At 43.4% G+C, this 57,671-nt stretch carries 44 protein-coding genes, 2 pseudogenes and 1 riboswitch (2 of these 47 cut by a window edge); of the genes and pseudogenes, 33 read left to right on the plus strand and 13 right to left on the minus strand.

The features are described 5' to 3' along the window. From nusA to pnp, 9 genes are all read left to right on the plus strand, one after another. On the plus strand, positions 1-1,375 hold the 3' portion of the coding sequence (gene nusA / locus JMX94_RS06500; protein ID WP_149490341.1) for a transcription termination factor NusA. The gene continues 110 nt to the left of window position 1, outside the view; 1,375 of the gene's 1,485 nt are visible here — the last part of the coding sequence; its start codon lies beyond the left edge, outside the window; it ends in the stop codon at positions 1,373-1,375. Positions 1,376-1,537: 162 nt separating this feature from the next. Next, entirely contained in the window at positions 1,538-4,264 is a 2,727-nt protein-coding gene (gene infB / locus JMX94_RS06505; protein WP_201564286.1) for a translation initiation factor IF-2, read from the plus strand. Between the two features lie 250 nt (positions 4,265-4,514). After that, positions 4,515-4,919 (plus strand): ribosome-binding factor A, encoded by a 405-nt coding sequence (locus JMX94_RS06510; RefSeq protein ID WP_201564288.1) that lies wholly within the window; start codon positions 4,515-4,517, stop codon positions 4,917-4,919. Positions 4,920-4,927: 8 nt separating this feature from the next. Beyond that, on the plus strand, positions 4,928-5,995 hold the full coding sequence (truB, locus tag JMX94_RS06515) for a tRNA pseudouridine(55) synthase TruB (protein ID WP_201564290.1): 1,068 nt from the start codon (positions 4,928-4,930) through the stop codon (positions 5,993-5,995). A 372-nt stretch (positions 5,996-6,367) separates the two neighbouring features. Beyond that, positions 6,368-6,892 carry a type 1 glutamine amidotransferase domain-containing protein gene (locus JMX94_RS06520; RefSeq protein ID WP_201564292.1) on the plus strand — a complete coding sequence of 175 codons (525 nt, stop codon included), beginning with the start codon at positions 6,368-6,370 and terminating at the stop codon, positions 6,890-6,892. Between the two features lie 114 nt (positions 6,893-7,006). Beyond that, a complete protein-coding gene (locus JMX94_RS06525) occupies positions 7,007-7,168 on the plus strand; it encodes a hypothetical protein (RefSeq protein ID WP_201564294.1) in 162 nt (53 codons plus the stop codon). Positions 7,169-7,292: 124 nt separating this feature from the next. Continuing rightward, entirely contained in the window at positions 7,293-7,466 is a 174-nt protein-coding gene (locus JMX94_RS06530) for a hypothetical protein (RefSeq protein WP_201564296.1), read from the plus strand. 365 nt (positions 7,467-7,831) lie between these two features. Beyond that, a complete protein-coding gene (gene rpsO / locus JMX94_RS06535) occupies positions 7,832-8,098 on the plus strand; it encodes a 30S ribosomal protein S15 (protein ID WP_045443035.1) in 267 nt (88 codons plus the stop codon). Positions 8,099-8,870: 772 nt separating this feature from the next. Next, a complete protein-coding gene (gene pnp, locus JMX94_RS06540) occupies positions 8,871-10,973 on the plus strand; it encodes a polyribonucleotide nucleotidyltransferase (RefSeq protein ID WP_201564298.1) in 2,103 nt (700 codons plus the stop codon). A 120-nt stretch (positions 10,974-11,093) separates the two neighbouring features. Here pnp and JMX94_RS06545 read toward each other — a convergent pair whose 3' ends face one another. The 4 genes from JMX94_RS06545 to JMX94_RS06560 all read right to left on the minus strand — a co-directional run bounded on the left by JMX94_RS06545 (position 11,094) and on the right by JMX94_RS06560 (position 14,810). Then, positions 11,094-11,672 carry a hypothetical protein gene (locus tag JMX94_RS06545; RefSeq protein ID WP_201564300.1) on the minus strand — a complete coding sequence of 193 codons (579 nt, stop codon included), beginning with the start codon at positions 11,670-11,672 and terminating at the stop codon, positions 11,094-11,096. 26 nt (positions 11,673-11,698) lie between these two features. Then, positions 11,699-12,223: a hypothetical protein gene (locus JMX94_RS06550; RefSeq protein ID WP_201564302.1), complete on the minus strand. Its 525-nt coding sequence runs from the start codon at positions 12,221-12,223 to the stop codon at positions 11,699-11,701. 133 nt (positions 12,224-12,356) lie between these two features. Next, positions 12,357-12,614, minus strand: coding sequence for a YheV family putative metal-binding protein (locus JMX94_RS06555; RefSeq protein WP_201564304.1), 258 nt, complete (start codon positions 12,612-12,614; stop codon positions 12,357-12,359). Continuing rightward, positions 12,615-14,810: a M3 family metallopeptidase gene (locus tag JMX94_RS06560; RefSeq protein WP_201564306.1), complete on the minus strand. Its 2,196-nt coding sequence runs from the start codon at positions 14,808-14,810 to the stop codon at positions 12,615-12,617. 546 nt (positions 14,811-15,356) lie between these two features. Here JMX94_RS06560 and JMX94_RS06565 point away from each other — a divergent pair. From JMX94_RS06565 to JMX94_RS06575, 3 genes are all read left to right on the plus strand, one after another. Further along, a complete protein-coding gene (locus JMX94_RS06565) occupies positions 15,357-16,469 on the plus strand; it encodes a hypothetical protein (RefSeq protein WP_201564308.1) in 1,113 nt (370 codons plus the stop codon). A 262-nt stretch (positions 16,470-16,731) separates the two neighbouring features. Then, positions 16,732-17,505 carry an endonuclease/exonuclease/phosphatase family protein gene (locus tag JMX94_RS06570; RefSeq protein ID WP_372829544.1) on the plus strand — a complete coding sequence of 258 codons (774 nt, stop codon included), beginning with the start codon at positions 16,732-16,734 and terminating at the stop codon, positions 17,503-17,505. Between the two features lie 138 nt (positions 17,506-17,643). Next, positions 17,644-18,639: an NADP-dependent oxidoreductase gene (locus JMX94_RS06575; RefSeq protein WP_201564310.1), complete on the plus strand. Its 996-nt coding sequence runs from the start codon at positions 17,644-17,646 to the stop codon at positions 18,637-18,639. 11 nt (positions 18,640-18,650) lie between these two features. Here JMX94_RS06575 and JMX94_RS06580 read toward each other — a convergent pair whose 3' ends face one another. The 3 genes from JMX94_RS06580 to JMX94_RS06590 all read right to left on the minus strand — a co-directional run bounded on the left by JMX94_RS06580 (position 18,651) and on the right by JMX94_RS06590 (position 22,192). Then, positions 18,651-19,268 carry an alpha-ketoglutarate-dependent dioxygenase AlkB gene (locus tag JMX94_RS06580; RefSeq protein WP_201564312.1) on the minus strand — a complete coding sequence of 206 codons (618 nt, stop codon included), beginning with the start codon at positions 19,266-19,268 and terminating at the stop codon, positions 18,651-18,653. 17 nt (positions 19,269-19,285) lie between these two features. Next, positions 19,286-20,176: an alpha/beta fold hydrolase gene (locus tag JMX94_RS06585; protein ID WP_201564314.1), complete on the minus strand. Its 891-nt coding sequence runs from the start codon at positions 20,174-20,176 to the stop codon at positions 19,286-19,288. A gap of 78 nt (positions 20,177-20,254) precedes the next feature. Continuing rightward, positions 20,255-22,192, minus strand: coding sequence for an ABC transporter ATP-binding protein (locus JMX94_RS06590; RefSeq protein ID WP_201564315.1), 1,938 nt, complete (start codon positions 22,190-22,192; stop codon positions 20,255-20,257). A gap of 487 nt (positions 22,193-22,679) precedes the next feature. Between JMX94_RS06590 and JMX94_RS06595 the strand changes: the two are divergent. Together JMX94_RS06595 and JMX94_RS06600 are read left to right on the plus strand one after the other, a co-directional pair. Further along, positions 22,680-23,527, plus strand: a pseudogene (locus JMX94_RS06595) (EamA/RhaT family transporter). Positions 23,528-23,687: 160 nt separating this feature from the next. After that, entirely contained in the window at positions 23,688-24,578 is an 891-nt protein-coding gene (locus JMX94_RS06600; protein WP_201564317.1) for a fructose bisphosphate aldolase, read from the plus strand. A 93-nt stretch (positions 24,579-24,671) separates the two neighbouring features. On the opposite strand, the pseudogene thiC reads toward JMX94_RS06600, so the two are convergent. The 3 genes and pseudogenes from thiC to argH form a co-directional block, all read right to left on the minus strand. After that, a pseudogene (gene thiC / locus JMX94_RS06605) lies at positions 24,672-26,639 on the minus strand (phosphomethylpyrimidine synthase ThiC); the annotation flags it as partial. A gap of 377 nt (positions 26,640-27,016) precedes the next feature. Beyond that, a riboswitch (TPP riboswitch) is annotated at positions 27,017-27,141 on the minus strand. A 171-nt stretch (positions 27,142-27,312) separates the two neighbouring features. Then, positions 27,313-27,603 (minus strand): oxidative damage protection protein, encoded by a 291-nt coding sequence (locus JMX94_RS06610; protein WP_201564319.1) that lies wholly within the window; start codon positions 27,601-27,603, stop codon positions 27,313-27,315. Positions 27,604-27,859: 256 nt separating this feature from the next. After that, on the minus strand, positions 27,860-29,233 hold the full coding sequence (gene argH / locus JMX94_RS06615) for an argininosuccinate lyase (protein ID WP_201564387.1): 1,374 nt from the start codon (positions 29,231-29,233) through the stop codon (positions 27,860-27,862). A 218-nt stretch (positions 29,234-29,451) separates the two neighbouring features. On the opposite strand from argH, the gene JMX94_RS06620 reads away from it, so the two are divergent. The 6 genes from JMX94_RS06620 (at position 29,452) to JMX94_RS06645 (ending at position 35,582) form a co-directional block, all read left to right on the plus strand. Continuing rightward, on the plus strand, positions 29,452-30,498 hold the full coding sequence (locus tag JMX94_RS06620) for a sensor histidine kinase (RefSeq protein ID WP_227673545.1): 1,047 nt from the start codon (positions 29,452-29,454) through the stop codon (positions 30,496-30,498). 417 nt (positions 30,499-30,915) lie between these two features. Continuing rightward, a complete protein-coding gene (locus JMX94_RS06625) occupies positions 30,916-31,653 on the plus strand; it encodes a LytTR family DNA-binding domain-containing protein (RefSeq protein ID WP_201564323.1) in 738 nt (245 codons plus the stop codon). A gap of 183 nt (positions 31,654-31,836) precedes the next feature. After that, positions 31,837-32,886, plus strand: a complete 1,050-nt coding sequence (gene hemC / locus JMX94_RS06630) for a hydroxymethylbilane synthase (protein WP_201564325.1) — start codon at positions 31,837-31,839, stop codon at positions 32,884-32,886. Positions 32,887-33,003: 117 nt separating this feature from the next. Next, the gene (locus JMX94_RS06635) at positions 33,004-33,987 is read left to right on the plus strand and encodes a uroporphyrinogen-III synthase (RefSeq protein WP_201564327.1); all 984 of its coding nucleotides are present in this window, start codon (positions 33,004-33,006) and stop codon (positions 33,985-33,987) included. Between the two features lie 93 nt (positions 33,988-34,080). After that, positions 34,081-35,043: a hypothetical protein gene (locus JMX94_RS06640; RefSeq protein WP_201564329.1), complete on the plus strand. Its 963-nt coding sequence runs from the start codon at positions 34,081-34,083 to the stop codon at positions 35,041-35,043. A 47-nt stretch (positions 35,044-35,090) separates the two neighbouring features. Then, the gene (locus JMX94_RS06645; protein WP_201564331.1) at positions 35,091-35,582 is read left to right on the plus strand and encodes a thioesterase family protein; all 492 of its coding nucleotides are present in this window, start codon (positions 35,091-35,093) and stop codon (positions 35,580-35,582) included. Between the two features lie 156 nt (positions 35,583-35,738). On the opposite strand, the gene ribBA is transcribed toward JMX94_RS06645, so the two are convergent. Together ribBA and JMX94_RS06655 are read right to left on the minus strand one after the other, a co-directional pair. Further along, on the minus strand, positions 35,739-36,851 hold the full coding sequence (ribBA, locus tag JMX94_RS06650; protein ID WP_201564333.1) for a bifunctional 3,4-dihydroxy-2-butanone-4-phosphate synthase/GTP cyclohydrolase II: 1,113 nt from the start codon (positions 36,849-36,851) through the stop codon (positions 35,739-35,741). 299 nt (positions 36,852-37,150) lie between these two features. Further along, on the minus strand, positions 37,151-38,440 hold the full coding sequence (locus JMX94_RS06655) for a replication-associated recombination protein A (RefSeq protein ID WP_201564335.1): 1,290 nt from the start codon (positions 38,438-38,440) through the stop codon (positions 37,151-37,153). A gap of 273 nt (positions 38,441-38,713) precedes the next feature. On the opposite strand from JMX94_RS06655, the gene JMX94_RS06660 reads away from it, so the two are divergent. Then, complete coding sequence (locus JMX94_RS06660) at positions 38,714-39,247, plus strand: type IV secretion protein Rhs (RefSeq protein WP_201564337.1); 534 nt, start codon at positions 38,714-38,716, stop codon at positions 39,245-39,247. Positions 39,248-39,499: 252 nt separating this feature from the next. Beyond that, a complete protein-coding gene (locus tag JMX94_RS06665; protein ID WP_227673546.1) occupies positions 39,500-40,504 on the plus strand; it encodes an MSCRAMM family adhesin SdrC in 1,005 nt (334 codons plus the stop codon). Between the two features lie 130 nt (positions 40,505-40,634). Here the strand turns inward: JMX94_RS06665 and gltA are convergent, their stop codons facing one another. After that, positions 40,635-41,915 (minus strand): citrate synthase, encoded by a 1,281-nt coding sequence (gene gltA, locus JMX94_RS06670; protein WP_201564339.1) that lies wholly within the window; start codon positions 41,913-41,915, stop codon positions 40,635-40,637. 1,120 nt (positions 41,916-43,035) lie between these two features. Between gltA and sdhC the strand changes: the two genes are divergently transcribed. The 11 genes from sdhC to JMX94_RS06725 form a co-directional block, all read left to right on the plus strand. Continuing rightward, positions 43,036-43,422 (plus strand): succinate dehydrogenase, cytochrome b556 subunit, encoded by a 387-nt coding sequence (gene sdhC / locus JMX94_RS06675; RefSeq protein WP_191691306.1) that lies wholly within the window; start codon positions 43,036-43,038, stop codon positions 43,420-43,422. Positions 43,423-43,439: 17 nt separating this feature from the next. Next, the gene (gene sdhD, locus JMX94_RS06680; RefSeq protein WP_227670405.1) at positions 43,440-43,826 is read left to right on the plus strand and encodes a succinate dehydrogenase, hydrophobic membrane anchor protein; all 387 of its coding nucleotides are present in this window, start codon (positions 43,440-43,442) and stop codon (positions 43,824-43,826) included. 445 nt (positions 43,827-44,271) lie between these two features. Continuing rightward, positions 44,272-46,122, plus strand: coding sequence for a succinate dehydrogenase flavoprotein subunit (gene sdhA, locus JMX94_RS06685; protein ID WP_201564341.1), 1,851 nt, complete (start codon positions 44,272-44,274; stop codon positions 46,120-46,122). A 193-nt stretch (positions 46,123-46,315) separates the two neighbouring features. Beyond that, positions 46,316-47,026: a succinate dehydrogenase iron-sulfur subunit gene (locus tag JMX94_RS06690; RefSeq protein WP_183619461.1), complete on the plus strand. Its 711-nt coding sequence runs from the start codon at positions 46,316-46,318 to the stop codon at positions 47,024-47,026. A gap of 784 nt (positions 47,027-47,810) precedes the next feature. Beyond that, a complete protein-coding gene (locus JMX94_RS06695; RefSeq protein ID WP_201564343.1) occupies positions 47,811-50,696 on the plus strand; it encodes a 2-oxoglutarate dehydrogenase E1 component in 2,886 nt (961 codons plus the stop codon). 156 nt (positions 50,697-50,852) lie between these two features. Then, complete coding sequence (gene odhB / locus JMX94_RS06700; protein ID WP_201564345.1) at positions 50,853-52,115, plus strand: 2-oxoglutarate dehydrogenase complex dihydrolipoyllysine-residue succinyltransferase; 1,263 nt, start codon at positions 50,853-50,855, stop codon at positions 52,113-52,115. 199 nt (positions 52,116-52,314) lie between these two features. Then, positions 52,315-53,766 (plus strand): dihydrolipoyl dehydrogenase, encoded by a 1,452-nt coding sequence (lpdA, locus tag JMX94_RS06705; RefSeq protein ID WP_201564347.1) that lies wholly within the window; start codon positions 52,315-52,317, stop codon positions 53,764-53,766. Positions 53,767-53,959: 193 nt separating this feature from the next. Further along, on the plus strand, positions 53,960-55,126 hold the full coding sequence (gene sucC / locus JMX94_RS06710; protein ID WP_201564349.1) for an ADP-forming succinate--CoA ligase subunit beta: 1,167 nt from the start codon (positions 53,960-53,962) through the stop codon (positions 55,124-55,126). Between the two features lie 181 nt (positions 55,127-55,307). Continuing rightward, positions 55,308-56,183: a succinate--CoA ligase subunit alpha gene (sucD, locus tag JMX94_RS06715; protein ID WP_201542416.1), complete on the plus strand. Its 876-nt coding sequence runs from the start codon at positions 55,308-55,310 to the stop codon at positions 56,181-56,183. A gap of 121 nt (positions 56,184-56,304) precedes the next feature. Further along, positions 56,305-57,351 carry a UDP-glucose 4-epimerase GalE gene (galE, locus tag JMX94_RS06720; RefSeq protein WP_201564351.1) on the plus strand — a complete coding sequence of 349 codons (1,047 nt, stop codon included), beginning with the start codon at positions 56,305-56,307 and terminating at the stop codon, positions 57,349-57,351. 64 nt (positions 57,352-57,415) lie between these two features. Further along, on the plus strand, positions 57,416-57,671 hold the beginning of the coding sequence (locus tag JMX94_RS06725) for a UTP--glucose-1-phosphate uridylyltransferase (protein ID WP_201564353.1). 629 nt of this gene lie beyond the right edge of the window; the window shows 256 of its 885 coding nt (coding positions 1-256); the start codon lies at positions 57,416-57,418; its stop codon lies off the right edge, out of view.

Raw genomic sequence — 57,671 nt, forward strand, 5'->3', positions numbered from 1 at the left:
AAAAGTATATACCGATCAGCCGGAAGTAGAAGTGCGGGTGTCAATCGACCGCGCAACCGGCGATTACGATACTTATCGTTACTGGACAGTGGTTGCGGATGAAGACCATGAGATGCCTGCTTGTCAGCTGGCGATTACGGATCTTGACCAAGATGAATGGTCAATTGGTGATATCAAAGAAGAGCAGATCGAATCAATCGAATTTGGTCGTATTGCTGCCACTCAAGCCAAACAAGTTATCATCCAAAAAATCCGTGAAGCGGAGCGCAATTTAGTAGCAGACGCGTTTGAGCCACGTGTTGGCGAGATGATGTATGGCGAAGTCAAAAAACAGACTCGCGATGGTTATATCATTGATTTAGGTGATAACGCTGAAGGCTATTTATCACGTGATCAGATGCTGCCACGTGAGCAATTACGTGCAAAATCGCGCATCAATGCCATTTTATATCATGTTAACCGTGAAAATCGCGGCGCCCAGTTATTGTTATCACGTACCCATCCTGAAATGCTCTCAGCATTAATGCAAAAAGAAGTGCCTGAGATTGCAGAACAAATTATTGAAATTCGCAACGTTGCTCGCTTGCCGGGTACGCGTGCTAAAATAGCCGTGAAGACCAACGATCATCGTATCGATCCCGTCGGTGCTTGTATCGGTATGCGTGGTACACGTATCCAAGCCGTACAGCAAGAGCTTGATGGCGAGCGTATTGATGTGGTGGTATGGTCGGATGATCCCGCCCAATTTATCATCAGCGCTTTAGAGCCAGCTGACGTTAGCAGTATCATCTTAGATGAAGACACTAAAACTGCAGATATTATCTTTAGCACCAATGATCAGTTGGCACGCGCGATTGGCTCACAGGGTCAAAACGTTCGTCTGGCTTCTGAATTAACCGGCTATAAGCTTAATATGATGCTAGAAGAAGAGTATCAGCAGCGTCAAGCAAACGAATCGAAAGCCTTTATTGAATTATTTTATGAGCGCCTAGAAGTCGATAAAGACTTAGCACAAGCGCTTGTCGATATCGGTTTTACCAGTATTGAAGAAGTCGCTTATGTACCTGTCGAAACTTTCTATGATATTGAAGGGTTAGACGACGAAGCGATTGACATGATTCAAGAGCGTGCGAAAGAAGTTGTCATCGCCGATGAATTGGTCAAACAACAGAACATGAAAGAGCCAAGTCAAGAACTACAAGATCTTGAAGGAATGACGGTCAGTTGGGCTTATAAAATGGCGCAAAAAGACATCATTACCGTGGATGACTTGGCAGAACAAGCCGTCTTCGATTTAGAAGATATCGAAGGTTTAGACTCTGAAACCGCAGGAAAACTCATCATGAAAGCTCGGGAATCTTGGTTCAATGAATAAGCGGTAACTGCATATCGCTGTCTTTTAGTGATATGCTATCGATAATAAGGGCTGGTGCGACGTAAGATAGTTAAATTCAATACACACCAGCCTTAACCCAATCATTTGTAGCCAACAACTGAATTGAACATATAGCAAATAATAGACAGTAGGTGATAATAAATGGCAGATAAGACCGTCAAAGAACTGGCAGATATGGTAGGCAAAACCGCAAGTGCTGTACAACAGCAACTGGTAGACGCTGGACTGCCTGCTCGCGCAGAGGGTGACCTAGTCACCGAGCTTGAGCAAGAGAAGTTGGTGACGTATTTAAAGCAAAGTCATGGTCAGCAAGAAAAGCGTCGTATTAGTCTTAAATCTAAAACGACTAGCACCGCGCGCGTGACTGGCTCTTCAGGTAAATCTAAGAGCGTCAATGTGGAAGTGCGTAAAAAGAAAGTATTCGAAAAACCTGACCCAGAAAAAATGGCTGAAGAGTTGGCTGCTCGCGAGCAAGCAATGATTGAGGCACAAGAGCGTGCTACTAAAGACGCTGAAGAACGTGCGGCTACTAAGAAAAAAGCTGAAGAACGTCAAGCAGCGACCTTAGCAGCGATGCGTGCAAGCTTGGGCTCTAGCAAAAAGTCAGACGATAAGAACGACGATATCTCAACCTCAGTGGTTGTGAAAAAGGGTGGTAAAACGGCGGTAGAAGTTAAGCCAAAAGACCAACCGAAGAAAAAAGTTGCAGCGACGAAACCAAAAGTCGAAACGGCTGTTGAGCGTAAAGCTCGCGAAGCGCGTGAGAAAGAAGAAGCACGTCTACGTGAAATCGAAACCGAAACACGCCGCGCGCAAGCCGAAGAAGCTCAAAAGCGTACGCTTGAGCAAATGCGCAAAATGGCTGGTAAATATACCGATCAGCCTGCTACTGAAGTTCGTAAAGATGAGCCATTAGCAGAAGGTTTGGTCGGTGACGCTTTAGAAGAGTCATTCGAAAAAGAACGTCGTGAAATCAAACGCGGTACCAGTAGTACTAGTGCCCGTGGTCGTGGTCGTCGTAAGAACCAAGATGAGCGTGAAATTAAAAACCGCAAAAACGGTTTACGTTCAACGCAAGCCTCACAGCATAAGTTTGAAAAGCCACTCGATAAAATCATTTATGATGTCGAAATCAGTGAACACATTACTGTTTCTGATTTGGCGCAGCGTATGGCGGTTAAAGCTCGCGAAGTGACCAAATTACTCATGAAAATGGGTGAAATTGCTCGCGAAGAAGATACCATTGATCAAGCGACAGCCAGTCTGATCGTTGAAGAAATGGGTCACAACCCAGTACCAGTTAGTGATACTAAAGTTGAAGACGATCTACAAGATGCAGTTGATGAGCGCAGCAGTAACGTGCAAACGCGTCCACCAGTTGTTACTATTATGGGTCACGTTGACCATGGTAAAACTTCACTATTAGATAAAATCCGTGAAACTAAGGTTGCAACTGGCGAAGCCGGTGGCATTACCCAGCATATCGGTGCTTATCATGTGAAAACTGGTCGCGGTGTTATTACCTTCCTTGATACCCCGGGTCACGCAGCCTTTAGTGCCATGCGTTCACGCGGTGCACAAGCGACGGATATCGTTGTAGTTGTGGTCGCTGCTGATGATGGCATGATGCCACAAACGGAAGAAGCGATTGATCATGCGCGCGCTGCTGGTACACCTATCATTGTTGCTATCAACAAGATGGATAAGCCAAGTGCCGATCCTGATCGCGTCCTTAATGAATTGACTGCTAAAGAAGTGGTTTCAGAAGAGTGGGGCGGCGATACTCCAATGGCTCGTATCTCAGCCAAAACAGGTGATGGTATTGATGAGCTATTAGAGCTTATTAGCCTACAAGCTGAACTGATGGAGCTAGAAGCGCCGTTAGATGGTGCTGCTCAAGGTGTGGTTATTGAGTCAAGACTTGAAAAAGGTCGCGGTCCGGTTGTTAGTGTCCTTGTCAAAAAAGGTACCTTGAAACAAGGCGACTTAGTATTAGCAGGCGAGCATTACGGTAAAGTTCGTGCGATGACCGATGAACATGGCAAGCGTATTCAATCAGCAGGTCCTTCTATTCCAGTAGAAATCTTAGGATTGCCTGAAACGCCAGCCGCTGGTAGCGAATTCTTAGTCTTAACCGACGAGAAAAAAGCCCGTGAAGTGGCTGACTTTAGAACCAATCGTGAGCGTGAGCGTCAGCTTGAGCGTCAGAACGCCATGCGTCTAGAGAGCATGTTCGATCAGATGGAACAAGGCGATGTGTCATTCTTGAATATCGTACTAAAAACTGATGTTCGTGGTTCGCTTGAAGCCTTACTTGCTGCATTAAATGAGCTATCAACTGATGAAGTTAAAGTCAGAGTCATTAGCTCAGGGGTTGGTCCAATCTCTGAGTCTGATGTGACATTAGCAGAATCTAGTGAAGCGGTATTGTTAGGTTTCAACGTCCGTGCAGATGCAACCGCCCGCCGTAAAGCTGACGCTGCTAAAATGGATATCCGCTATTATAGTGTTATCTATGGCTTGATTGATGATGTTAAAGCAGCGATGAGCGGTATGCTTGCACCTGAACATCGTGAGAAAATCTTGGGTGTTGCAGACGTTCGTGAAGTGTTCCGCTCTAGTAAATTTGGTGCAGCTGCTGGTTGTATGGTGGTTGAAGGTACTATTTATCGCAACAAACCTATCCGCGTATTGCGTGATGACCAAGTTATCTTTACTGGTCAATTGCAATCATTACGTCGCTATAAAGAAGACGTCAATGAAGTACGTACCGGTATGGAATGTGGTCTGGCCGTTCGTGGTTATGACGTCGAAGCTGGCGATAAAATCGAAGTCTTTGAAATCCAAGAGTTCGAACGTACAATCTAAATTGGTTGCATGATAATAAAGTTATCCAATTGTTCTATGATTTAAATAATAGAGTCAATTGGATAGCTTGTTACTATTCAGCTGTACTTAGGCCTAACAGGTACACCCTGCTAGGCCTTTTTTATCAAAAACTGCGTCTTTTTATAACAGTTTATTAGCTATAAAGACCTGTGTTTTTGAACGATATTTTTTAATAAAAAGTCGTATTTTAATCAATAAAAATAAGTCGTATGACCAACAGGGTAATAACATGAACCAACGTTTACAACGCCTAGCAGATCAGATTCAGCGTGAGCTTGCTGTCCTTATCCGTGATGCCGTCAATGACCCGCGTTTGACGGGTTTTGTCACTATCTCTAGTGTTAAAGTCAGCCCAGACTTGGGCTACGCTGATATTTATGTCACCATTATGGAGCCTGAGCTCAACGATGCTATGACTAAATCTAACCATGAAGACAGTATTAAAGTCCTTAATAAAGCTGCTGGCTTTTTGCGTACTGAGCTCAGCCACAGTCTAAAAACTCGCACTACGCCGCGCCTACGTTTCCATTATGATGAAGTCACTGCTCGTGGTAACTATATGATGGACTTGATTAGTAAAGCCGTCATTAAAACTGAGCAAAATGAATCTGATGAGCAAGAAATACAAGAGTAAAAGCCATTATGTCGATAGCTGCTACCAAGAACAATAAGATGCCTGATAAGATAAAAGTCAATGGCGTGATTTTAGTGGATAAACCTCAAGGTATGACCTCACAGCAAGTGGTGTCAAAGGTAAAATACCTGTTTAAGTCGCCCAATCATGACAGTAAAAAAGCCGGTCATACGGGGACGCTTGATCCGATGGCAACCGGTTTATTACCTATTTGTCTAGGTGAAGCCACTAAGTTTAGTCACTACCAACTTGCTGCCGATAAATCTTATCAAGCAACCATTCTATTGGGTAGCCAGACAGATACGGGTGATGCCGACGGGCAGATTGTCGCTCAAGAAGTCATTCCATCATTTGATGCAGCGAGGTTAGAAGAGGTTGCGCAGCAGTTTTTGGGTGCTCAGCAGCAGATTCCACCGATGTATTCGGCGTTAAAAAAAGATGGCAAGAAGCTATATGAGTACGCACGCGCGGGTATCGAGATTGATCGCCCACCACGAGATATTGTTATCAAAGCAATCGACTTAACAGAGATAGACGCTAAGCAACTCCAGTTAACGGTCACTTGTTCTAAAGGTACATACGTGCGCGTATTAGCAGAAGATATTGCCAAAGTGCTAGGCACATTAGGGCATCTGACCGCTCTACGACGTGTCCAAGTCGGCGACTTTCATATTGACGCTGCGATTGCTTTGGCGGATTTAGAAACGTTGGCTTTGGATGGACGTCAGGCGCATTTATTGCCCGTGGATGCCTGCATCAACCTTGAGGCTGAGCTTGCATTGACCGCTGAACAGTGCGCCCGTGTACAAATGGGTCAGCGCCTAAATGTTATCGAGCAGCTAACCGACGATTTACGAAGCTATATTTCAGCTACCGTCGAGCAACAGCATAGCCATGATGAGAATAGCGTTACTCAAAAAAATGGCGATGATGATAAAGGTAGTGATAGTGAGGCTTTGTTGCCTTATGAAATACCGGTAGATATCCGTCTAGTAAATGAGCAAGGGCAGTTTATTGGCCTAGGCGCGGTAAGTTTAAACGGTCGACTACAACCTAAAAAGCTGATTCAGTTATGATGTAGCTTTTCAAAGCAGCTTAACTGAAACTAGGTAAAGCTTACTAAGAGTTTACACTAATCACATATCGTCACATTTAATTGCAGGTTTCGCCTATAGTGAAACCTGCTTTTTTTGTACCTTAGTTAAGTCAGCTAAGGAAAGCACGACAAGGATATAAAAATAATAGGATGATAAGAATAATTAAAATCATTATTTATTGAAATATAATTATAAAAAGCTGTCTCTATAAAAATAAAAAGACATTAACTAATATAAATCTTAGATTTTAAATTAAAGACAATAATTAAAGATGCATATAAAAAGTAATAAAATTAACGAATCAACGTACGAATTAAAGCATAACGTATGAATTAAAGCATAAGGATTATTATGAAAACCATTGCCTTTTTATTACACAATAACTTCGAACAAGCTGAATACGAAGAGGTAAATAACCAGTTAAAAGAAAAAGGCTATAAAACCCTTTTAATTACCACCAATAAAGACAAACAAGTCCAAGCGATGCAGCAGGATGTTAATAAAGGCGCTACCTTTACGGCTGATATATTTGCTAAAGACGCCGAAGTTGCTGATTATGATGCGTTAGTGTTGCCAGGTGGGACGGTCAATGCCGATACCATACGCGGCAATAAAGAAGCACATACCATTATCAATGCCATCAACGAGGCTGGTAAGCCCCTAGCGGTAATCTGCCATGCACCTTGGGCGCTGATTAATACTGGTATAGCTAAAGGTAAAACGCTGACCGCCTATCATACATTACAGCTAGATTTAGAAAACGCTGGTGCAACTTTCGTAGATAAAAGCGTGCAAGTAGACGGTAATCTGATTACTTCACGTAATCCAGACGATATCACAGACTTCGTTGCCGCTATTGATAAGGCATTATCTTAGTCACGAGATTTAGCAGCTAGCAGTCAGTGAAATAGCAAGTCATTGCGTCACAGTAAATGCTGCAAATATAAATTAATTTCTATCATCAATGACAATCATAAAAAGGAAGCTATTATGTCAAACTCTAACCCAAACGATACCAAATTTGAGCAACAACGTTCTGAATCAGCAAAAGCGGCATTAAAAGGTCAAACTGAAGATAATCATACCGAAGATTCAGAAGCCGCTGCCGAGCGTATTGCCGATAATTTAAAAGATGCTAAAGAAGAAAAATAGTTAATTTGCCAATGCTTTATCGTTAGCAAAGGGCTATTACTTTAGTCGCTATATTAGTAACCGTAAATATTAATAACCGTAAATGCTTAGTAAATACAAAGAATAATTATAATTAGGAGTTACTATGACTGATTCAGAAAAACATTTAGATGCACAAGAGCAGAAAATTAAACAGCAGGCGGAAGATATCAATCCTAGTGAGAGTACTAGTCCTGATAGCCTAGCAGAAGCAACGACAGCGCCGCTTGATGACGATGCCCTTGGTGGTACTGCCACGCAAGATGACGTTAAAAATTAAGCTATTATAAGTTTATAGCTATCACTGCTAGCCTCTGCATCTTTAAAAGTTAAACTATAAATCTTCTATAAAAAACTGCTGCTAGTTCAGCAGTTTTTTGTTATAATCGCTGTCATATTTAAATATCGTTTTAGATAGAGCTTATCTTTGCTTGGACGCAAGTCTAAGTTAACGGATGTTTTATCTTACTCTAAGCCGTATTTAAATAAACGTTATCATTGATAAGTTTGTCGTACACTAGGTCAACTCTAGTAATGCAGGGTTGTCCTGAATGACGGTCAAACTATTTTATTTATTATTCTATTGCACCTTGATGCTTAAATGTTAAGTACATCTTGGCGCTTACAGCATTGCCGGAGAGATTTATGCTAACTAATACCGATCGCGAACAAATCATTGCTCAGTACCAACGTGGCGAAAACGACACAGGCTCACCAGAAGTTCAAGTAGCTTTGTTAAGTGCGCGTATTAATGACTTACAAAACCATTTTAAAGCACACAAAGCTGACCATCATAGCCGTCGCGGTCTTATCCGTATGGTTAACACGCGTCGTAAACTACTTGACTACCTAAAAGGTAAAGATCTTGGTCGCTATACCACCCTTATTAGCCAATTAGGTCTACGTCGTTAATTTGGCGACAATAGTACGAGTGGTCGCTAATATAGAATATGCCAGAATGTGGCAAGATTTTAGATTTTTTGCCAAACCATTTGGAACTTGCTTGTTGAACTCGATAAAATAGATTTTTTCTAAAGACGGTGTGGAATAGTTTCACGCCGTTTTTTTATGCTTATTAGGATGGTGCATTGGCTTGTGCGCTGGGCTTAAATACTAAAAGCGTATGCCATACGATGATTGCAGCGTAAAAATGATTTATGAGCAGCTATTGAGTGGTCATTATGAGTAAACAGACGGTTTTGTATTTCATTGGTCAATGGTTATAAATCACTGTAAAATAATGCCTTGTGCGTTTTAGAGACATACTGGCACGCAAATATTTGTATAGCTTACCATTAGCTGATGACTGTTTAGACGGCATGGAAGACACTGTAAGTATTTTACTAAAGATACGCAGCAAACAGTGCCGTATCGGATGCTAAGGTATTTTGATTTGGTAACCCCTTTAATTGTAAGTATAAAAAACCAGAATTAAATAAGACCAGATTGGCACAAGACCGAATGTAAACAAGCAACATATCAGAAGTACGTGCTCTATTTTAAATAAATTGCAGATGCATCAGATATATAGATGATGAAACCCGCGCTAATTGACGCAGTTTTTAACTGAATCACTGCCAGTTAGTAGCTAAATTAGCGGCTACATCCAAAGAATTTTAAATGACAGATATCAGCTTGTTATAGCGCTGATATCACTTTCGTCAGTCAATATTAGGAAAATTATATGACAATGTTTAATACCATTAAGCGTGAATTCCAATACGGCGACCAGCAGGTCGTTATCGAAACGGGCCGTATCGCTCGTCAAGCAAACTCTATTTTAGTCCACATGGGCGGCGTGTCTGTACTAGTAGCAGCCGTGGTAAAGTCTGATGCTAAAGAAGGTCAAAACTTCTTTCCATTGACCGTCAACTATCAAGAAAAAATGTATGCAGCCGGTAAAATCCCTGGTGCTTATGGCAAACGTGAAGGCCGTGCCAGCGAAGCTGAAACGCTAACCTCGCGCCTGATTGACCGTCCGATTCGTCCATTGTTCCCTGAAGGCTATGTGAACGAGATTCAAATCACGGCAACGGTTGTTTCATCAGACAAGAGCCAGTCTGCAGATATTGCTGCGCTAATTGGTGCTTCAGCAGCACTCGCTATCTCTGATGCGCCCTTTAATGGTCCTGTGGCTGCTGCCCGTGTTGGCTTTATTAATGGTGAATACGTTCTTAACCCAACGCTTGAGCAGCTTAAAGAGAGCGACCTTGACTTAGTGGTTGCTGGTACTAAATCTGCCGTTTTGATGGTTGAATCAGAAGCAAAAGAGTTGTCTGAAGACCAAATGCTAGGGGCGGTTTTATACGGTCATCAGCAACAACAAATCGTTATCGATAACATTGCGTCAATGGCCGCAGAAATTGGTACTGCTAAGCAAGAGTATACTGTACCTGTTCGCGATCAAGCGTTAGAGACCAGCATGAAAGCGCAGTTTGGTGAGCAAGTTGCTGACGCTTATACCATCACCGATAAGCAAGAACGCTACACCAAGCTTGATGAAATCAAACAAGCCATTATCGATGCATTGGCGGGTGATACGGAAGCAGAAACTTATAATGATACTGTTTCTGAGCTAAAAGAGATTTACAATGACCTAAAATACCGCACTGTTCGTGACAATATCTTGTCAGGTAAGCCACGTATTGATGGCCGTGATCTTGAGACCGTTCGTGCTCTAGATGTCCAAGTAGGCGTATTACCATTTACCCATGGTTCAGCACTATTTACCCGCGGTGAAACGCAAGCATTAGTGACTACTACGCTTGGTAACACGCGTGATGTAAACATGATTGATTCATTGGCTGGTACGATTCGTGACCATTTCATGTTGCATTATAACTTCCCACATTTCTCAGTCGGTGAAACCGGTCGTGAAGGCATTCCAAAACGTCGTGAAATCGGTCATGGTCGCCTAGCGCGCCGCGGTGTTGAAGCGATGCTTCCAGATAGCGAACGCTTCCCGTATGTGATTCGTGTGGTATCAGAAATCACTGAATCAAACGGTTCATCTTCAATGGCTTCGGTTTGCGGCGCAAGCTTGGCATTGATGGACGCTGGCGTACCATTAAAAGCACCGGTTGCTGGTATCGCGATGGGTCTGGTTAAAGAAGGCGAGCGCTTTGCGGTATTGTCTGACATCCTAGGTGATGAAGATCATCTTGGTGACATGGACTTTAAAGTAGCGGGTTCAAAAGACGGTATAACAGCACTACAGATGGATATCAAAATCGAAGGTATTACCGCCGATATCATGGAGCAAGCGCTTAAGCAAGCCCATGCTGGCCGTATCCATATCTTAGATGCGATGAACAAAGTATTGCCTGCAAGCCGTACTGAAATCAACGCCCATGCGCCTAACTATGCGGTTATCGAAATCAACCCTGACAAGATCCGTGATATCATCGGTAAAGGCGGCGCAACGATTCGTCAGTTAACCGAAGAAACTGGCGCGGTTATCGATATCGATGACGCTGGTACGATTCGTATCTTTGGTGAAAACAAAGCAGCAACCAAAGCGGCTATCGGTAAAATCGAAGCAATCACCGCAGAAGTGGAAGTTGGTAAAACTTATGAAGGTACGGTTGCTCGTATCGTCGACTTCGGCGCATTCGTTAACGTACTGCCAAACACTGACGGCCTCGTGCATATCTCGCAAATCGCAGACGAGCGCGTAGAAAACGTATCTGACTATCTAAAAGAAGGTCAAATCGTTAAAGTATTGGTACAAGACGTTGATAACCGTGGTCGTATCAAACTGACTATGAAAGGTATCGAGCAAAGCTAATCCTCGATATTTGACGTAACTTAACCTAGTTAAATCTAAAAAACCGCTTTGGTTGCTGATAATTAGCAATCAAGGCGGTTTTTTTATGCGCTCAAAAAATAATGACAATGAGAGAATAATCTATATGTTGATGTCTTTAGGAAGGTGAATATCGATGCGCAAATTGGGTAAATCTTGTAGATGATGGGCGACAAGGGGCAGGATATCGCTATGCCAATCTGGAGCAATTGATCTTGCTAATTCGGCGTTGTCAATATCATTATTTTGAGCAGAACCGTTTTGCGCATGACTAGAGATAAGCGGACGCGCTAATAGGGCAACCCTACGAATCCCTTGATAACGTATTAAAGGTATCAGCTGCTGTTGCAAATCGACTAAAGCTGCGGTCAGCCAACGAGTTCTGCTTGGATGATAGGGGTGGTCTGATATAACAAGATTGGCAATATGGCTAGGTTGGTTGCCATTACTGCTGACGCCAAGTCCCGCTTGCTCGCGTGAGCGTTTATGCATTAAACAACTACCGACCATTAGGCTACCATCACGGCAAGCCCGATAGTAGCGTTGGTAATTGTCTGGATATAGGTTTTTGCTTCGTGTAAGGATAGGGTCTAAAAGGATACCAGCGTTATTCACAGGCAGTATCAGCAACTGAGCGCTGCTATTTAAAATAGGGGCATGGGTAGGTTGTAGATGTGCCATTTATTAGCCCCTTTATAAAAATGTTATTATTTTGCGCTGGTTTTAGCCCCTTCAGCGGCTTCTAACTGAGCAATTTGTTCCTCGAGCAAGGCGATTTGCTCAGCCTTCATCTCTGTCAGCTGTTTATTCATTGTCAATTGCTCAGCCGCTAGCTTTTCTTGTTCTGCTAAGCGTTTACGCTCGTCCGCTAAGCGATCAATTTCTTCTTTCGCTAAGCTATCTGTTTCTGGTAAAGGCGCGTTTAAGATAGCGTCGGGATCAGGGGTCTGACTATCTGTGCTAGCAGCATCGGTATCTGAAATCGACGCACTTGTATCTAACGCGTTATTATCTAAGGACGTAGTATCTGATTGCGCAGCGCTATTTTGCTCGGTAGGCGTTGGCGTGCTTTCGATAGGCGAGGTATTAGTGTCAGGCGAACTATTTTTCCAAACCAAATAACCAATTAATAGTGCTGCCAAGATAATGATTGGCAACCATTTTTTTCGTGATTTATTAGGTTGTTTTTTTAGTGTCTTAACGGGTAAAGGACGTATTTGTTTTTTATTCATAAAAGGGTCGATTTATGTTAAAAGTATAAGTAGGCATACTATAACAAACTCAAAATAAAAAGCCTATCTAACTGGATATATATCATTAGATAGGCTAGTAGCTATTAAGGCTTGACGATACGGATTTTGTTACTTATGGTTTGAACTTGACCGTACCGCTGGTGCCGGTCACCATTGCATCACGAGCGATTTGGTCTTCTGCATGATTTTTGGCACTGATTACATCAGGGTCAGGGCGATGCTCCGCATGTCCGCACTTAGTACATTCGATATACTCATCTGGCGCAGGCTCGACGATATTGACTTGCACCACCGCATCCATCGCCTGACATTTCGGGCAACGAACGCCCGCTAAAAACCGACGTTTTGGGGTTGATGATTGATAGCGCATTTAGATAACCTCGCGCGTGGTTTGGGCATTGCTTTCAGTATTGGCAGCATCGTCATTTTTAGCATTATCAAAACCGCTATGACGTAATAACGCATCAATGCTGGCGCTGCGACCACGGAAGTTCTCAAAGTTGGTCTTGGCAGGGAAACTACCACCCACTGATAAGATGGTCTCACGGAAAGCTTTACCCGTTATTGGGTTAAAAATACCGTCTTCTTCAAACTTACTAAAGGCATCTGCTGATAACAGCTCTGCCCATTTATACGAGTAATAACCTGCCGCATAACCACCGGCAAAAATATGACTAAAGCCATTAGCAAAGCGGTTATAGTCAGGTGTCTGCATGATAGCAATATCATCGCGCACGGTATTTAGCGTCGCAAGGATACCATCATAATCAAGCGCTGGCGTCTGCGCATGAATCAATAAGTCAAAGAGGGCAAATTCTATTTGACGTAAGGTTTGCATGCCGCTCTGGAAGTTTTTCACCGCCAATAGCGCCTCAAGTTTGTCTTTCGGTAATGGCTCGCCAGTTTCGACATGACTACTAATCAGCGCAATACCTTCGGCATCCCATGCCCAGTTTTCCATAAATTGACTAGGTAGCTCAACTGCATCCCATTCAACGCCATTAACGCCAGCAACATCACTAACGGTCACTTGGGTTAATAAATGATGTAGACCATGACCAAACTCGTGGAACAAGGTCAATACTTCATCGTGGGTCAATAAGCTTGGTTTGCCATCGAGGGCAGGGGTGAAGTTGCCGACCATAAAGCATACAGGCAGCTGCTCATGGTTTTGCTCAGCATAGGTATAACGCGACTGAAAACCACTCATCCAAGCGCCGCCACGTTTGCCACTACGGGCAAATAAGTCAAAGTAAAAACCACCAAGCAAGTTATCATCAGCATCAAATAACTGATAAAAACTTACCTCATCGTGCCAGCGTGATACAGATTCACTGTGCTCTTGTACTTTGATACCGTATAAACGCTCGACGATAGCAAATAATCCGCTAATCACTTTTGGCAGTGGGAAATACGGGCGAATCTCTTCTTGCGATAAGCTGAACTCGCTTTGTTTTACTTTTTCAGCGACATAAGCGCTGTCCCACGGCTGTAGCTCGTCAATACCATAATCCTGCGCATACTTTTGCAGCTGTGCTAAATCTTGCTTAGCCGCTGGGGTCGCTTGCTCAGCCAAATCCCGTAAAAAGGTTTCAACTTCCGTTACACTATCTGCCATTTTGGTCGATAGCGAAACTTCTGCATAATTATCAAAACCTAATAGCTTGGCCTTTTGCACCCGTAATTGTAGGATTTGACTCATGATGTCGGCATTATTGAGCGACTCACCTTTGGCATTGCTGTGCTTATCAAACTCAGAGGCGCGGGTAACATAAGCGCGGTAAAGCGTTTCACGCAGATTGCGGTCATCGGCATGGGTCATGACAGCAAGGTAAACGGGGATGTTTAAGCTGGCAACATAATAAGGCGTCGGCAAAGCATCGATTTCTGCTTGGGTGAGCGCAGCGCTGGCAAGCTCGCGAGCTTTATATTGTTCGCCCGCATCAGCCAAGAGCGCCAGTCCACTTTCGGTTAGACCGGCTAATTGCTCTGGTTTAAGCGCTAGGGCATACGCTTGGGTGGCGTCCAATATATGGTCTGAGAATGTTGCTGATAAGGTTGACAGCTCGCTTTGGATAGCAGCAAACTTTTCCTGTTCAGCTTTTGGCAGTGCAACACCTGATAGCTCAAAGCTACGTAGCGCAAGCTCAATAGCACGCGATCGTGCTGGCTCAAGCGCGGCAAAAAACGCTGTATCATTGACGATAGTTTGATAACGATTAAATAACGGTTGATGCTGTCCTACTCGTGTGCCATAAGCAGACAGTTTGGGTAGCAGCTCGTGATGGACATGACGGATTTCGTCATTACTCATCACGCTATTAAGGTGCGACAAAATCCCCCAACTGCGATCTAAAGCAAGATTGATATGGTCAAAGGTCATGATATCGGCCAGTGCTTGCTCAGCATTGATATCAGTCGAGCCGTTATTGCTATCGTTGTCTGCGCTCATATTATCTAAAAAGGCATTGGCAGTATCGATGGCACTGATAACTTGGTTTTGTAAGGTGTCTGGTGCGACATTGTCAAAATCGACAAGGCGTAAATTTGCAGAAATAGAGGTCATAAAAGTATCCAATAGTAATGAGAGAATTATTATTAATGGCGAGTATTGTTATACAAGGGTTGTTATATAGGGTATCTAAAAGATGGGTATCAATCGCTTGGAATACAACCCAATTCGGCAGATATCGTTTTAAATTCGTGCGCTTATGAGATTATGGTCGATAGCGATATCTTGACTATCACTGTCATTATTGATAACTATCATTACTTCAATTATCGCCTATACTTAAAGTTAATTAAGCTTCACTTACAAAGCGCCATCATTTGCTTGCAAATTAACCCTATAGGCAGTGGGGTTAAATTGTTAGCATCATAGTAAGGGAATAGCAAAAATGGATTTTTCTACTACCTGAAATACTTGAGTAAATTGATTAAAAAGGGTATTAATAGGTATTGTTTAAACCGCTCAAACGGATTTTAAGAATAACTATAGATTGATGACTTTTAAAAGCAATTTTTAATAAAAGCAGTTTCTAAGATAACCAATAAATATAAAAAATCTATTTTAACGCGCAAACCAATGATAATAAAACAAGGAGCAGTATTTATGAAAGCAACTCTAAAAAGTTTACGTGAGACAAAAGCCAATCCAGCCGTGAGTATTTTTGTCAAAACGCACCGTGAGCATCCTGATAATGAAAAAGACCCTATCGCCCTAAAAAACCAATTAAAAGTCGTCGAAGAGCGCTTAACCAATGAGTATGATAAGCGTACCGCGACCACTATATTAGAAAATATCAAAAATAAAACCAGCGATTTTAACCACAATTATAATTTAGATACGTTGGCGATATTTGCCAGTACTGACGATGTCCAAGTTATCCGTATGCCGATTGATACCAAAGAGCGTGTCATTATTTCAGACCGTTTTGCCACGCGCGACTTGGTGCGAGATATGGCAAGTGCGGTTCATTATTATACGGTGGTATTGACCCGTGATAATGCCCGTTTGATTGAAGCGTCTAATGACCGTGTTATCAAAGAATTTGATAAAGACGATGATGCACAAAATAATATGGAAAATATCCCATTCCCTATCGAAAATAACGGTCTTTATAATACCAGTGACGGCGGTTCAGATCGCTCAGCGAACAACGAAAGCAGTTATCTAAAAGCCTTCTTTAACCAAGTAGATAAAAGCGTGCAAGAGATATGGGGCGAGAATAAAATGCCACTTGTCATCGTTGGTGATGCCAAAAATATCGGTTATTATAAAGATATCTGTGACCGTCCAGAAAATATTATTGCCACGGTTTCAAACGCGACCAAGTTAGAAGAAGGCAGTGCCCAGCATATCGTTGATAGCGTACAAGAAGCGGTAGAGGGCTATCGCACCTCATTACATCAAGCTGCCTTGGGTGAGATTGATAAAGCGCGCGGTGCAAATATGCTGCAGACGGATTTACAAGAAGTCTATCGCAGTGCATTTCAGGGTGTAGGCGAGACGTTATATATCCGTCGCGGTTATATGCAACCTGCGAAGATTGATGAAAAAGCACAAACCTTGAGTATGGCAGATGATGCGACGGCAGAAGGTGTTACCGATGATGCGATTGGTGAAATCATCGAGCATGTCATTCATAATGGTGGTAAAGCGGTCTTTATGCCACAAGATATTATGGGTGCAGATCAGCCAATTGCTCTGGTAACGCGCTATTAATCGATTGCTGATATTCGTTAATGAATTAGCCATCGTTACAACATAGGTATAATATGGGAGCATTGGTTCGATATGAATCAATGCTCTTTTTGCATGAATCACTATAATTATTAGTACCATCACTATTTTTAATAAGCTTTTATTTCTTAATTATTATAATTAACCATTAAATAAGAGCTGCTTTATAAGAGCTGTTCTTTTTGACTTAATGATGTGCTTACTTAACATCGTTTTTAACCTTTACTCTATGAACCATGAGTCTATGACTGATAAATTTATGAATAACACCGCCTCTTTTGTTTTGACCAGTTATAACATTCACAAAGGCATGTCGCCGATGAATCGGGAGGTCAAAATACAAGGTATTGCCCAAGCGCTTGATATCATTGGCTCCGACATACTCTGTCTTCAAGAAGTACAAGGTCAAAATCTGAAGCGCAATATGCAATATAACGAATACCCTGACCAATCCCAACATGAATGGTTTGGTGAATATTTGCAACTGCAAAACAGCTATGGTAAAAATTCAGAATATGAAAATGGTCATCATGGTAATGCCGTCCTAAGTCGTTTTCCGCTTGATCCCAAACATAATGTCAATATCACGGTTAATAAGCTTGAACAGCGCGGTGTTCTGCACTGCGAGGTGCAGCCGATAGGGTGGGAGATGCCAGTTGTGGTGTTATGCGCTCATCTAAACCTTTTTGAGCGCGATCGTATCAAACAATATGAAGCCATTTCCAATTATGTGCGTAATGAGATTGCGCCTGACCAACCTTTGATATTGGCGGGTGATTTTAATGACTGGAAGAAAATGTCTTGCGACCGACTCGCATCGAGCTTAGGCATGACCGAAGCATTTAAACATTGTCATGGTAAATTATTACCGACCTTTCCTGCCAAACTGCCGGTGCTAAGTTTGGACCGTATTTACGTGCGTAACCTGAGGGTGAAGGATGCTTGGGTACATACCGGCAAACCGTGGTCTACATTATCGGATCATCTGCCGCTTAGTGCCGAGTTGGCATTGCCTTAGCATTACAAGTTGGTAAGTAAAGAAATCAGTAATCAAAGCAGCTATTATTTAAAAAACTGTTATCTAAAAAAATCTGTTAGTTAAAAAGGTTATAAACTAATCAAAAAAAATATGAGAATAATACAAGGATGATCAATCATGTCTGATAAAAAAATACCAACGACGCAACATGCCGCTCTTATACGTGAATTTGGCGAGCCTGAAGTCATGATATATCAAGATGGCGTGGCTATTCCTGAATTAACCGACAATCAAGTATTGATAAAAATCGCTTATGCTGGTATCAATCCTGTCGATTACAAAACCCGTCAAGGTAAAGGTTGGGGCGCTGAGGCGATTCAAAAAGACAAGTTCGATAAGAACGAGCCGGCTATTTTAGGCTGTGATGTCGCCGGTATCGTGGTTAAAAGTACTAGCGATGAGTTTGCTGTCGGTGAGCAAGTCGCTGCATTGACCTTCGACGGTGGCGGTTATGCAGAGTATGTCGCGGTCGATGCCAACTTATTGGCAAAAGTACCTGAGTCAGTCACTTTGCAGCAAGCAGGCGCGCTACCTTGTATTGGACAAACGGCGCTACAATTTGTCGAGTTTGCTGATATTAAAAACGGTGAGCAGGTTGTTATCAATGCGCCAGCCGGCGGTGTTGGCCATTTGGCTATTCAGCTATTGATGGATAAAGTGACGCAAGATGATGTAAAAGTAACCGTTATTTGCTCACCTGAGAAGTATGACAAACTGGGTGGCTTAATAGATAAAAATAAGCTGGCTGGTTGGATTGATTATACCAAAGACGACACTTTTCCTGACTTACAAGCCGATGTGCTCCTAGACTTGGTTGGTGATGATGCGGGCGTACGCGCCCTGAGCGTTATAAAATCTGGCGGCCGCGTCAATGTCTTACCAACAATTTGGGTTGATAAACTCAAAGCAGCGGGTAGTCAAAAAAGCTTAAAGGTAGCAGGTTATAAAGCGCAGCGTAGTGGGGAAGATATGGCACGGGTTTTACAGCTTGTTGCCGATGGCAAGCTGACCTTACAAATTCAGCAAACGTATCCATTATCTGAAGTAGTGGCTGCTCACCGCGAGCTAGAAAAAGGTAATACCTTTGGTAAGATTGTGCTAAAAGCAAGCTAAGCCAACCTTGCTTAATTTAATGCCATTTGCCGGAAGGTTAAGCTAATACGCCCTTCATCGACTGTTTTGGTTTTAGTAATGCTATGCTTCCAATATTGTTGCGTAGCACCATGCATGACGATAAGCTGACCGGACTCAAGATAAAGCTCGACTTTATCTTGAGTTTTTTTATGCTTAAAGACAAACTTGCGCGTGGCACCCAGTGACAAAGAGGCAATAACTGGCTGATGACCAAGCTCTTTTTCATCGTCTGCATGATAGCCCATCCCGTCATCGCCAGATGGATAGTAGTTGAGCAAACAAGAATTAAACTCAGCATTGATACCGATTTTTAATAGTTGCTGTTCAATATGATGTTTCACATGAAACACTGAATCTGTCCATGCAATGGCTTGACGCGTGTGCCCCGAGTATTGATAACTGGCATCACTATCGCCCATCCATACTATCTGACGAGTGGTGACATGCGTTTTGCCAAATAGCGTTACGATATCAGGCTGCCAAGGTAGCGTCGTTAATAAGGCATAATATAAGGCACTTGGGTAATCAATCACGACGCCTAAATCATTTACCTTGCCATCATAAGGCAATAAATTATCAGTCGGCGCAGGCGCAAAAAGGTCAGTCATAACTCATATCGCTCATCTTATTTAGCGCTCTTATAATGTTCATTGATAATCTGCGCACACAATTCAGGCGCTTCCATCGGTAATAGATGGCCGTAGTCTGGCAAGGAGATAACGCTGCCATCAGGGACAAATTTCTGCCATTGTTTACGTACTTTATCATTGATAAATAAGGTCGGTTTGCCCGTGATTAGGGTATAAGGACAGCTAAGTTTTTTTAATGCGGCATCGATATGGGGCGCACCAAAATAATTGGCAAGCTCTTGCTCGGGGGCGAATATCAAGCTATAGCTGCCATCATCGTTAGCAGACAAGCTTTGCTCAGAAAATACCTTTAGATGCTCATCACTGATACGTTTATAAGCACGTTGCGCGCGTAAACTCTCATAGTAATCATCGATACTTGCCCAAGTAGATTGCTTGGTTAGCGTACTTTTAAAGGGTTCACGGCTTAGCAAAAATTGACGTGGCAGCAAGTTATAAATAGTGGCTTGCTTTTTCGTAAAGGTGACAGGCTCGATAAGGTATAGCTGAGAGAAGAGGTCAGGGCGTTTGGCCGCTGCTATGGCGGTGGCGGTCGCCCCTTGTGAATGCCCAATACCAACGATAGGGTTGTCTTGGGTTTTCTCTAAAAACTCAATCAGTATATCGGCATCTTGCTCACGGGTCAGACGCGGCGCTTGCGGTTTGTCATACCAATAACCCCGTAGCGCCAATGCCGATAAATCAAAATCCATTGCTAACTCATTTAATAAAGGTGCATAAGTACCAACGGTGAAACTATTGCCGCCATAAAAATGGGCAGGCTGGCGTTTAAGAGAACCCGGTTCTTCTGACAAATTCAGCGGCTGCAAATCATAGTAGCGTGCTTGTTTGCCATCGATATTAATACGCTTGGTAAATGCTTCCATAAGAATAAAACTTCCTTGTGACGGTTTTTTAACCTTTATTATTAACTTCTATCATTAGCTTTTGTCATAGAATTCTTATTAGCTGTCTTCACCTAAGAAGCCACCACTTTGACGCTGCCATAAACGGGCATAAACGCCATTTAACGCCAATAGCTCATCATGGCTGCCTTGCTCGATGATATGCCCTTTATCCATGACGACCAGTCTATCAAGGGCGGCAATGGTAGAAAGTCTATGGGCAATCGCAATAACGGTTTTGCCCGTCATGATGTCATTTAGGCTTTCAGTAATGGCAAATTCAATCTCAGAATCAAGCGCACTGGTCGCCTCATCTAACAATAAAATCGGTGCGTTTTTAAGCATGACGCGCGAGATAGCAATGCGCTGACGTTGACCGCCAGACAGCTTAACACCGCGCTCGCCGACTTGGGTATCAAGACCAGTATTGCCCTTATCATCATACAAGCCTTCTATAAAGTCCCATGCTTGGGCTTGCTTAGCAGCCGTAATGATTTCCTCATCGGTTGCGTCAGGACGACCGTAGGCGATGTTTTCACGGACGGTACGATGTAATAATGAGGTATCTTGGGTAACCATACCGATTTGCTGACGTAACGATTCTTGCGTAACTTCATCAATCGCTTGCCCATCGATATAGACTTTACCTTTATCAACATCAAAAAAGCGTAAGAGAAGGTTAACCAAGGTTGATTTACCCGCACCAGAACGCCCGACCAAACCGATTTTCTCACCCGGTTTGATATCTAAATAAAAATTATCGAGTAGCTTGGCGTATGAAGTATTATTCGCTAAGTCGGTGTCATCGCTATTAACATCATCAAAACGTTTGCCTGATGTATTAGTATTTAAACCTGTGTCATCGTCTTCGCCTTCATAACTAAAATCAACGTGGTCAAAGACGATACGACCCTCAGTGACTTTAAGTGCGGGCGCGTTTGGTTTATCAACGATGGTTTGCGGCGCTGATAGAGTGCGCATGCCGTCTTGTACCGTACCAATACTTTCAAACAAACTGGCAGTTTGCCACATAATCCAGCGCGTCAGACCGTTTAAGCGCAGAGCCATCGCTGTCGCTGCAGCAATTGCCCCAACACCGACCGCGCCTTGTTGCCATAAATACAAGCTGATACCAGCAGTCGAGCTGACTAGAACCACACTAATTAAATGGGTCGATACTTCTAAATAACTGACCCAGCGCATTTGTGCATGGACCGTGCCTAAAAACTGCCCCATGGCGTTTTTGGCATAACCAAGCTCGCGGCGTGAATGACTAAATAGCTTTACCGTCATAATATTGGCATAAGCATCGGTTATGCGTCCCGTCATTAAAGCGCGGGCATCGGCTTGTACAATCGCTGTTTGTTTCAGTTTGGGAATAAAGTACCACATCGCCAGCCACACTAAGACGAACCAAGCGATAAATGGGATTAATAACAAGCTGTCTAAATTAAATAAAATCACACCGGTGGTAATAAAGTAGACGGCGACATACATAAACATATCGGTGACCGTCATCACAGTATCACGCACTGCCAACGCCGTTTGCATCACTTTAGCTGATACGCGACCAGAGAATTCGTCTTGATAAAACTGCATCGACTGCCCAAGCATGCGCTGATGAAAACGCCAGCGCATTTGCATCGGAAAAACGCCTTGCAAGGTTTGAAAATGAATAAACGATGACAAGGCAATCCAGAGTGGACTGACAATCATCACGGCCAACATCATGAGCAGCACATCGCCTTTTTCTGCCCACAGATTTTGCGGGGTATATACCCCAAGCCAATCGACGATATTGCCAATCCACGCAAATAACATGGCCTCGTAGATACCGATACCGGCAGACAAAATCATAAACAGCAATAGCCAACCGCGCAGACCTTTGGTACAGGCCCACAAAAACTTTAGCATGCCATCACTTGGGGATGGCAGCGGCATAGGCGTATCGGGAAAGGCGGGCAGACGAGTTTCAAAGAAACGAAATAGAGCATTCATAGGCAGTGATAAAGCATCAATAGCAGTACGCCAAAATAAGCACGATAAGGTGCTATCTTGAATCTTTACTTTTGTGATTAGGATTGTTGGTTATTTTAACAAACTTCACTCTAATGGCTGCATGCTAATTGTAAGCTGCAGGGTATCGTTAATACTCAGCTCTATCTTAATTATTGACTTGGTGATTTGACTTGGTGATTTGACTTGATGATTTTGCCGATTCTTTATGACTGTATCGAGCATGAGTCATCCATATTAAATAAACAATACTAAAAACCAGCAAGATAAATAGATTGCTCTGTAAGAAATATTTTGTTACATTCTAGGGTTTTATTTGATTTAGCAGTTTTTTTCTAAGCACTATCTAATAGTTAAAGGTCAGTGGAAGCTTAAACAGTAATAGAGTACAAGGTAAAGTCTATACTGATAGCTGTCTTAAATGCCAATAATAAACATGCCAGATTGTAATTTAACAAGGATGACCTTAATGATGTATCTCATAATAGCGGTGCTCTGTAGCGTCGCTGTTTCCGTACTTTTAAAAATACTACGCCAAAAAAATATCGATATTCGCCAAACCATCGTGGCGGGATATCCCGTGGCATTTTTATTAACTTGGGTGTTATTAAAACCAGATGTCAGTAGCATCGGCGCACTTGGTGAGGCATGGGGCATCATTATTGCGCTTGGGGTGTTATTGCCGGCGGTATTTATCATCCTTGGGCGTGCGATTGAATCGGTTGGTATGGTCGCAACCGATGCCGCTCAGCGTTTATCGCTTATTATTCCTATTGTTGCCGCTTTTTTATTATTTGGCGAAGTACTGACAGGTACGCGAGTCCTTGGGCTAGTGTTAGGGTTTTTGGCACTTGCTGCTTTGGTCTATCGCCCGCAGCATGGAATTATAAATACCCAAGCAAAGCAGACGCCGCTATGGCTGTTTGGCGTTTGGTTAGGTTATGGCGTTATTGATATCTTGTTTAAACAAGTTGCCAAGCAAGGGGCGGCTTTTCCTTTAACCTTATTTGTGACGTTTGGGTTGGCAGGATTGCTGCTACTCGTTTACCTGCTTGTCACACGCGTCCGCTGGCAGGGTAATGCCCTTAGCGCAGGATTATTACTTGGCGCGCTAAATATGGGCAATATTTATGCTTATGTCCGTGCCCATCAAGTATTGTCTGAGTCGCCAAGCATCGTCTTTACGGGTATGAACGTCGGTGTGATTGCGGTGGCAACGTTGATTGGCGTCGGTGTGTTTAAAGAGCAGCTAATCGTATCAATATCGTCGGTTTATTATTGGCAATTTGCTGTGTGGCAGTATTGTTTTTGGTTTAACTACGTGCGTTTAAATGAGTAAAATTTTAACTTATCAACGATAGGCACGCGCCATGTCCTATGTTAAGGTTATTTATAGTCAAGCTCACGTTAGCTGCGGGCTGATTGACTTATTATAATAATGTTTGACCCTTATTAATTAGGATAGGATATCTACTCAATGGAATACGAAAAACAACTACAGCGTATCAAAAATGGTTCAGGTTTTATCGCCGCCCTTGATCAAAGCGGTGGCAGTACGCCAAAAGCGCTAGAAAATTACGGCGTTAGCGGCGATGCTTATGACAACGATGAAACCATGTTTGACTTGGTACATGAGATGCGCGCCCGTATCATGACTTGTGATGCTTTTGATAATGAGCGTGTCCTTGGCGCGATTTTATTTGAAGATACCATGGAGCGCGAGGTCAATGGCAAGCCGACGGCCAACTACCTATGGGAAGATAAAAATATCGTGCCTTTTTTAAAGGTGGATAAGGGGTTGGCTGAGCACATGGATGGCGTGCAAGTGATGCGTCCGATACCTAATCTAGATGCTTTATTGGACAAAGCTAAAAACTATCCGGTATTTGGCACTAAGATGCGTTCAGTTATTTATGAGCCAAGTGTCGATGGGATTGAGCTAGTCGTGCAGCAGCAGTTTGATGTGGCAAAGCAGATTATATCCAAAGGTTTGATGCCTATTGTTGAGCCTGAAGTAGATATCAACAGTAGCAAAAAACATGATTGCGAAATCATCCTTAAAACCAGTATTTTGCATAATCTTGAGCGCTTAAACGACGGTCATCAAGTGATGCTAAAACTGACCTTGCCAGAAGAAGAGGGCTTTTATCAAGAGTTGGTTGACCATCCAAAAGTACTAAAAGTGGTGGCATTGTCTGGTGGTTATAGTCGTTATGATGCTTGCGAAAAATTGAAACAAAACCCCGGTATGATTGCCAGTTTCTCGCGTGCTTTTACCGAAGGTTTAAGCAAGCAACAAAGTGACGCAGAGTTTGCTAATACTATCAATGCTTCTATTGAAGAGATTTACGAGGCGTCAAAGATTTAGCTTAATCTTCTACAAAACAGGGTATGTTTAAAATAAAAAAGCGCTACCAATGAGTAGCGCTTTTTTTATAAGCTAAAGGTTAATGCTAAGCGGTTACACTTCTTTATATAGCTGACGACCTTCTTTATGATATTTTTCGCTCATTTCTGCCATGCCTTTATGAATCTCATTGAGGCTGGCTTCGCCTACTTGTCCAACCAGCTCAGTATCCACTTCTTTGATGACATGACCAGCATGGGTTAAGTCGCCCGATTGCGGGGTGACTTGTTTATTAGCGGCGTCTTTATCTAATCCTGCTGCATATTCACGCACGTTTTGGGTGATTTTCATTGAGCAAAACTTTGGTCCACACATCGAACAAAAGTGCGCCGATTTATGGGCGTCTTTTGGCAAGGTTTCGTCGTGATATTCACGCGCCGTATCAGGATCAAGCGCCAGATTAAACTGATCATCCCAGCGGAACTCAAAACGGGCTTTGGACAAGGCATTATCACGCGCCTGTGCACCCGGATGACCTTTAGCAAGGTCAGCAGCATGAGCAGCAATTTTATAAGTGATAATGCCGTCTTTGACGTCCTTTTTATTAGGCAGACCCAAGTGCTCTTTTGGTGTGACATAGCAAAGCATTGCCGTACCGAACCAACCAATCATCGCCGCCCCAATGGCGCTGGTAATATGGTCATAACCGGGAGCAATGTCAGTCGTCAAAGGCCCTAATGTATAAAAAGGGGCATCGGCGCATAGCTCAAGCTGCAAGTCCATATTTTCTTTGATACGGTTCATCGCCACATGTCCAGGACCTTCAATCATCACCTGTACATCATGCTTCCAAGCGACTTTAGTTAGCTCGCCAAGGGTACGCAGCTCGCCAAATTGCGCTTCGTCATTGGCATCTTGTAAACAGCCCGGGCGCAGACCATCACCTAAGCTAAATGCCACGTCATACTGCTTCATAATCTCGCAGATATCTTCAAAGTGGGTGTATAAAAAGCTTTCTTTATGATGGGCAAGGCACCACTGCGCCATGATAGAGCCGCCACGCGAGACAATACCAGTCAAGCGTCCAGCCGTTAGCGGTACGTAGCGTAGCAGCACGCCGGCGTGAATAGTAAAGTAATCAACGCCTTGTTCCGCTTGCTCGATAAGCGTGTCGCGGAATATCTCCCATGTCAGGTCTTCTGCAACGCCATCGACTTTTTCTAGTGCTTGATAAATCGGTACGGTACCGATTGGTACTGGCGAGTTACGAATTAACCATTCACGGGTCTCGTGAATATGATTACCCGTCGATAAATCCATGATGGTATCTGCGCCCCAGCGCGTTGCCCACGTCATTTTTGACACTTCTTCATCGATAGAAGAACCTAGCGCTGAGTTACCGATATTGGCATTAATTTTGACTAAGAAATTACGCCCGATAATCATCGGCTCGGATTCAGGATGATTGATGTTATTAGGAATAATTGCGCGACCAGCAGCCACTTCATCACGGACAAATTCAGGGGTGATAATTTTTGGCGTATTGGCACCAAAGCTTTCGCCTTCGTGTTGGCGCATATCGGTCAGTTCGTGCTGCTTTTGCGTTTCGCGAATGGCGATATATTCCATCTCAGGAGTGATGATGCCGCGGCGTGCATAGTACATTTGTGTGACGTTACCAGCTTTGCCATTGATATCTTTAGCACGGCGCGGCTTATCAATATGAGCAAATCTTAAGTTAGCAGTACTAATATCACGAGCGCGTGCTTGTCCATATGAGCTTGATAAACCATCTAACTGTTCGGTATCACCGCGCTCAGCTATCCAACCTTCGCGCAATTTAGGCAAACCTTTGGTCAAGTCGATATCGACATTGGGATCGGTATAAACGCCTGAGGTGTCATAGACATAAAATGGAGGATTGTGCTCGCCTTCATTAGCGCCAGCGCCGCCAACAGGGGTATCTGCTAAGCTAATCTCACGCATCGGCACTTGGATATCGGGTCTTGAACCTTCGATATAGACTTTTCTAGAAGCGGGTAATACACGGTGTAAGTCGCGAGCGTCTTCTTCGAAACGCGCATCTTTTTGGTTGCGATGGGCAGGCGTTTTTAGGGCGTCGGCTTTTTTATCAACAGTTTAAGTAACAGGGGTCGAAGGGGTTTGGGCTGTTTGTAAATCTGAAGTAGTCATATGCTGTCCTAGCGTGTTGGTTTTTGAATAAAAGCAACACCGCCAGTAGCTGCGGGGCAAGACTATGCAAGACAGACAAATTCAATCATCAAACGCATGCACTATGATTAAATTAAACTTTCATTGAAACTCAATCTAATGCCGTTTTTAAATGATTGGTAGGCGCAGCTTTTTATTGATTGCCATACAGCAGCGTAAAAACGCTGTCAGACATAAGATATCGGCAATAATAAAAAGGCATTTCTGCGCGCCCTTTGTTCATATATAACATAGGCTTAAGACTTCCCTGCGTCGGTACTAACCGCATCAGGTTCGGCGGGTGATCTCTCAGCGAATGTATTAAAAAGCTTATAAAGTAAGCTTGTCATACACCGCACCCCGAGTCTGTCAGTGTTGTAAATCAGTCTCATACTAACAAACTATAAGGGTGCTGCCTAGTCATTTGCCGTTTGTTAGTTGAGAGGCAGTTTTGATATTTTTAATTTAATAACTGTCTTTTAATCAATGACAATCTTTTTGATTAATGACAGTTTCTTTTGATTAATAACAACCATCATGCGCATTATTTTTCTGGTGTCCAGCCCTGCGCACGCTCGTAGTCTTCGTTATCTAAGAACTTCTCACGTTGCTCGGTTAAGAACTTTTTGGCTGCAGGGTCTAGCATGCTGAGATGGTTTTCGTTAATCAGCATGGTTTGCTGCTCAAGCCACTCTTTCCATGCTTTGTCCGAGACGGTTTCTTGCAGCTCTTGACCCTTTTTATTAGGAAAAGGTGGATGCGGCATTTTTGGTAATTCTTGCTTATATTTGCGGCAAAAGACGGTATTGGCTTGCGGATTAAAAGTCTCAGTCATAAAGCAATCCTTATTAGTTAATGGTATTAAATTATTAAGTGCAATATTGGTATTGACCTATGATAACGGTCTTCTAAGATTTAGCCAAGGATATCAGGTGTAGAGAAGGTAACAGCCCATATAGTTACTGATGTTCATAACGATATTTATAAAAACATATTTATAAAACTATCTGCATAAAAATACCCGCGATTGATGCGGGTATTTTTATGCAGGGATTAGTACTGTAATTAAACCTTTTATGGCGCTGCTAGCTTTACGCAAATACTTTTAAGCGCGCACGACCATTAACGACTGCTTGTTTAACCTGATTTGGCGCGGTACCACCTAAATGGTCACGGGCGGCCAATGAACCTTCTAGCGTTAGATACTCAAAAACATCATCGCCAATCGCATCGCTAAACTGCTGCAATTGCGCTAAAGACAAGTCACTTAAATCAACGCCTTCTTTAATGCCTAAAGCGACGGCATTGCCGACCACTTCATGGGCATCACGGAAAGCCACACCGCGGCGTACAAGGTAGTCAGCCAAATCGGTGGCTGTTGCATAGCCTTTCATGGTGGCTGCACGCATATTTTCTTTATTTGGTGTGATGTTCGGTAGCATATCAGCAAATGCTAATAGCGAACCCGTTAAGGTGTCAACGCAATCAAATAGCGGCTCTTTGTCTTCTTGATTGTCTTTATTATAAGCAAGTGGCTGACTTTTCATCAGGCTTAACAATGTCATCAATTGACCAAAGACACGCGCCGCTTTACCACGTACCAGTTCTGGTACATCAGGGTTTTTCTTTTGCGGCATAATAGATGAGCCAGTACAGAAGCGATCTGGTATTTGCACAAAGTTAAATTGCGCTGACATCCATAGGATAATCTCTTCACTCATACGTGACATATGCATCATCAAGATAGAAGCCGCTGAGGTAAACTCAATAGCAAAATCACGGTCTGATACGGCATCGAGTGAGTTTTGGCAAATGCCTTCAAAACCTAGTAATTTGGCAGTGATGGTGCGATCAATTGGGAAAGTCGTACCAGCAAGGGCGGCGCTACCAAGCGGCATCTGATTGATACGGCGGCGCGCATCGACAAGACGTTCAGTATCGCGATATAACATCTCAAACCATGCCATCACGTGATGACCGAAGCTGACGGGCTGCGCGGTTTGCAGATGGGTAAAACCTGGCATGATGGTATCGGTATGCTGCTCCGCCAAATCTAACAAGCCGCTTTGCAAACGTACCAATAGGGCGATGATATTGTCGGTTTCTTCACGCAACCAAAGACGAATATCGGTCGCAACCTGATCGTTACGGCTACGGCCAGTATGCAATTTTTTCCCTACCGCGCCGACAATATCAGTCAAGCGTGATTCGACGTTCATGTGCACGTCTTCAAGCGCGATAGACCAGTTAAACTCGCCCGCTTCAATCTCGCGTAACACTTGTTGTAGACCATCGATAATGGTTGCAACGTCGTCAGCGCTTAAGATGCCACACTCTTTAAGCATGGTGGCGTGCGCAATTGAGCCTTGAATATCATGGCGGGCGAAGCGTTGGTCAAAGCCGACAGAAGCGGTAAAGGCGGCGACAAAGCTGTCCGTCGCTTCACTAAAGCGACCGCCCCACATCTGCTGACCCTGACTACTGGTAGGGCTTTGCGCTGCGGCAGTATTTGTTAGCGAAGCTTCTGTGCTAGAATCAGAAACAGCTGCATTTTTATTTGAATCGGGATTATTACTATTTGAAGAATTGGCGTTCATATCGGTACAAGACAAGTCAAGAGAATAAGAACTCAAGTATAGCAAATGATGAGGTTGCCTTACTAGCGGAGCGCTTAGAGTTTTTTATGCCCAAGCTCATGGAAGTCATGAAGGCTTGGCAGTGGCTGCTGGCAATCTTTTTTTGGTCGCTGTTTGTAGCGATAGTCGATCGCCATAGTGTGGCCAACCAATCCCAATTTATCATCAAGTTTATCGCAAGGTTTATCCAAACCAGCTTAACCTTGATACCTTCTTTTTATTTAATTGATTATCTGCGCCCTATATTAAAGCGTTTAAGCGTATCAACAGCCAGCATGTATGTCTTGCTTATCTTAACGAGCGCCACAGCAGTGACCATGATGTTGGTCCTGCTGATTATGATAAATTTTGGATGGTTTGATTATAGTATTCGCGTCTTTGTCTCAACGGTGGTGTTTAATACCGTTATTACCGCCGGTTTTACTATTGCCACTTTGCTGGTTTTTTTACGGCGCTACCGTGAGCTGAATGCGCTGAAGCAATCATTTGAGCAAAAATTGAGCGCCCAAAACGATATCTTAAAAGCTCGCTTAGCGCCGCATTTCTTTTTTAATACCATTAATACGCTGATGTCGCTGATTGAAACCAACCCAACCCGCGCTGCTTATTTGTTGCAGCACGTTTCAGCGTTATTCCGAGCCAGTTTTAATGGTGCGCGTGAGATTAGTTTTGAAGAAGAGATTGCCCTTTGCGAGCATTATTTGGCCATCGAATCCATCCGCTTGGAGGACAAACTGGAAGTAAACTGGCGGCTACCTGACGAAGATGTGATGTATGATATGGTTATCACTGCTTTGACTTTACAAAGCGTGATTGAAAAAATGCTGCTCAATGTGGTTGAAATGACCACCGATACCATTTATATCGATATTAAAGTCAGTTGGCTGCAGCATCGCGTTGAGATTACCATTAGCGTGCAGTTGCCTAAAAAAACCTTGATGATTAACCATGACTTACGCCAGCATATGGATTTTTATATTCAGGCGGAACGTCTGCGAGCTTATTTTGGTGACAGCGCTGATATCCAAAGCCGCGTGACGAGTAAACAAATTATTACTATTATTCATTACCCGCTACAAGATGTCAGTTTATAATCTTTGCTCTTTAAAGCGCTTTCTTTGGCTAGTAATAATAAACCAGCAATCGTAGGCGGGTAGCGTGGCATATTTATTGCACTGTTTATCATATTGTTGATGATTGTCAGTTTTTAAAATTATCAGTTTTTAAAATCAACAGTACTTAACGCTTACCAATGCTTAAATATGACTACTGTTTAAATACTAGCAGTGCTTAAATGCTAAAAATGGCGTTGAAACGCTCAAGCGCTATTGGTGGCTTGCAGAAATGGGGCGGTTGGTTTATAACTGAAGTAAGGTGCATTGCCTTTGCTAAAAGGCGTATGGTAGTTTTTGCTAAGTGGTGAGCTTTAAATAATGATAAATCCTAATAAATGCTGATATATGATAAATACTATTAAAGATTGTTAAGTCTGCACTTATAAAGGAGTTTGCATGCGGATCGTTGTTTGTGATGATGAGCCATTAGCCCGTGAACGTTTGGTTAGGATTGTCCAAGAATCAGGTCATGAGGTGGTTGCCCAAGCAAAGACGGGCATCGAGGCCATTATTGCCGTAAAATCTCAGCAGCCGGACATCATACTGCTCGATATTCGCATGCCTGAGATGGATGGGGTTGAGTGTGCCCAAGAGCTTGCGAAGCTGAATCATCCACCCGCCATCATCTTTGTAACGGCTTACGACCATTATGCGATTGCAGCGTTAAAAGCCAATGCCATCGGTTATTTATTAAAGCCTGCCAATAAAGATGAGCTACTAGAAGCACTGCATAAAGCCACCAATCTCAATGCCGCGCAATTAAATGAGATTCGCAAACTTCAAAACCCGACCGCCCGTCCAGTGCGTGAACATATCGCAGCGCGTACCCACCGAGGGGTTGAGCTGATTGAGCTCAAAGATATCTACTACTTTACTGCCGATCAAAAATACGTCAAAGTGCGCCATAAAGAAGGCGTTGTCCTCATTGATGACACCCTAAAAGAGCTTGAGCAAGAATTTGAAGACAGGCTTTTTCGCGTGCATCGTAACGCGATTATCAATATCAAATATCTAGATTTTTTAGAAGCCTTAGATGCAGGACAGTTTCAATTACACTTTAAAGGGATTGATGAGACGCTAGCAGTCAGTCGTCGCCATCTACCGGCACTCCGTGAAAAGATTCAAAGCATGTAGTGATAAGGGCTTCATGCTGTTGACATAATCATGCCATATCATCAAACCCTTATTTATGCTTAAATAGGGGTATTTTTTTGCATCATTCTGCTTTATATATCGTTGGTAGCCCCCGTTTTGGGTGCCAAATTTGCATTATTGTTGCGCACTGACATTCTAGTATCGAACTTATTGAGGCCTTTTATGAGCACCATGCAGCCACCTGCTTTGACTACCTTAAATATCGCCACCCGCCAAAGCCCATTGGCATTATGGCAAGCTGAGCATATCCGTGACCGCCTACTGGCGCTGTATCCTGAGATGACGATTAACCTGCTAAAGATTGTCACTAAAGGGGATAAGATTTTAGATACGCCGCTGGCGAAAATTGGCGGCAAGGGCTTGTTCGTTAAAGAGCTTGAGCAAGCGTTGTATGACAAGCAGGCTGATATTGCGGTGCATTCTTTAAAAGATGTACCGATGGAATTGCCAGAAGGCTTGACGCTGGGTGTCTATTGTAAACGTGCCTCGCCAACTGACGCCTTTGTTTCTAACACTTATCATAGTATCGATGAGTTGCCACAAGGTGCGGTAGTCGGTACCGCAAGCTTACGTCGCCAATGCCAAATCAAGGCTTATCGTCCCGATTTGCAAATTAAAACCCTGCGCGGCAACGTCGGTACGCGCTTAGGGAAGCTTGATGCGGGCGAGTATGACGCCATTATTTTGGCCACCAGTGGTTTGCAGCGTATTGAACTTGATGAGCGCATTCGCAGTGAGTTGGATATTGATATTTGCTTGCCAGCGGTCGGACAAGGTGCTCTAGCGATTGAATGCCGTGAAGGCGATGATGAGGTTCTAAAATTACTAGCACCGTTAAATGATGACAAAGCTCGTATCCGCCTCATCGCTGAGCGCGCGCTAAATCGCCATTTACAAGGTGGCTGCCAAGTACCGATTGCGGCTTATGCAGTCTTACAAATGGCTGATGCAGACGATGATAACGATAGCCAAAACAGTAGCAAAAATAATGGCCAAAACGGCAATAATGATGCCGGTGATAGCTTATGGCTACGTGGCCGCGTCGGTCAAGAAGACGGTAGCGAGCTGCTCAAAGCTGATAAACGCCTGACCTTAACGGGCAGCCAAGCTGAGCAAGAAGCGCAAGCCAACCAGCTAGGTATTGAAGTTGCTGAAATGCTACTAGAAATAGGTGCTGGCGATATTTTATCCGCCATTTATAATCCTAAATAGCACCTATATTTAATAATGTTTAACTATTATTGTCATCTCAATCATAGCGCTATCTTTACTTAGATGGCTCTATGATTAAGCGTCCTTTCTTCCTAAGCCTTTTGTCACGGTATGTTTATGTCTTGGTCATCACCGAAGTCCACTGATTCCAATCAACCTATTGATAAGCCAGTATTGCTGCCGCAGGTCGTCATCAATACGCGCCCAGTCGAGCGTGCCGCACCGCTGACCGAGCATTTACAAGCGGCAGGGATGTCAGTGATTGATATGCCGATGTTGACCTTAGAGGCGCATCCAACTACCGAGCAGGATATGGGATTGATGCGCCAATGGTTTGCAGGTGACTATCAAGCACTCGTTATCGTGAGCCCGACAGCAGCAGCTTCAGGGCTGTCTGTTTGGCAAGCACTTGAGCATGAACGCCATGCTCAAAAATCTAGCGAAAATGCTAGTCAGCAAAAAGAGACAGGGTTTACAGGTTTAAAAGCGCCAAGCCATCTGATAGCGGTTGGGGAAGCGACTGCGGCAGTGTTAAATGATGCAAAGTTGGCTGCATCAAGCTATCAAGTATTGCAGCCGTTAATTGCTAATAACGAAGGTATGCTAGCCATGCCTGAAATTGACAGTCTCCAAGCTGGCGATAAGCTCTTGGTATGGCGCGGGCTTGGTGGGCGACGCTTATTGGTCGATACCTTACAGGCGCGCGGCGTCCATATCGATAGCATCGCTTGGTATGAGCGCAAAATGCCTGCCGATGCTATGACGCAGTATGAGCAATGGCAAACGCAGTTTCTTGCGCAGCAGTCTAAGCAGCAAGCAACATCAACAGCAGAGCCAAAGCCTATTGTGATTGTCAGTAGTGGCACGGCGTTTGAGCATTGGGAAGGGATTGTTAAGGCAGTTGCCGCAAAAGCTTCAGAGTCAAATAAAGACAAAATAGCCAATCCACCACTAAAGCTTAATAATTTTGCTTACGTGGTATTAGGCGAGCGCTTAGCCAATATGGTCGCGCGTCAGCAGTTAAGCTATTGGCGGGTGGAAGATTTGGCGCCGGCCACTATCCTTGCAGCAATCCATTCGCCAATAGTGGATCCAATGTAAGTAAGAAAACAGAGTAAGCAAGAACACAGACTTTTATTAATCTACTTATTTTATATTTGCTTAAAAATTATCAATCACTAACGGTGCTGCCTTATGTCCATGAATTCTGAATCGTTATCTCAGGAACCTTCTGCTATTCAGCAGCGCCGGCAAGCAAATATGTTTTTGGTGCGCCTGCAATGGTTAATGATTTTATTGCTTATCGCCGCTTTACTGTGGCTTTATATTAGTCAGCAGCGTTTTGAGCATAATGTCAATGAGCGCTTGCAAAGCAATGAGCAAGTGGTCAGTCGCCTCAATGAGATGGACGATCGCATTTTTGCGATGAGTCAGCAAACCTTGCCAGCACCGCGTACTGCCGCCAGTAGCCAAGCCCAAAACCAGCTCGATTTATTACGTATTCAAATACAAGCGGCTGATAGATTATTGGCAGACAATAACGAAAGTGCAGCGATTGAATTATTACGTGGCCTGCATTGGCAGCTGTCCCAAAGCAGTAATGAGATTGCCCCAGCGCTGACCGTGGTGATTAAACAAAGCTTGGCAAAGGATATCGAGCGCCTGCAGGCAAGAAGCTCGCAGCCGAGTCCGTGGCAGCTACAAAACATAGCCATTCAAAATATCCAAGAGTTTTTACATAGTTACGAGCGTGAACATCCTGCTAATGGTAGCGATTTGACTCAAAACCTTGATAATAATATGAGCTTAACGCGCCGCCAGCTTATGATTCACGAAGTCATTATGACCTTAAATCTCGCCACCCAAGCCAGCAATATGCGTGAAAAAGAGCAATTGGTCGGCTATCTGCGTCAAGCGCGCAAACAGCTACAAACCCTAGTACCACAAAAGTCAACGCCAAAAACAATATCTACCAATAATAAAACCTCTCCAACAGCGAATAGTACGACCTCTACTAAAGATAAAAATAAGGTACAAACCAAATCGTCTCCTAATGACATTACCGAGGTTATAGACTGGCTAGATCGATTGATTACCAATGCGCCAAAACCAACGCCATTATTAACCAAGCAAATTTTGGATAAGCCTAAACGTTAATGGTGGTTTTTAAAACTCTATAAGATAAAAACAAGAGAAAGCTAGTGATGAATAGTTTTGAGAAAAATACAGCGTTAAGTAATGAAAGTTTAAGTAATGCCCGTCCTGACGAGTTGGCACACTATCCAATTATTCATCATCAGCCAATCCATTGGGGTGAGATGGATGCCTTTAACCATCTAAATAATGTAGTGTTTTATCGCTATGCGGAGTCAGCACGGATTGGCTATTTGCAGGCGCTTGGCATGTTTGATGGCAGCATGGTCACGGTCTTAGCGCAATCAAGTTGCCAATATCTACGCCCTGTCACTTATCCCGATACCTTATTATTAGGCGTGCGTTGTCAGCGTTTGGGTAATACCAGCATAGTAATCGAGTATAGCTATTATAGCTGCGCTCAAAAGGTGATTGTCGCAACCGCTGATGCGGTCATTGTCCGTTTAGACAGTGATGGCAAGGATAAGTTGCCTTGGACCAATGAGGAGCGTGAGCGCTTAGTGGCATTAGAAGCAAGCGTTGGCCATACGCCCGAGCTTTAAAAACTTTAAAAAGTCGGCTTATTTAGTAAGTTATAAATGCTACTAAAATGATACCGGTAAAATAAACCTCCTCAATAAAAAACTCATAAAAAAAGGCACGCTAATCATTAGCGTGCCTTCTTTTCTATTTCTACTGCTTGCTTTTACGGTGGGTCTTTATTTTTGCTTAGGTGCGTGAACAAAGTCAACGACGTTCAATTCAAACCCTGACAAGGCATAAAACTTCATCGGTGATGACAGTAAACGCATATCACGAACCCCTAAATGGCGTAAAATCTGTGCGCCAACCCCAATACTGCGATACGGCTGCTGCGCAATGGTTGAGATTGATTGATTTTCAGCGGCTTTATCAAGCGCTTCTCCTAAATCAATCGGCTGATGGTTGCCAATCCAAACCAGCACGCCGCGTTCTGATTCTTGTATTTCTTCTAATGCCGAACGTACGCTCCAGCCGCTACGACCAGTGGTGTCATTTTTAGCGGCAAATAAGTCGCGTAATGGATGAAAACCATGGACACGAACGGTACTCACGCCTTCGCTCACATCGCCTTTTACCAAGGCTAAATGAGTTTCGTCAGCGCCAAACTCGCGGAAACGATGCAGCGTGAAAGTACCATATTCTGTTTCAAACGGATGTGACTCAATTTCTTCGACCGTTTGCTCATTGGCAATGCGATAGTTAATTAAGTCTGCAATCGTACCGATTTTAATACCATGCTCTTTGGCAAATATCTCAAGGTCATCACGGCGCGCCATCGTCCCATCATCATTGATGATTTCAACGATAACCGCTGCTGGCTCCAGACCTGCTAGGCGCGCCAAATCACAACCCGCTTCTGTATGACCGGCACGATGAAGAACACCGCCATTTTGAGCCATAATTGGGAAAATATGCCCAGGCTGGACGATATCTTCTGGTTTTGCTGAAGAAGACACCGCTGCTTGAATGGTGCGCGCACGGTCAGCGGCAGAAATACCTGTCGTCACGCCTTCAGCGGCTTCAATAGACACGGTAAAGTTGGTACTAAATTTTGCCTCATTGCGGTCTGACATCAGTGGCAATGCCAGCTGCTGACAGCGTGCTTCTGACAAGGTTAAACAAACCAAACCGCGCGCATGGGTAATCATAAAGTTAATATCATCAGGGCGCACATGGGTCGCTGCCATAATGATATCGCCTTCGTTTTCGCGATCTTCGTCATCCATTAAGATGACCATTTTTCCAGCACGAATATCTTCGATAATCTCAGGAATCGTATTTAAACTCATAGGAAGTCTCAATATTTTATTATTTATAGATAGGTTTAATTAGGGATATAAATCATCATCTGCCTATTGTAGCAGTAGATTGACAGAAACACTGTTGCGGTAAAGCAAATCATGCTTTGATAAGAGCCACATAAATAGAAGCAATCTGCTATAAAGTTTTCCGATCAACTGGTTTGTATATATCATTATGAGGACATTTTAACGCTTTTCACCCCAACGTGCTGCGTCATCTTGCCAATATGTCAGTTAATAGGTTAAAAATAATCATAAGTATTATCAATGATGCAAACGCATAGCCTTTATTCGTTACTGGCCGCTTGACCCTTTAGCCAGTCCATAAACTGCTTACTGTGTTGCTCGCGCTGATTGTCAGCAAATTTATAAAAACGTGTCCCGACTAAATTATCGGGCAAATAGCTTTGCGGATAATAGTGGTTGGGATAGTCGTGCGGATAAGCGTAGCCTTGACCATAACCTTGATTGCGCATCAGTTTGGTCACGCCATTACGCAAATGTAGCGGCACAGGCGAGGCGTCTTTTTCAGCGAGTGTCATCGCCGCATTAATGGCTTTATAAGTACTATTACTTTTGGCGCTGGTCGCCAGATACACCACCACTTGCCCTAAGATAATACGCGCTTCTGGCATACCAATCGATTGCACACTACGCAATGCTGCATCCGCGAGGAGTAGGGCATTAGGATTGGCATTACCAATATCTTCGCTGGCCAAAATCACCAAGCGCCGCGCAATAAAATCGGCAGGCTCACCGCCAACCAACATCCGCGCCATCCAATATAGCGCCGCATCAGGGTCGGAGCCGCGTACGGATTTTATCATGGCAGAGATAATATCGTAATGCTGCTCGCCATCTTTATCGTAGCGCACGAGCGCAGTTTGGGCGACACGGGCGACCAATTCATCATCAATGAGAATCGGTGATTGCTTAGGGTCAGCCGTTTGAATCGCAAGCTCTAATAAATTGAGCGCTTTTCTAGCATCACCATGCGCCAACTGGCTTATCGTTTGTTGCGCCTGTAAATCAACGGTTAAATTTTTGAGAATATTATCTTCTAAAAGCGCGCGCTGTAATACGGCACTGATTTGTTCAGGCGTCAGCGGCTCTAGACGATAAACTTGGCAGCGTGATAATAGCGCGTTATTTACACTAAATGACGGATTTTCGGTTGTCGCCCCAATTAAAGTAATATCACCTGACTCTACTGCGCCAAGTAAGGCATCTTGCTGGGCTTTATTAAAACGATGAATCTCATCGATAAACACCACCGGCGACTCAAAGCTTAACGAATCCTTGGTATCTAACACCTCACGTAATTGCTTAACGCCAGTATTTAATGCTGATAACGCATGAAAAGGTCGGCCAACGGCATCAGCCAACAGCATCGCGATGGTGGTTTTACCGATGCCCGCTTCGCCATGCAAAATAATCGATGGCAAATGTCCTTGTTCGACCAAGCGCCGTAACGGTGCACCCGCTGCTAATAAGTGCTCTTGACCGATAATGGCATCAAGGGTTGCAGGGCGCATACGCTGAGCAAGGGGCGTATCAGCATGAAAATTAGGTGGCATAAAGGTCTCTATTATCAATTAAATATTTTTAATTCTTATTAGGGTGTGTCTTTATTTTAAGCTTAACGCTAAAAACAATGACTCATGTCGTTCTAGCTAGGCTAACGCAGATTTACGTTAATAAAAGTCAGCTAAGTGTACAGCTTATGTCTTATAGGCTTTATTTTTTAAGTTTTTAGCCCTATTAAAGGCTTAATAGTTCTATAAAAAATAGTGCTTATAAAATAGCATCTATAAATGCTCAGTTTTTGAATATAAGGTAAGACAGTAATTATGTCGCAGTCGACTTTCAAGCGCTTATTTAAGTCCTCTACAGCTGCTAAAGGCCCAAAGCAACAGTCACGCCAGCTGACTGAGGGAGAGATAGCACTGGCACGCTCAGTGTTCGGTGACAGCCTTAAGCTTGATGGTGTGCAGCTTAAGACGGCGTGGTGGGTACTAAAGCATTATGCTGTCAGTCCTAATGGCAATATTTATTTCCATCCGGCCGACTGGGTCACGGATTTTAGCCAGTGTTCCTTGGGTAAGCAAAGCTGGCTTATCCATGAATTGACCCACGTTTGGCAATTGCAGCAAGGTCTTAAAGTCGTACGCGGCGCTATCATCAATCGCCGTTATGATTATGTACTTGAAGCAGGCAAGTCCTTTTTTAACTATGGCATTGAACAGCAGGCACGTATGGTGCAAGACTATTTTGTCCGTCGTCATCATGGTCATGACTGTCGTGATTTTGAAACTTGTATTCCATTTTTAAAGGAGCAAACGCTTGATAGCGAGCATGACAGTCACCGCTCGTTGAAAGTTTAATCTTTCTATTATGCTTGAATATTTATATGATGGCTTAAGCTTTCTCTCATTATGTACAGTTAATATATAAACAAAATAAGTAGAGAGGGAAGACGGTAGCAACAGGAATTATAATAAAAAACATGGTAATAAAAAGCTCAAGACTTTATCACTCAATTGACTTAATAGCGCTTCTAGAAATATCATCATTCATGGATAGTGTTATCACGTTGGCTTTTACTTTTTCTGCTTTTAACAAGGATATAAATTCGGATGTTTAAACTCTTACCAGTAAAACCTGACATTGACACTGATACCCGTCGTCGCTCTATCAATAAAGCGATGATTCGCCCTTATAAAGCACCAACATTGCTTGCGGCGACATTGACTGGCGTATTGTTAGTGAGCGGTTGTCAGCAGCAAACAGAAGAGCCAATACCTGATACCAACCAGACCAGCGAGCAAACAACTGCAGAGGACAGTCAACCTATGCGCAAAAGCGATTCGGCTGCTGCCCGTATAGAGCAGTTCCAGCCTTTGTATCTTGCGCAAGCGAAAGGACTGCAACAGCGTTTGCAAGCAGAGTATGAATCGCTACAAGCGGCAGATGCGTCAGACAGTGGCAATGATTTGTTACCTGATAGTACAACTGCTGTGTCAGTAGACAATGCTAAGCCGTCTAATACCGCTAATCCAGTTGCAAATAATACAGATTCTGAGCAAATAGCAAAACCAACTGCTACGGATTCAGCAGCAGTTGCCACGGCTAATAGTAATGGTGATTCTGGTGCTAGTAGTAACTCTGATATTGATGCTACTGCAGAGACTGATATCAATACCAGTACGGAAGTTGGCGAGCGCGATTTAACGGTGCTTAAGCGTATTAGCCTTGAGCCGCGTAAACCAGTGATGTTGACGGATGAGCAGATTATAGAAAGCTATCAGCAAGCGATGGAAACCCTTTATCAACCTGTGACCACGCCGCTTAGTGCGGAAGATGTTGATACCTTGATTAATATTGCGACTTTGGTGCCGCAGGTATTCGAACATGCAGAAATCGCCGGTAGACTTAGTGCAAAAAGTCCAGCGCTGGCGCGTTTGATTATTCAGCATCAAGTTTGGGAGCAAATAGAAGCCCAGCAAGTCATTGATATGCAGCAGATGAAAATCACCCAGCAGCAAGAGTTTGAAACGCTGATGGCGAAATTTAACGAAACCATTAAAGGCTATGATGAACAAATTGCCAAATACGAGCAAACGTTAAAAGAGTTTCAGTAAAGCGTTATAAGTTTAGAGTATTAAAGCTGTTTTGCTTAATGCCTCTTATTAAAGGCAAACCAAAAAAATCCCGCTACGATAGCGGGATTTTTATCTGTCTAACTTTTATACTTTTAAAACAAAAGACTGACTACTTGCGGTCTTCGACTTTAACGAATTCGCGTTTTGTCTCACCAGTATATAACTGACGTGGACGACCGATTTTGAACGGTGCGCTGTGCATCTCAAGCCAATGGCTAATCCAACCAGAGGTACGTGCCAATGAGAAGATAACAGTAAACATTGACGTTGGGATACCGATGGCTTTAAGGATAATGCCAGAGTAAAAATCAACGTTTGGATACAAGTTACGCTCAACGAAGAACGGGTCTTCTAAAGCGATTTTCTCAAGTGCCATGGCAAGCTCAAGCTTAGGATCATTGATACCCAATGCGCCTAGGACTTCGTCACAAGTCTCTTTCATCACTTGTGCGCGTGGGTCAAAGTTTTTGTAAACACGGTGACCAAAGCCCATCAATTTCACTTCACGGCTTTTCACTTTTTCCATGAATGCTGGTACGTTTTCAACTGTACCAATTTCATCTAACATAGTGAGTACGGCTTCATTGGCGCCGCCATGCGATGGTCCCCAAAGGGCCGCAATACCCGCAGCGATACAAGCGTAAGGATTTGCGCCAGTAGAACCCGCTAGACGTACGGTAGACGTTGAAGCATTTTGTTCGTGATCAGCATGCAAGGTAAAGATTTTGTCCATTGCACGGGTGATAACGTCATTGGTTTTGTAGTCAACATCAGCAGGCGTTGCAAACATCATGTATAAGAAGTTTTCCGCATAATTGAAATCATTACGTGGATACATGAACGGTTCGCCCTGTGAGTATTTATAACTCATGGCCGCAAGCGTTGGCATTTTAGCGATTAGGCGAATAGCGGTGATTTCACGATGCTCTTCATTGCTCACATCCAGATTTTCATGATAGAAAGCTGATAAAGCACCAACGACACCAACCATAATAGCCATAGGATGGGCGTCACGGCGGAAGCCTTCAAAGAATTTGCGTAATTGGTCATGAACGCCAGTATGCTTACGGATTTTTTCATAGAAATCCGCTTTTTGCTCAGCGTTTGGTAAATCACCATGAATCAGCGCATACGCCACTTCTAAGTATTCAGCATTATTTGCAAGCTCATCGATAGGATAGCCGCGATGCAACAGCTCGCCTTTACCGCCATCAATGAAGGTGATTTTTGACTCAACAGGCGCAGTTGCCATAAAACCTGGATCGTAGGTCCAGTAGCCCGCTTTTTGAAAAGCAGCAACTTCGATAACTGACGGCCCTAAAGTACCTTCAATAATAGGAAGTTCGTATTCTTCACCATTTACGGTTAGTTTGGCATTGTTGTCAGCCATAAATTGCTCTCCATTTTTTAACTTGTTAGAATAAAAATATATCGACGCACACCCTCGCGTCATCACTAATCAAACGGTAAAACAGTTAAAGGGTTAAATAAATTTAACCCATTTAAGATGCAGGCTATATTAGCAGTTATTAGCTAAGTTTTGAAAAGACTTTTAGCAGTAATGTCTGTAATAGGGGTGCTGTAGTCGTCATTAGCGGCTGTAAACTTTGTATCAAAATATGTCTGCTTAGTAATTTGGCTGTAAAGCATCATGCTAATACTAAAGTAATGATTATCATTAACATTATAATATTACAGTGTTTTTGCTAAGATAAGCCATTTTAATCTGTAAGGCGCTATACTATAAAACAGACAGAGTATGCGTAACCGACAAATTGGCTTAATGCGACGAATTATTTTGATTGAGTAATACTAATGAATTCATCTTACTAATAGCCAGCTTTTTGTTATTTAATCTCTAATAACCACTATTTAGGGGATAAATTTGTAATTAGCGGCCAGTCATTTTATAATTAGAGGGATTTAACTGGCACTAGCTTTGCGCAAATTGATAGACCAACGTAATTAAGTCGCTGATAAAGCCTAGCTTTACTGCTGCTTCTTTATGATTGGACGTTCGCTTTATAGACCAGAACCCAGCTTATCGCTTAAATATTCTTGTTAACTGTTCTATTTTTAGATATCCAACAGTGAAGTTTACCTTAATAAAAAATGATAATATAGAGATGACACCCTGGCGTTATCTTTTTTTGTTGATGGCAAGCAGTAAAAATAGACTAGTTAATCGATTTATCCCATGCTGCGTGCTTACTATTATAAAACACGCAGACAGCTTGTTATTGGTAGGGATTATCTGTTCCACAAGCGAGGTTGAGCCGTCTATAGAGTCCTTATAGAAATCTATAGAAGCCTTATAGAAAAAGGTCTCATAGAAACGATATATAGAGAGCGTGTTTCCTATATAAAATCTATCTATCAAATTTAGCGCAAATGAAATAACGTCAGCTAGCCCTTCCTTACCTTATTCATCTCATGTGTTGCTCGCCGCTTATGGAAGTGTATTTGTACCAAGCGTTGATAGCAGATACAGGAGTATAACCGCAAAAAGGATGCCCGCTGTGAAAAGCAACCGACCTATTGATCTGCCCTTAAGCCAAGTGATTAGCGTTAATCGCTCACCGATTGCGATAGCTTCAATCTTGCATCGTATCTCTGGCATTATTTTATTTTTACTTATTCCTGTCATGTTATGGATATTACAGAATTCTTTGGCGTCGCCTGAGAGTTTTGAAGCCATATTTGACAATGTCCTTGTTCGCTTTTTGGCGTGGATTTTTGTCGCCGCCATCGCTTATCACTTTGTGATGGGTATCAAGCATTTATTTGCTGATATGGGTATGAATGAGGAGCTAAAATCTGGCCGTGCCGCTTCTATGATTAGCTTTGTAATTGCAGCAATCTTAATTGTCGCGTCATTTGTATGGGTGATGTTCTAATGAAAAATGATTCAGGAATCAAAAGCGCTACTGGTCTAACCGGCTCAGGTTCACGTGATTGGATTATCCAGCGTATCAGTGGTGTGGTTTTAGCCGTATACAGTGTGGTATTACTGGGCTTCTTCTTAACTCATGGCAATGTAAGCTTCGTTGAATGGTCGGAATTTATGACCAGTTTACCGATGCGTCTGTTCAGCTTATTGGCCGTTTTGGCGTTGGCTGGTCATGCTTGGGTTGGTATGTGGACGGTATTTACTGACTATATTACCACTGGCAAACTGGGCTCAAGCGCAGCAGGTCTACGTTTAGTGCTACAGTCATTAATGATTATCGCTATTTTAGTTTTCCTATTTTGGGGCATTATGATTTTTTGGGGTAACGGCTTCGGTGTTGTTGCGGTTTAACCATTAATCATAGGTTTAGATATTGATCTATCTGATTTTTATAAATTGAATATCTAACCATAACAACGGACGAACCTGACAGCATTGGCGATGATTCGCTTATTTGAAAGCGTTTATTTTAAATAACGTACTTTAAAGTGCTATAGGTAATAGACATCCGTTAGTAGCCAAAATAGTCATAGCTAATCATAGCGTTGGGTGCCCACTAAATTCACAATTACTGATACGGTAAATGACGCTTATTTAATAGATAAAAGCTGTGAACAAGTGAGTAAGCCCAATATAACGATAGATATGCAAATTAAGTGGTTGAAGGCTGTTTGTATTGTATTTTGATTATTGTCGGTAGCGTTGCAGCAAAAGCTTGCTAGCGTTAGCGCACAATAAGATGCAGACCAACCTTTTTATTTACTTCTAAGCATTAACAGGCATTAGGAAAACCGTAATGGCAACTAGACAAGATAATACCATTAGTAATATTAAAACCCTGAACTACGACGCGGTCATCGTTGGTGGCGGCGGCTCAGGTATGCGTGCTTCATTGCATTTAGCGGAAGCGGGCATGAAGGTTGCAGTCTTGACCAAAGTATTCCCAACCCGTTCGCACACCGTTGCTGCTCAAGGCGGGATCGGTGCAAGTTTGGGTAATATGAGCAATGATAACTGGCACTTTCACTTTTATGACACCGTTAAAGGGTCAGATTGGTTAGGTGACCAAGACGCCATTGAATACATGTGCCGTGAAGCGCCAAAAGTGGTGTATGAGCTTGAGCACATGGGTATGCCGTTTGACCGTAACGAAGACGGCACGATTTATCAGCGCCCATTCGGTGGTCATACCTCAAACTATGGCGAAAAAGCCGTACAACGTGCGTGTGCTGCTGCTGACCGTACCGGTCACGCGCTACTACATACGCTATATCAAAAAAACCTACAGCAAGGTACTGAATTCTTTATCGAGTGGATTGCCCTTGATTTGATCAAAGACGACGCTGGTAATATCAATGGCGTCATCGCTATTGAACAAGAAACGGGTACTGTTGCGGTATTCCAGTCGCCAATCACTGTATTAGCGACAGGCGGCGCAGGTCGTATCTTTGCGGCCTCTACCAACGCTTATATCAATACTGGTGACGGTATTGGCATGGCGGTTCGCGCAGGCATTCCACTACAAGACATGGAATTCTGGCAGTTCCACCCAACCGGCGTTCATGGTGCCGGCGTACTATTGACCGAAGGTTGCCGCGGTGAAGGCGCTATCTTACGTAATAAAGATGGCGAAGCCTTTATGGAGCGTTATGCGCCAACCGTAAAAGACTTGGCACCACGTGATTTAGTATCACGCTCTATGGACCAAGAAATCAAAGAAGGCCGTGGTTGTGGTCCGAATGCTGACCATATCGTAATGGATATGACGCATTTAGGCGTTGAAACCATCATGAAGCGTCTACCATCAGTATTTGAGATTGGTAAGAACTTCGCCAACGTTGACATCACTAAAGAGCCAATTCCCGTTATCCCAACCATTCACTATATGATGGGTGGTATTCCAACCACGATTCATGGTCAAGTGATTGTTCCGGATCTAGAAGCGGGTACCGATGAAGACGGTTTATATGCAAAAGGCAACGTCGTTAAAGGTCTTTATGCTATCGGTGAGTGTGCTTGTGTGAGTGTTCATGGTGCTAACCGTTTAGGTACCAACTCACTACTTGATTTATTGGTCTTTGGTCGCGCTGCTGGTAAGCATATCGTTGATGAATTCCATCATGCTGACCACAACTATAAGCCATTAGACCCACGTGTTCTTGATTTTACCGTGCGTCGTTTAGACAAACTGCAACAATCAACCTCGGGCTATAATGCTCAAGACGTTGCTGACGAGATTCGTGCAACCATGCAAACGCATGCCAGCGTATTCCGTACGCAAGCGATGATGGACGAAGGCGTTGAGAAAATCCTAGCGCTTGGTGAAAAAATCGACCAAATCCATTTGGCGGATAAATCACAAGTCTTTAACACCGCGCGTATTGAAGCGTTCGAAGTTGCTAACTTGTATGAAGTGGCAAAAGCAACGATGATATCAGCGGCTAAGCGTCACGAAAGCCGCGGCGCGCACAGTGTGTCTGACTATGATCGTCCAGAAGATGATGAATACGCACCAAACGGCCGTAACGATAGAGAATGGATGAAGCATACCTTATGGTATTCTGAAGGCAATAAGATTATCTATAAGCCGGTTCGTAAAGTGCCATTGACCGTCGATTATATCGAGCCAAAAGTCCGCGTCTATTAATTCTAGACTGGGTGCGCATGATTTTTACGCACTGTAAAAAACGTTTTATCCCTTATTAATTTATTAAAAAGGTGACCGCCAGCGACAGGCCGCTATCAGCGCTGAGATTTAGACATACCAGCGCTGATAGTTTACAGTCTTTAGATTGTACGGTTTGTCAGCCCGCCATCATCTACGTGTGGAGTTTAGCATTATGAGCCGAGGTACTCGCACCATCGAAATCTATCGCTACGATCCTGATGTGGACGCAGCGCCGCGCATGCAAACTTATACGGTTGAGTTGTTAGACTCAGATCGTATGTTGCTTGACGTGTTATTACGCCTAAAAAAGGAAGATGAGACACTTACCTTCCGTCGCTCATGCCGTGAAGGTATTTGCGGTTCTGACGGCATGAACATCAATGGTAAAAATGGTCTTGCATGTTTAATCAACATGAATACCTTGCCTGAAAAAGTAACGGTTCGTCCGTTACCAGGTTTACCGGTTGTTCGTGATTTGGTTGTCGATATGAACCAATTTTACGAGCAGTACGAAAAAGTTCATCCGTTCTTAATCAATGACCAGCCAGCGCCAGCAACAGAGCGTTTGCAGTCACCTGAGCAACGCGAAAAATTGAACGGTTTGTATGAGTGTATCTTATGTGCATGCTGTTCAACCAGCTGCCCATCGTTCTGGTGGAACCCTGATAAGTTCTTGGGTCCAGCAGCACTATTGAATGCCAACCGTTTCGTTTCTGACAGCCGTGATACTGATACGCGTGCGCGTCTAGCACGTTTAGACGATCCGTTCAGCTTGTTCCGTTGCCGCGGTATTATGAACTGTGTTTCAGTCTGTCCAAAAGGTTTGAATCCAACCAAAGCAATTGGTCATCTACGTAATTTACTGCTTGATCATGCAGGTTAGTCTACCTTTTATGGTCAATTAGCTTTATAATAGCGCCATCAAAAACACCACCTATCATTAGGTGGTGTTTTTTATTAAAAAATATTAGCATTTAGCTATTTTTTTAAGTGATAAGCCATTGTTTTTCTTATTAACACGACCATATTGATATCGTGAGCGGTATTGTTGAGGGCCAGTGGCGAATCCGTGAGGGTAAGTAAGGCTGTATTAACAATACGTTGCTTGTATGTAAGAAGACATGCTATATCGCGCGTCTCCCTATATAATTGAATATGGTAATATTGTTTAGTATTACAGATGCAAAGTTGCGAAAAATGATAATAGATATTCATTACGTAAATACCTAGTATTGAACAAACAAACTATGGCCCATAGGGTAGGCATGTTACTCTATACGGCAATGTATGTTTGGCGGAATATACGCCAATTTTCTACCATAGGAAGACATTTCAGTAAAAATAGCCAATTGATAGGCTAACTGAAAGAAAAATGCTGGGCTAAAAACCTTATCATTAACAATTTGGTTATAGCTGATAGCATTATATATAAATTAATGTTGTGAAACGAGACGATTAAGAAAACCGGCCGTTCACAAATAATTGTAATTGTAAGATTGGTATTGCAATCAGGCTTTTTTATCGTTAGATAGCTTTTAGTGTCAACGCTTTAGTTTTAAAAACTAATAGAGAGTATTAAAAACTGATGGTAAATATCGCCAATCTACAACGCATGACACAATAATAAGCACGATTCCATTCATTTATCTATCAAATAGACGATTATTATGAATAGTATAACTAAAGAAGCAGTGAGCGTAGATCATACTGAACTGGCCGCTGATAATGCCAGTTACATCGAAGCGCTCTATGAGCAATATCTAGACGATCCTAGTAGCGTTGATAGCGATTGGCAAGCGTATTTTGAACAATACAAATCACCAAACGATGCCGCGCATAATGCGATTAAAGACCAGTTCTTATTGTTAGCACGTAATCAGACTGCTAATAAAGTGAGTGCTGATACGTCTGGCGCAACCGCTAACGATCCAGGTAACTGTGCTGACCCAAAACAAATGGGCGTGCAGCAACTGATTTCAGCGTACCGTCGCCGTGGTCATCGCCGCGCTAAGCTTGATCCCTTAGAACTACATCCACGTGCAGAAGTGGAAGATTTAACCCTTGCTTATCACAACCTGTCAGAAGCTGACCTTGATACGGTATTCCCAACCAATGATTTAAATATTGGTAAGGATGAAGCGACATTACGTGAAATTATCGAAATCATGGAGCGTGTTTACTGTCGTTACATGGGTGTCGAGTATATGCACGTGACCACCAGCACAGAAAAACGCTGGATGGAAAAATATCTAGAAACCAATTTAGGTTACATCGAGTTTGATAAAGAAAAACGTTTATCAATTCTTGAGCGTCTGACTGCTGCTGAAGGCTTAGAGAAATACTTGGCTCGTAAATATACGGGCGTTAAGCGTTTTGGTCTAGAAGGCGGCGAGAGCTTTATCCCTGCTATCAATGAAATCATCCAACGTGCTGGCGGTTATGGCACCAAAGAGATGGTCATTGGTATGGCTCACCGTGGACGCTTGAACTTACTGGTTAATATCTTGGGTAAAAACCCTGCCGATTTGTTCGATGAATTCGATGGTAAAGTACAGCCAGAAAAAGGCTCAGGTGACGTTAAATACCATAACGGTTTTTCATCGAACGTGATGACGCCAGGTGGCGAGGTACATTTAGCATTGGCGTTTAACCCATCGCATCTTGAGATTGTGGCACCTGTACTGCAAGGGTCGGTACGCGCCCGTCAGGTTCGTCGTAACGATCAGCCATTACAAGACAATAAAACTGGTAACTCAGTACTGCCAATCGTTATCCATGGTGACGCTGCTTTTGCTGGTCAAGGTGTGGTACAAGAAACCTTCCAGATGTCACAGACTCGTGCTTATACCACGGGCGGTACGGTTCATATTGTTATCAATAACCAAGTTGGTTTCACCACCAGCCGTCAAGAAGATGCGCGTTCAACGGAATATTGTACTGACGTGGCAAAAATGGTGCATGCACCTATCTTGCACGTGAATGGCGATGATCCTGAGTCAGTCGTATTTGCCGCTCAATTGGCATTAGATTACCGTCATGAGTTTGATAAAGACATTATCATTGACTTGTTCTGCTATCGCCGTAACGGTCATAACGAAGCCGATGAGCCATCAGCAACTCAGCCATTGATGTATGCCGTTATTAAGAAGCTACCAACGACGCGTACTATCTATGCGCAAAAGCTGATTGAGGAAGGTCTGCTTAACCAAGAAGATGAAAAACGCTACGAAGATGAATATCGTGAATCCTTAGACCGTGGTGATTATGTTGCCAACTCTTTGGTTAGTCAGCCTAACGAAGAGCTGTTTGTCGATTGGAAACCTTATTTGGGTCATGACTTGGTTGATGACTGGGATACCAGTGTCGATATCGAAATACTAAAAGGTTATGGTCGCCGTATGGCCGAGATGCCAGAAGGCTACAAGCTGCAACGCCAAGTACAAAAAATGGTCGAACAGCGCTTAGCCATGCAAACCGGTGAAGAGCCTCTTAACTGGGGCGCAGCTGAAACCTTGGCTTATGCCTCATTGGTTGATCATGATGGGGTGTTGGTTCGTATTACCGGAGAAGACGTTGGCCGTGGTACGTTCTCGCATCGCCATAGCGAAATCTATAACGTTAATGATGGCAGCATGTATGTGCCACTGTCACACATCAGTGAAAAACAAGCGCGTTTTGCCACTTATAACTCATTATTGTCAGAAGAAGCGGTATTGGCCTTTGAATATGGCTACGCAACGACTGTGCCAAATGCTCTAATCGTTTGGGAAGCCCAGTTCGGTGACTTTGTCAACGGCGCACAAGTGGTTATTGACCAATTTATCTCAAGTGGCGAGACCAAATGGCAGCGTGTTTGTGGTCTAACCATGTTGTTACCACACGGCTATGAAGGTCAAGGTCCTGAGCATTCATCTGCTCGTCTTGAGCGCTTCTTGCAGCTATGTGCTGAAGATAATATGCAAGTGATTACGCCAACGACGCCAGCGCAAATTTATCATGCGCTACGCCGTCAAGCGGTACGTCCGATTCGTAAGCCGTTGATCGTTATGTCACCGAAGAGTTTGCTACGTCATAAGCTTGCGACGTCAAACCTTGAAGAGTTGGCAAACGGTAAGTTTGAAACGGTATTGCCAGAGATGGATCAGCAAAATCCGAACAACGTGACTCGTATGGTGCTATGTGGCGGTAAAGTTTATTATGACTTGCTAGAGCAGCGCCGTGCGTTAGGTCTTGACCATGTTGCGATTGTGCGTATTGAGCAGCTTTATCCATTGCCAGAGAAACGTTTGATTGCTGAAATTGAGAAATATAGCAATTTGGCTGAGATTGTTTGGACGCAAGAAGAGCCATTGAACCAAGGTGCTTGGTATTATTTAGCGCCGCACATGTTCCGCATTGTCGTGCCGCACCCAACCAAGGCGAAAGTCATGGAGCCAGTGGCGCGTCCTGCTAGTGCAGCACCAGCGACAGGTTCGGCAAAACTGCATGTCAAACAGCAACAAGATTTGATTGCTGGTAGCCTTGGCATCAGTGTGGATGAGCTGTCTAAATAGCGACTCGTTTACGTAACAGATTATTCAAGATACATGAATCAGGCGATAACAGTCAGTACTCGGTATGACCATTTCAGCAAGACAATTTAAAACGGTACTGACTGCTTATCACGACTTAATAATAAATAGTAATATCAACATCTAAGGAGTATATCGATGGCTGAAATTAAAGCCCCCGTGTTTCCAGAATCGGTTGCCGACGGCACCATCGTGGAATGGCATGTCACTGAAGGTCAAGAAGTTAGCCGTGATGACTTATTGGCTGAAATCGAAACTGATAAAGTGGTATTAGAAGTTGTTGCACCTGATAATGGTGTTGTGACTAAAATCGTTAAGCAAGTTGACGATACTGTTTTGTCTGACGAGTTAATCGCAGAATTTGAAGCAGGTGCCAGCGGTAGTACAGATAGTGGTAGCGCTGATAAAGGTGATGCTCCTGCAGTTGATCCAGATCAGCCAGCAGCGCCAGTACAAGCGAAGCAAGGTACTGATGGCGGCGAGCCAGTGCAAGCGACAGATAAAAAAGACGAAGCCGATCATAAAGATCAAAGCCCTGCAGTACGTAAAGCGGCGAAAGAGTCTGGCGTTGATCCTAAAGACGTCGAAGGCAGTGGCCGCGGCGGTCGTGTGACCAAAACCGACATGGCGAACCCAACGCTAAAAGCTGACAGCTCTATCAAATCTGATAGCGGTCGTCCAGTCGCTGAGTCAACAGGTGAGCGTACTGAAAAACGCGTACCAATGACGCGCCTACGTAAAACAGTTGCCAATCGTCTGCTAGCTGCTTCGCAAGAAACAGCGATGCTAACCACGTTTAACGAAGTCAACATGAAACCGTTGATGGACATGCGTGCTAAGTATAAAGAGCAGTTTGAAAAGCGTCACGGCGTACGTCTAGGCTTTATGTCGTTGTTCGTAAAAGCGGCGACTGAAGCATTGAAACGCTTCCCAGCGGTTAACGCCTCACTAGATGGTGATGATATCGTTTATCATGGCTACTATGATATCGGTGTTGCCGTATCTTCAGATCGTGGTTTGGTTGTTCCTGTACTACGTGATGCCGATCGCATGAGCATGGCTGATGTTGAAGCTAAGATTCGTGAATTGGGTGGTAAAGCACAAAAAGGTAAGCTTGGTCTAGATGAGATGACTGGTGGTACGTTCACTATCTCAAACGGCGGCGTATTTGGTTCACTCATGTCAACGCCAATCTTGAATCCACCACAAACCGCTATCTTAGGTATGCATGCTATCAATGATCGTCCGATGGCAGTCGATGGTAAAGTTGAGATTTTACCAATGATGTACCTAGCACTTTCTTATGACCACCGTATGATTGATGGTAAAGAGGCAGTGCAGTTCTTAGTAACTATCAAAGAGTTGGTCGAAGATCCAACCATGTTGCTATTAGACCTTTAAGCCTATGAGCTTGTATCGGTAACCACTGATACAAGCTTTTTAACTTTGGAATAGGTGATTGTGGTTTATTGATAAATGTCAGATAACATTTCGTTCTTAGCGTGTATTAACGACAGAATAAAATGTGCCTTTATTTATCATGAGCTTAATTAATCATTCAAATCCTAACTGAAATTAGAATTAGAAATAGGAACGTACTATGAAAGACAATTATGATCTAGTCGTCATCGGCGGCGGTCCTGGTGGTTATGAAGCCGCTATTCGTGCAGGCCAACTGGGTATGAGCGTTGCTTGTATCGAAAAACGCGTTTATAAAGGCGAGCCAGCACTTGGCGGTACTTGCTTAAACGTCGGTTGTATCCCATCAAAAGCCTTGCTGGATAGCTCGCATCGTTATGAAGCGACTAAGCATGACCTTGCTGAACATGGTATCAGCACCGGCGACGTTGCTATCGATATCGAGCAAATGATTGCCCGTAAAGAAGGCATCGTTAAGCAATTGACCGGCGGCGTTGCGGCATTGTTAAAAGGTAATGGCGTTGACTGGCTTCAAGGTTGGGGCACGTTGGAAGATGGTAAAGGCGCGGATAAAAAAGTTAAATTTACCGCCCTTGCTGACGAAGCAGAAACCATTATCACGGCTAAAAACGTGATTCTTGCAGCAGGTTCTGTTCCTATCGATATTCCTATGGCAAAAACTGATGGCGATCGCATCGTTGATTCTACCGGCGCGCTTGATTTCACTGAAGTACCTAAGCGTTTAGGCGTTATTGGTGCCGGTGTTATCGGTCTAGAGCTAGGTTCAGTATGGCGTCGTTTGGGTGCAGAAGTGGTGGTTTATGAAGCGCTACCAAGTTTCTTAGCCGCCGCTGACAAAGATATCGCTAAAGAAGCGGGCAAAATGCTGAAGAAGCAAGGCCTTGATATCCGTGTCGATACCAAAGTGACCAATGCTGAAGTGAAAGGCGACCAAGTTGTCGTAACTAGCGAAGCTAAAGGCGAGTTATCTGAAGAAAGCTTTGATAAGTTAATCGTTTGTGTTGGTCGCCGTGCCTATTCTGAAAAACTATTGGGCGCAGACAGCGGTATCACCTTGACTGAACGCGGTCTAATCGATGTCGATGACCAATGTAAAACCAACCTTGATGGCGTTTACGCTATCGGTGACTTGGTCCGCGGCCCTATGCTTGCGCATAAAGCAATGGAAGAAGGCATGATGGCGGTTGAGCGCATTCATGGCGAAAAAGCACAAGTTAACTATGACACTATCATTAATGTCATTTATACCCATCCAGAAATCGCATGGGTTGGTTTGACTGAACAAGCAGCGACTGAAGCGGGTTATGAAGTAAAAACCGGTTCATTTAACCTAGCAGCTAACGGCCGTGCGCTTGCCCAAAGTGAAGCACAAGGCTCTATCAAAGTCGTTGCTGATGCTAAAACAGACCGTTTATTAGGTATGCATGCCATTTCTGCTGGTGCTGGCGATATCGTCCATCAAGGTATGATTGCGATGGAATTTGTATCAAGCATCGAAGACTTGCAGTTAATGACCTTTGCGCATCCAACCATTTCTGAAGCGGTTCATGAAGCAGCGTTATCAGCAGATGGTCGCGCGATTCACGCCATCCAGCGTAAAAAGCGTAAGTAGCTTTTAAAGTTAAAATGATTAAAGCTGAGAAAGTTAAAGCTAAGACAATTTAAGTAAATATCAAGTTTAACCGGATGAGGCGACCGCTATCATTATTGAGATACTGGTCGCCATCATCATAAGTGCTCAGATATATTCTTCTACGCACTTGATTTCACTTTTTATTAATTGTAAAAAATAAAGGATACAATCAATGAATTTACATGAGTATCAAGCAAAAGAGCTATTAAAAAGCTACGGTTTGCCCATTCAAGAAGGTATCATCGCCTATAACGGCGACGAAGCTGCCGCTGCTTTTGATAAAACGCCTACAGACATTGCGGTTATCAAAGCGCAAGTACATGCTGGCGGCCGTGGTAAAGCGGGCGGTGTTAAATTGGTTAAGACTCGTGAAGAAGCTAAGCAAGTTGCTGAAGCGCTTATCGGTACCAATCTGGTTACGTTCCAGACTGACGCTGACGGCCAACCAGTAAACTTTGTATTGGTTGCAGAAGATATGTACCCAGTACAAACTGAGCTATATCTTGGCGCAGTTGTTGACCGTTCTACACGTCGCGTGACTTTTATGGCATCAACCGAAGGCGGCGTTGATATCGAAGAAGTCGCAAGCGAAACCCCAGAAAAAATCTTTAAAGTAAGCGTTGATCCATTAGTCGGTTTAATGCCTTACCAAGCACGTGAAGTGGCATTTAAACTGGGTCTTGAAGGCAAGCAAATCAACCAGTTTGTAAAACTGATGAGCGGTGCTTATCAAGCATTCATTGACAATGATTTTGCGTTACTAGAGATTAACCCATTAGCGGTTCGCGAAAATGGCGAAATCGTTTGTGTCGATGGCAAAATTGGTATCGACTCAAACGCTTTATATCGTTTGCCTAAAATAGCTGCGCTACAAGACAAAACGCAAGAAAACGAGCGCGAGCTAAAAGCAGCTGAATTTGACCTAAACTATGTTGCCCTAGAAGGTAACATCGGTTGTATGGTCAACGGTGCTGGTCTGGCAATGGCGACCATGGACATCATCAAACTGTATGGCGGCAAACCTGCTAACTTCTTGGACGTTGGCGGCGGTGCAACCAAAGATCGCGTTGTTGAAGCGTTCAAAATCATTCTAGAAGACAGCAGTGTTGAAGGTGTTTTAATCAACATCTTTGGCGGTATCGTACGTTGTGACATGATTGCAGAAGCCATTATCGCTGCGGTTAAAGAAGTCGACGTAAAAGTACCTGTCGTTGTACGTCTAGAAGGTAATAACGCTGAATTGGGCTTACAGATTCTAGAAGAATCTGGTCTGAAACTGACTTCAGCCCAAGGCCTAGCAGACGCGGCGCAAAAAATTGTCGATGCGGTTAAAGCGTAAGTCTTTAATATAAGTCGTTAACATAAGCGCGATTGTATTAATTAGTATGCGCTTAAACAAACGCTTAAGCATTATAGTCAAAGCGTGATGGCAGTTTTTAGTATGAATATCAATCGTTAACATTTAACGACAGATAAGCTAGCAAACTGCTATTGCAAGACAACCGAATAAGGAAAAAATAATGAGTGTATTAATTGATAAAGATACCAAAGTATTGGTACAAGGTTTTACCGGTAAGAACGGTACATTCCACTCTGAACAAGCGATTGAATACGGCACCAAAGTTGTTGGCGGCGTAACTCCAGGTAAAGGCGGTCAAACGCACCTAGGTTTGCCAGTATTTAACACCATGGCGGAAGCGATGGAAGCGACCCAAGCTGACGCATCAGTTATCTACGTACCTGCACCATTTGTACTAGATTCTATCGTTGAAGCGGTCGATGCCGGTGTAAAGTTGATCGTTGTGATCACTGAAGGCGTACCGACTATCGATATGCTAAAAGCTAAGCGTTATATCGAAGAAGCAGACGGCGTACGTATGGTCGGTCCAAACTGCCCAGGCGTTATCACTCCAGGTCAGTGTAAAATCGGTATCATGCCAGGTCATATCCATTTGCCAGGTAAAGTGGGTATCATCTCACGCTCTGGTACGTTGACTTATGAAGCGGTTGCACAGACCACTAAGCTTGGCTTTGGTCAGTCAACTTGTATTGGTATCGGTGGCGATCCTATCCCTGGTATGAATCAGATTGACGCATTAAAACTGTTCCAAGACGATCCACAAACTGAAGCTATCGTATTAATCGGTGAGATTGGTGGTACTGCTGAAGAAGAAGCGGCTGCTTATATCAAAGAGCACGTGACTAAGCCAGTTGTTGGTTATATCGCTGGTGTTACCGCACCTGCTGGTAAGCGTATGGGTCATGCTGGTGCGATTATCTCTGGTGGTCAAGGTACTGCTGAAGAGAAATTTAAAGCCTTTGAAGACGCTGGTATTGCTTATACTCGCGATCCATCAAAAATCGGTGACAAGCTAAAAGAAGTTACTGGTTGGTAATTTAGATATTAATCGATAATCTAATACCGAAACGTCGTTGAAAAAAATACAAGGCACCCCTACAATGGGGTGTCTTTTTTTATTCTAAAAATAACTTTTCTTCGACTAAAATGTAGCAATTATGAAAAACAAGATATTGGTTACGGGCGGCGCTGGATATATCGGCTCACACACATGTATAGCGTTGCATCAAGCAGGCTATGATGTCGTGGTATATGACAACCTATCCAATAGTAGCCGTGAAGCGATCAATCGCGTCTCTACTCTCATTGGTCAGCCTATTGAATTTATCGAAGGCGATATTCGCGATGCTGAGTTGCTCAGACAAGTATTTACAGAGCATCCATTTTTTGGTGTGATTCATTTTGCGGGGTTAAAGGCCGTTGGTGAATCCGTTGCCAAGCCACTGTTGTATTATAATAATAATGTCAGTGGCACCATTACTTTACTAGAAGTCATGGCAGAAGCAAACGTTAAAAACCTCGTTTTTTCATCGTCTGCGACTGTTTACGGTGATCCTGAAGTACTGCCTATTGACGAGACATCACCACGTTCTTGTACCAATCCTTATGGGCAAAGTAAGCTTACGGTCGAGCATATTTTAGAAGGCTTAGCGGCAACTAATGATGGCTGGAATCTTATTCCGCTTAGATACTTTAATCCCGTAGGCGCGCATCCATCAGGACAGATTGGCGAAGATCCAAATGATATTCCTAATAATTTGATGCCTTATATCTCCCAAGTAGCAGTCGGTAAGCTTGAAAAGCTTAGTGTTTTTGGTAATGACTATCCTACCGTCGATGGTACGGGGGTACGCGACTTTATCCATGTCACTGACCTTGCCCAAGGGCATGTTGCTGCGCTTAATTATTTGCAGAAACGAGTAGGTCAAGATAAATACAGCTCAATAGGTTTTTTACCCATTAATCTAGGAACAGGTAAAGGAACGTCTGTTTTAGAATTGGTCACGGCTTTTTCTGAAGTATCAGGACAAAACATTCCTTATCAGTTTTCTGCTCGCCGCGCAGGAGATATTGCTAGCTGCTATGCCAGTGCTGATAAGGCGAAAGAATTATTGGGCTGGGAAGCCAAGCTGTCTATTACTGAAATGTGCCAAGATACCTGGCGTTGGCAGAGTATGAATCCGAATGGGTATAACATCGCTTAAATTGTATAAAAACTATGTTTAAACCTAGCTTTTATCTCACACCTTTTAACACAGTTTAAAAATTATGAAAAAAATTACCCACGTCGTTATCCCCGTTGCAGGCTTTGGCACGCGTATGTTGCCATTATCTAAATCCGTACCAAAAGAGCTATTGCCGCTTGGTAATCGTCCGGCCATTCACTATGTCGTTGAAGAAGCAATCGCAGCTGGTATCAAGCATATTGTCTTGGTCGGTCATGCGCAAAAAAGTGCCATTGAAAATTACTTTGATATCAATGCTGAGCTGGATAATCAGCTTAGAGCGAAAGGTAAAAATGAGC

The organism is Psychrobacter sp. CMS30 (genome assembly GCF_904846565.1).
Taxonomy (GTDB): domain Bacteria; phylum Pseudomonadota; class Gammaproteobacteria; order Pseudomonadales; family Moraxellaceae; genus Psychrobacter; species Psychrobacter maritimus.

Coding starts and splice junctions, on each gene's coding strand:
- infB (WP_201564286.1), top strand. CDS start 1,538: ATGGCAGATAAGACCGTCAAAGAACTGGCAGATATGGTAGGCAAAACC.
- JMX94_RS06510 (WP_201564288.1), top strand. CDS start 4,515: ATGAACCAACGTTTACAACGCCTAGCAGATCAGATTCAGCGTGAGCTT.
- truB (WP_201564290.1), top strand. CDS start 4,928: ATGTCGATAGCTGCTACCAAGAACAATAAGATGCCTGATAAGATAAAA.
- JMX94_RS06520 (WP_201564292.1), top strand. CDS start 6,368: ATGAAAACCATTGCCTTTTTATTACACAATAACTTCGAACAAGCTGAA.
- JMX94_RS06525 (WP_201564294.1), top strand. CDS start 7,007: ATGTCAAACTCTAACCCAAACGATACCAAATTTGAGCAACAACGTTCT.
- JMX94_RS06530 (WP_201564296.1), top strand. CDS start 7,293: ATGACTGATTCAGAAAAACATTTAGATGCACAAGAGCAGAAAATTAAA.
- rpsO (WP_045443035.1), top strand. CDS start 7,832: ATGCTAACTAATACCGATCGCGAACAAATCATTGCTCAGTACCAACGT.
- pnp (WP_201564298.1), top strand. CDS start 8,871: ATGACAATGTTTAATACCATTAAGCGTGAATTCCAATACGGCGACCAG.
- JMX94_RS06545 (WP_201564300.1), bottom strand. CDS start 11,672: ATGGCACATCTACAACCTACCCATGCCCCTATTTTAAATAGCAGCGCT.
- JMX94_RS06550 (WP_201564302.1), bottom strand. CDS start 12,223: ATGAATAAAAAACAAATACGTCCTTTACCCGTTAAGACACTAAAAAAA.
- JMX94_RS06555 (WP_201564304.1), bottom strand. CDS start 12,614: ATGCGCTATCAATCATCAACCCCAAAACGTCGGTTTTTAGCGGGCGTT.
- JMX94_RS06560 (WP_201564306.1), bottom strand. CDS start 14,810: ATGACCTCTATTTCTGCAAATTTACGCCTTGTCGATTTTGACAATGTC.
- JMX94_RS06565 (WP_201564308.1), top strand. CDS start 15,357: ATGAAAGCAACTCTAAAAAGTTTACGTGAGACAAAAGCCAATCCAGCC.
- JMX94_RS06570 (WP_372829544.1), top strand. CDS start 16,732: ATGACTGATAAATTTATGAATAACACCGCCTCTTTTGTTTTGACCAGT.
- JMX94_RS06575 (WP_201564310.1), top strand. CDS start 17,644: ATGTCTGATAAAAAAATACCAACGACGCAACATGCCGCTCTTATACGT.
- JMX94_RS06580 (WP_201564312.1), bottom strand. CDS start 19,268: ATGACTGACCTTTTTGCGCCTGCGCCGACTGATAATTTATTGCCTTAT.
- JMX94_RS06585 (WP_201564314.1), bottom strand. CDS start 20,176: ATGGAAGCATTTACCAAGCGTATTAATATCGATGGCAAACAAGCACGC.
- JMX94_RS06590 (WP_201564315.1), bottom strand. CDS start 22,192: ATGAATGCTCTATTTCGTTTCTTTGAAACTCGTCTGCCCGCCTTTCCC.
- JMX94_RS06600 (WP_201564317.1), top strand. CDS start 23,688: ATGGAATACGAAAAACAACTACAGCGTATCAAAAATGGTTCAGGTTTT.
- JMX94_RS06610 (WP_201564319.1), bottom strand. CDS start 27,603: ATGACTGAGACTTTTAATCCGCAAGCCAATACCGTCTTTTGCCGCAAA.
- argH (WP_201564387.1), bottom strand. CDS start 29,233: ATGTGGGGCGGTCGCTTTAGTGAAGCGACGGACAGCTTTGTCGCCGCC.
- JMX94_RS06620 (WP_227673545.1), top strand. CDS start 29,452: ATGCCCAAGCTCATGGAAGTCATGAAGGCTTGGCAGTGGCTGCTGGCA.
- JMX94_RS06625 (WP_201564323.1), top strand. CDS start 30,916: ATGCGGATCGTTGTTTGTGATGATGAGCCATTAGCCCGTGAACGTTTG.
- hemC (WP_201564325.1), top strand. CDS start 31,837: ATGAGCACCATGCAGCCACCTGCTTTGACTACCTTAAATATCGCCACC.
- JMX94_RS06635 (WP_201564327.1), top strand. CDS start 33,004: ATGTCTTGGTCATCACCGAAGTCCACTGATTCCAATCAACCTATTGAT.
- JMX94_RS06640 (WP_201564329.1), top strand. CDS start 34,081: ATGTCCATGAATTCTGAATCGTTATCTCAGGAACCTTCTGCTATTCAG.
- JMX94_RS06645 (WP_201564331.1), top strand. CDS start 35,091: ATGAATAGTTTTGAGAAAAATACAGCGTTAAGTAATGAAAGTTTAAGT.
- ribBA (WP_201564333.1), bottom strand. CDS start 36,851: ATGAGTTTAAATACGATTCCTGAGATTATCGAAGATATTCGTGCTGGA.
- JMX94_RS06655 (WP_201564335.1), bottom strand. CDS start 38,440: ATGCCACCTAATTTTCATGCTGATACGCCCCTTGCTCAGCGTATGCGC.
- JMX94_RS06660 (WP_201564337.1), top strand. CDS start 38,714: ATGTCGCAGTCGACTTTCAAGCGCTTATTTAAGTCCTCTACAGCTGCT.
- JMX94_RS06665 (WP_227673546.1), top strand. CDS start 39,500: ATGTTTAAACTCTTACCAGTAAAACCTGACATTGACACTGATACCCGT.
- gltA (WP_201564339.1), bottom strand. CDS start 41,915: ATGGCTGACAACAATGCCAAACTAACCGTAAATGGTGAAGAATACGAA.
- sdhC (WP_191691306.1), top strand. CDS start 43,036: ATGCCCGCTGTGAAAAGCAACCGACCTATTGATCTGCCCTTAAGCCAA.
- sdhA (WP_201564341.1), top strand. CDS start 44,272: ATGGCAACTAGACAAGATAATACCATTAGTAATATTAAAACCCTGAAC.
- JMX94_RS06690 (WP_183619461.1), top strand. CDS start 46,316: ATGAGCCGAGGTACTCGCACCATCGAAATCTATCGCTACGATCCTGAT.
- JMX94_RS06695 (WP_201564343.1), top strand. CDS start 47,811: ATGAATAGTATAACTAAAGAAGCAGTGAGCGTAGATCATACTGAACTG.
- odhB (WP_201564345.1), top strand. CDS start 50,853: ATGGCTGAAATTAAAGCCCCCGTGTTTCCAGAATCGGTTGCCGACGGC.
- lpdA (WP_201564347.1), top strand. CDS start 52,315: ATGAAAGACAATTATGATCTAGTCGTCATCGGCGGCGGTCCTGGTGGT.
- sucC (WP_201564349.1), top strand. CDS start 53,960: ATGAATTTACATGAGTATCAAGCAAAAGAGCTATTAAAAAGCTACGGT.
- sucD (WP_201542416.1), top strand. CDS start 55,308: ATGAGTGTATTAATTGATAAAGATACCAAAGTATTGGTACAAGGTTTT.
- galE (WP_201564351.1), top strand. CDS start 56,305: ATGAAAAACAAGATATTGGTTACGGGCGGCGCTGGATATATCGGCTCA.